The organism is Pseudomonas sp. PA-6-3C, from assembly GCF_021605825.1.
GTDB classification, from domain to species: Bacteria; Pseudomonadota; Gammaproteobacteria; order Pseudomonadales; family Pseudomonadaceae; genus Aquipseudomonas; species Aquipseudomonas edaphica.
In genome coordinates this window covers 1-56,712 of record NZ_WKDV01000020.1, presented here as the reverse complement: position 1 = coordinate 56,712, position 56,712 = coordinate 1, and the positions used below count along the sequence as shown (strand labels likewise).

Below are 56,712 nucleotides of genomic sequence, written 5' to 3'. Positions count from 1 at the left end.
CAAGGTCTTTGGCGTTCGGAGCATAACGCTCCATGAAACGCTCGCCGTGCTTGTTGATCAGGTAACCACCTTCACCACGGCAACCTTCTGTAACCAGTACACCGGCGCCGGCGATGCCGGTCGGGTGGAACTGCCACATTTCAATGTCTTGTACCGGCACGCCAGCACGCAGGGCCATGCCGACGCCGTCACCGGTGTTGATCAGGGCATTGGTGGTCGACGCGTAGATACGACCTGCACCGCCGGTTGCCAGCACAGTAGCCTTGGCACGGATGTAGGTGGTTTCACCGGTTTCGATGCAGATGGCGATCACACCGACGAAGGCGCCGTCGGCGTTCTTCACCAGGTCAACGGCGTAGTACTCGTTCAGGAACGTGGTACCGGCTTTCAGGTTGCCCTGATAAAGGGTGTGCAACAGCGCGTGACCGGTACGGTCGGAAGCGGCGCACGTACGGGCAGCCTGCCCGCCTTTACCGTAATCCTTCGACTGGCCGCCGAATGGACGCTGGTAGATACGACCTTGCTCGGTACGCGAGAACGGCAGACCCATGTGGTCCAGCTCGAACACGGCGGCCGGGCCTTCCTGACACATGTACTCGATAGCGTCCTGGTCACCGATGTAGTCGGAACCCTTGACGGTATCGTACATGTGCCAGCGCCAGTCATCGTTCGGGTCGGCGGAGGCGATGGCGCAGGTGATGCCACCCTGGGCCGACACAGTGTGGGAACGGGTCGGGAACACCTTGGTGATCACGGCAGTCTTGTGACCGCCCTGAGCCAGCTGCAGCGCTGCGCGCATGCCGGCACCGCCGCCACCAATAATGATGGCGTCGAAGGAAATAGTTGGAATGTTAGCCATGAATCAGATACCCCAAAGAATCTGCACACCCCAGACGAAGTAAGCGAACATCGCAACGCCGCAGACTGCCTGGAAGAGAAAACGTACTGCAGTCGCGGACTTGCCCAGCGCCATCGGCGTCAGGTAGTCGGTCGCGATGGTCCACATGCCGACCCAGGCGTGAGCGCCCAGGGCTACAAGGGCCAGCAGACTGAAGATTCGCATCGCATTGTGGGAAAACAGGCCATGCCATTGCTCATAGCCGATGCCCGGGTTTGCGACGAGGTATCCGATCAGGAAAATGAAATAAGCCGCGAGAACGACCGCAGACACACGCTGTGCCATCCAGTCATAGAGGCCCGAACGCGAAAGGTTCGTAACGCTGGTTACCATATCCAAACTCCTGCCAGAACGATCAGCACCACGGAAATGGCGATGATGATTTTCGAGCCCAGGCGGCCGCCTTCCAGCGTCTCACCGATACCCGCATCCATGATCAAGTGGCGCACACCGGCTACCAGGTGATACAGCAGAGCGGACAGGAGGCCCCATGCTACGAACTTGGCCAGCGGGCTGGTCAAGCATGCCTTCACCTCGGCGTATCCTTCCTCGGAACCCAGGGATTTGCTCAATGCATAAAGCATGATGCCCAAGCCCAGGAACAGGATGATGCCGGAAACACGGTGCAGGAACGACGTAACGCCGGTGATGGGGAGTTTGATGGTCCTTAGGTCTAGGTTTACAGGTCGTTGGCTATTCACGGCTTTTTTTCACACTGAAGAGCCCCTAACAATCAGGGCAAAGTTGTTGGGGAGTGCACTGGTCAGGTAAGCACCACCCAGGGAGTGCGACCCCCAATGAAAGCAAGCCCAAAAGCCCTTGGCGGTCGGTGGCCGAGTATAGACAGTTAGGTTACTAATGACAACGCGCACTCCTCACCCTAATAGCGGATTGCGCTGGCGGTATAAAAGGCGTAAATGGCAGTCAATTTCGACGAAAAAGTATGGTTAAAGCCTTCTGGAGCAAGACTTTAGGCAAATTGACATCTGGATTTATATCAATATAGTGGTGCGGGCCCTGCGTGGGGGGTCTGTCTGATGATTTGAAGCATAAATAGGAGGCCACATGGCTGACAAAAAAGCGCAGTTGATCATCGAGGGCGCAGCCCCCGTCGAGCTGCCCATTTTAACCGGCACCGTTGGTCCCGATGTTATCGACGTACGGGGCCTGACGGCCACGGGCCGTTTCACATTCGACCCAGGCTTCATGTCGACCGCCTCTTGCGAGTCGAAGATCACCTATATCGATGGTGACAATGGTATTTTGCTGCACCGCGGCTACCCGATCGAACAGCTTGCTGAACAGTCGGACTACCTGGAAACCTGCTACCTGCTGCTAAATGGCGAATTGCCAACAGCTGAGCAGAAAGCCCAGTTCGTCAGCACCGTGAAGAACCACACCATGGTTCACGAGCAGTTGAAGACCTTCTTCAACGGCTTCCGTCGCGACGCCCACCCGATGGCCGTCATGTGCGGTGTAGTCGGCGCCCTGTCGGCCTTCTATCACGACTCCCTGGACATCAATAACCCGCAGCATCGCGAAATTTCCGCGATCCGCCTGGTTGCCAAGATGCCAACCCTGGCCGCAATGGTTTACAAGTACTCCATGGGTCAACCCATGATGTACCCGCGCAACGACCTGACGTACGCGGAAAACTTCCTGCACATGATGTTCAACACCCCGTGCGAGATCAAACCGATCAGCCCGGTGCTGGCCAAGGCGATGGACAAGATTTTCATCCTCCACGCCGACCACGAGCAAAACGCCTCCACCTCCACCGTACGTCTGGCGGGTTCTTCGGGTGCCAACCCGTTCGCCTGTATCGCCGCCGGCATTGCCGCATTGTGGGGCCCTGCCCACGGCGGTGCGAACGAAGCCGTGCTGACCATGCTCGATGAAATCGGCGATGTGTCCAACATCGACAAGTTCATCGCCAAGGCCAAGGACAAGGAAGATCCGTTCAAACTGATGGGCTTCGGTCACCGCGTCTACAAGAACCGTGACCCGCGTGCCACCGTGATGAAACAGACCTGCGACGAAGTGTTGAAGGAGCTGGGCATCAAGAACGATCCGCAACTCGAACTGGCCATGCGCCTGGAAGAGATCGCCCTGACCGACCCTTACTTCATCGAACGCTCGCTGTACCCGAACGTCGACTTCTACTCGGGGATCATCCTCAAGGCGATCGGCATTCCAACCAGCATGTTCACCGTGATCTTCGCCTTGGCACGCACTGTCGGCTGGATCTCGCACTGGAAAGAAATGCTCTCCAGCCCGTACAAGATTGGCCGTCCGCGCCAGCTGTACACCGGCTACGAGTCGCGTGATATCACCAAACTGGAAGATCGCAAGTAAGCATCTAACTATTTGGTCTTAAAAACGGCCTCCTTTCACAAGGAGGCCGTTTTTATTTGTGCAGGAATTGAGCGCAAGACCGGAGGCCAGCGCCAACCGGGACGCAGAGCGTCCATGGCTGTATTCCCACGCAGAGCATGGGAACGATCGGCGTAGAGGCACTTTATTGATGCAAGCGTTGAGAAACTGTTTTGTGAAATCCGTTACCAATAAAAGCAAAAAAATGCCCCGATCTCACGACCGGGGCATTTTTTTTGTAGCCGTTACAAATCTTAGTGGTTTACCGCCCCACTCGCCCCCAGGCCAGTCTGCGAACGCACAAACTGCGGGAAGTACAGCGCACGCTCTTTCTCTGCCGCCGCCGACTTGTCGGTGATGGAGAAGAACCAGATGCCGACGAACGCAATGATCATCGAGAACAGCGCTGGGTATTCGTAAGGGAAGATCGCTTTTTCATGGTGCAGGATCGACACCCAGATGGTCGGGCCAAGGATCATCAGGCCGACGGCACTGATCAAGCCCAGCCAGCCGCCAATCATGGCGCCACGGGTGGTGAGGTTTTTCCAGTACATGGAAAGCAGCAGCACCGGGAAGTTACAGCTGGCAGCAATCGAGAACGCCAAGCCGACCATGAACGCGATGTTCTGGCTTTCGAACAGGATACCCAGGCCGATCGCCAACACGCCCAACGCCACGGTGGTGATCTTCGACACGCGAATCTCATCTTTCTCGTTGGCCTTGCCCTTCTTGATCACACTGGCGTACAGGTCATGGGACACCGCCGAAGCACCGGCCAGGGTCAAACCGGCAACCACTGCCAGGATGGTGGCAAACGCCACGGCCGAGATGAAGCCGAGGAAAATGCTGCCACCCACCGCGTTGGCCAGGTGCACCGCCGCCATGTTGTTACCGCCGAGCAAGGCACCTGCAGCATCCTTGAACGCCGGGTTGGTGCTCACCAGCAGGATCGCGCCAAAGCCGATGATAAACGTCAGGATATAGAAGTAGCCGATGAAACCGGTGGCATACAGCACGCTCTTACGCGCTTCCTTGGCGTCACTGACGGTGAAGAAGCGCATCAGGATGTGCGGCAGGCCGGCCGTACCGAACATCAGCGCCAGGCCCAGCGAGAATGCCGAAATCGGATCTTTTACCAAGCCGCCGGGACTCATGATCGCCTCACCTTTAGGGTGAACCTTGATCGCCTCGGAAAACAGCATGTTGAAGTCGAAGTTGACGTGCTTCATCACCATCAACGCCATGAACGAAGCACCGGACAGCAACAGCACCGCCTTGATGATTTGCACCCAAGTGGTTGCCAGCATGCCGCCAAACAGCACATACATGCACATCAGGATACCCACCAGGATCACCGCTACGTGGTAGTCCAGACCGAACAGCAGCTGAATCAGCTTGCCCGCCCCTACCATTTGCGCGATCAGGTAGAACGCCACCACCACCAGCGAGCCACAGGCCGACAGACTGCGGATCTGGGTTTGCCCCAGGCGATAGGACGCCACGTCGGCAAAGGTGTACTTGCCCAGGTTACGCAGGCGCTCGGCGATCAGGAACAGAATAATCGGCCAGCCCACCAGGAAGCCGATCGAGTAGATCAGGCCATCGTAGCCGGAGGTGAACACCAGCGCGGAAATCCCCAGGAAGGACGCCGCCGACATGTAGTCGCCGGCAATCGCCAGGCCGTTCTGGAAACCGGTGATCTTGCCGCCGGCCGCATAGTAGTCGGCCGCCGACTTGTTGCGTTTGGACGCCCAGTAGGTGATGCACAACGTCGCGCCGACGAAGACCACGAACATCAGGATCGCTGCAACGTTCAGCGGTTGTTTGTGCACTTCACCGGTCAATGCATCCGCCGCCCAAACGGCGGGCGCAAAGACCGAAGCGCCAAGTACAGCCAATAGACGACGGATCATTGCGCAGCCTCCTTGAGAATCGCATTGTTCAGGTCGTCGAATTCGCCGTTGGCGCGTCGTACATAGATGCCGGTGAGGACAAAGGCCGAGACAATCAGGCCGACCCCGATGGGGATGCCCCAGGTGATGGATGAGCCGGGGCTGAGTTTGGCCCCCAGTATTTGTGGCCCGTAGGCAATCAACAGGATGAAAGCGGAGTAAAGCCCTAGCATGATCGCCGAGAGAATCCAGGCGAACCTTTCCCTTTTTCTGACCAGCTCCTTGAAACGCGGGCTGTTTTGAATCGAGAGGTAAATGCTGTCGTTCATTGTTTTTATCCTCGCAGCACAGCTTTTTATTATTTTGGAACATATCCACTGTATGCGGCTGCGGAACAGGTTCCAGACGACCTTAGTAGTAGAGGGAGTGTAGCGAGGGTTTACGGGCGTGCGAGGCTAATGTGGGAGCGGGCTTGCCCGCGATGGCGGTGTATCAGTCAAAACATCTGTGACTTATACGCTGCCATCGCGGGCAAGCCCGCTCCCACAAGGGTTAGTGCTTTATTTTGCGGTCCACTCGGCGACACGTTCAGGGTGCTTGGCGACCCAATCCTTGGCCGCGGCATCAGGCTTGGCGCCCTCTTGAATTGCCAGCATCACTTCGCCGATTTCGTCCTTGGAGGCCCACTGGAATTTCTTCAGGAAAGCGGCGACTTCCGGCGCTTTCTTCTCCAGGCCCTTGCTGCCGATGCTGTTGACGGTCTCAGCAGCACCATAAATCCCTTTTGGGTCGTCCAGAAAGCGCAGTTTCCACTTGGCGAACATCCAGTGTGGCACCCAGCCGGTCACCGCAATGGATTCCTGCTTGTCTTCGGCACGGGTCAGCTCGGCGATCATCGCAGCGCCCGAACTGGCTTGCAGTTTGTAGTCCAGGCCATAGGCCTTGATGGCTTCGTCGGTCTTGAGCATCACGCCTGAACCGGCGTCGATGCCGACGATCTTGTTCTTGAAGGTGGTGTCGGTCTTGAGGTCTTCGATGGACTTGGCTTTAACGTACTCCGGCACGATCAGGCCAATTTTGGCATCCTTGAAGTTGGGGCCGTAGTCGACCACCTTGTCCTTGTTCTTGGTCCAGTATTCACCGTGAGTCACGGGCAGCCAGGCGGAGAGCATGGCGTCGAGTTTGCCGGTAGCTACGCCCTGCCACATGATCCCGGTGGCGACCGCTTGCAGTTTCACGTCGTAACCGAGTTTTTCCCTGATCACCTCGGCTGCCACATGGGTCGTGGCAACGCTGTCGGACCAACCATCTACATAGCCGATGCTCAGGGTTTTGCTGTCGGCGCTGGCCAGTGTGGAGCCCATCGCAACTACCAGAGTGGCAGCTGCGCCCAAGAGTCGTCGCATCTTCATAATACTTCCCCGAAAGTGCTGCGCTCGGCGGATGCCGAGCGACGTCAACCTGTTGTTATAGGGTGCATCGCGCCCCCTTCACGCGCGTCGATCACGGTGGTGCGCCGCCAGTGGAGTGCTGACACTTCGATCATCAACCTGCCGGGGCCTTGGACCTGCTCTGTCAGCGACCTCGGGTAAGCAAGAAACGACATCACATCGCCAGCAGGACAGTTCTTAGGACTTGGCGTCAATTTCCCGCCCGAACTTTGCATGTCTAAATTATGCAGCCCCACTGGGACGGGCTAAATCCGGGTAAGATGCGCGCCTTTGCTCCCCCAGATAAGCTGACCATGCCCGCGACTGCCCGCTTTCCTGCCCTGCCCTATTTCTGCGCCTTGATCCTCGGCGTGCTTGCCCTCGTCGGCTATTGGTACGGCCTTGGCCGACCGGTGGTGTTGCCGGATGTGGCCAGTGCCAGCCACAAGATGCAATGCGCGTCCTACACGCCGTTCGACAAGGACCAGTCGCCGTTCGACCAGCCGTTCAAACTGCGCCCTGAGCGCATGGACGCCGACCTGGCGCTGCTGGCCACCCGTTTTGAATGCATCCGCACTTATTCCATGACCGGCCTGGAAGCCCTACCGGGCATGGCGCGCAAGCATGGTTTGAAGGTGATGGCCGGCGCTTGGGTCAGCAGTGACCCGGTGGCCACCGAAAAAGAAATCAAAGAACTGATTGCTGCTGCCAATGCCAACCCCGATGTGGTCACTTCGGTGATCGTCGGTAACGAGGCCCTGCTGCGCAAGGAAGTCACCGCCAAGCAGTTGGTGACGCTGATCCATCAGGTCAAAAGCCAGATCAAGCAGCCGGTCACTTATGCCGATGTGTGGGAGTTCTGGCTGCAACACCCGGAAATCGCCCCGGCGGTGGATTTCCTGACCATTCACCTGCTGCCCTACTGGGAAGATGACCCGTCGGGCATCGACCAGGCCCTCAAGCATGTGGGGGATGTGCGCCAGACCTTTGGCAACAAATTCGCCCCTAAAGATGTGCTGATCGGCGAGACCGGCTGGCCCAGCGAAGGCCGCCAGCGCGAAACCGCGGTGCCGAGCCGGGTCAACGAGGCCAAGTTCATGCGTGGTTTTGTGGCCATGGCCGAGGCCAATGGCTGGCGCTACAACCTGATCGAAGCGTTTGACCAGCCGTGGAAACGCGCCAGCGAAGGTGCAGTCGGTGGTTACTGGGGCTTGTTTGACGCCGACCGCCAGGACAAGGGCATCCTTGCCGGGCCGGTGAGTAACGTGCCGTATTGGCCGCTGTGGCTGGGCATCGGCGGCCTGATTCTGCTGGGCACTCTGGCACTGGGCGGCCGGGTGCGCAGCGCGCGTGCCGCATTCATGCTGCCATTACTCGGCGTAGTGGCCGCCTGCTCCATTGGCACCTGGGCCGAGCTGACCCGTGTCACAGCACGTTTCAACGATGAATGGGTGTGGGCGGGCTTACTGGTGGTGTTGAACCTGTTGGTACTGGCCCATGCCGCGCTGGCTTTAAGCGCTCGGGAAGCTTGGCGGGAACGCGCCTTCACTTGGCTGGAGCAACGCGCAGGTTGGCTGGTGGCAATTGCCGGGTTCGCCGGTGCAGTGATGATGCTGGCGCTGGTGTTTGACCCGCGCTATCGCAGCTTCCCAAGTGCGGCACTGGTATTGCCGGCACTGGTTTACCTGGTTCGCCCGGTCACCGGCCCGCGTCGGGAGATTGCGCTGCTGGCCTTCATTATTGGCGCCGGCATTGCGCCGCAGCTGTATCGCGAAGGCTTGTTGAACCAGCAGGCGTGGGGTTGGGCGCTGGTCAGCGGGTTGATGGTTGTAGCGTTGTGGCGTTGCTTGCGGGTGCGCAAAGCTTAAAAATGCTATCGCAGGCAAGCCAGCTCCCACATTCGACCGCATTCCATGGGATGCACCCAATCTAATGTGGGAACTGGCTTGTCGAATCGTCGCACCGCTGCGATGAGGCTCTATCAGACGCCCCGAGGCTTCCTGACCAACCGCAACCCCGCAATCACCACCGCAAACACCGCAAACGTGGTGTTATACAACGCCAGTGCCGGCAACCCGAACACCATCCCCAACACCGCCAAACCCCAGCCCGCTCGCCCCGGCACAAAAAACGCCAGCACCGACGTGACCAATGCGGCCCAGCCCAATACCTTGAAGTGAATCATCAGCCCCAGGTTCGAGCGCAACTGGCATTCCCAGCGGCTGGCCTCGTCAACGCAGACCCCCACCCACTGGCCGTCTTCCATAAACCCGTAACGGGCGCCATAACTGGCGGCCAACCATAACGGCAGGGCAATAAGCAGCAGGATCAGTGGCAAACGACGGGACATGGGGTACTCCGATAGGCAAAAACGGCGCTCAGCTTAATGCGCCGGCAGCCGTTAGCAAGGCGCATACACACAATTAGTGTTCATCAATGCATGGCAACGTGTATCTTCTGGCTACTATTACCCCGATTCCGTGGTTTTTTCCGACTTTTAGTGCCGAGGGCTGGCACTTCGGTGGCAACGCGGTGGTCATAGCCTGCGAACTTCATTCAGCACGTTTCCTCTTAGGGATTAAGTCATGCTCCGTTCCTTGCGCTGCGCTGCCTTGCTGGGCAGCCTATTTTTGAGTGCGTCAGCACTGGCCGTCGATATCGACCCAGCCAGCTATGGCTACCCTTTGACCAACCCGTTCGAAGCGACTATCGCCACCACTCCGCCGAATCTGCGCCCGCAATTGCCGAGCGACGACGAGATCAACCAGTCCGACTACAGCCTGACCATGCGCCCTGAGCGCCAGTTCAGCCTGCCGGACAACTTCTGGGCGGTGAAGAAACTCACCTACCGCATCGCCAAGCAAGACCACGCCGCACCGCTGATTTTCCTGATTTCCGGCACCGGTGCGCGGTATGACAGCAGCATCAACGAATACCTCAAAAAGCTCTATTACAAAGCCGGCTACCACGTGGTCCAGTTGTCCTCGCCCACCAGCTTCGACTTCATCGCCGCGGCTTCGCGCTTCGCCACTCCCGGCATTACCCAGGAAGACGCCGAAGACATGTACCGCGTGATGCAGGCGGTGCGCGCGCAGAACTCCACGCTGCCGGTGACCGACTACTACCTCTCCGGCTACAGCCTGGGCGCTTTGGACGCGGCATTTGTGAGCAAGCTCGACGAGACCCGCCGCAGCTTCAACTTCAAGAAAGTGCTGCTGCTCAACCCGCCGGTCAACCTCTACACCTCGATCACCAACCTCGACAAGCTGGTACAGACCGAGGTCAAGGGCATCAACAACACCACCACGTTTTATGAGCTGGTGCTGAGCAAGCTGACCCGTTACTTCCAGCAAAAAGGCTACATCGACCTCAACGATGCCCTGCTCTATGACTTCCAGCAGTCCAAGCAGCACTTGACCAACGAACAGATGGCGATGCTGATCGGCACCTCGTTCCGCTTCTCGGCGGCCGACATTGCCTTCACCTCGGACCTGATCAACCGTCGCGGCCTGATCATCCCGCCGAAATACCCGATCACCGAAGGCACCAGCCTCACCCCGTTCCTCAAGCGTGCGCTGCAATGCGACTTCGACTGCTACCTCACCGAACAAGTGATCCCGATGTGGCGCGCGCGCTCCGACGGCGGCAGCCTGCTGCAACTGATCGATCAGGTCAGCCTGTATGCCCTCAAGGACTACCTGCACGACAGCCCGAAAATTGCCGTGATGCACAACGCCGACGACTTGATCCTCGGCCCTGGCGACCTGGGTTTCCTGCGTAAAACCTTCGGCGATCGCTTGACCGTCTACCCGTTGGGCGGCCACTGCGGCAACCTCAATTACCGCGTCAACGCCGACGCCATGCTGGAGTTCTTCCGTGGCTAAATATCTTCTGCTGCTTGCCGCCTTGATGTGCGCAGGCGTGGCCAATGCCGACAACAGCAAGGCCCACGAGCCGGTCAAAGTCGGCGCCGACGGTTTCAAGGAACCGCTGACCAAACTCAAGTTCAACCCGGGCCTGGACCAGCGTGAATTCGAGCGTTCATCACTGACGGCACTTAACGTCTATGACCCGCTGGAGTCGTGGAACCGCCGCGTGTACCACTTCAACTACCGCTTCGACCAATGGGTGTTCCTGCCGGTGGTCAACGGCTACACCTACGTCACTCCCAGCTTCCTGCGTACCGGTGTGAGCAACTTCTTCAACAACCTGGGCGATGTGCCCAACCTGGTGAACAGCCTGTTGCAACTCAAGGGCCACCGCTCCCTGGAAACCACCGGGCGCCTGCTGCTCAACACCACCATCGGCATCGCCGGCCTGTGGGACCCGGCCACCGCCATGGGCCTGCCGCGCCAGAGCGAAGACTTCGGCCAGACCCTGGGCTTCTACGGCGTCCCTGGCGGCGCCTACCTGGTGCTGCCGATCTTCGGGCCCTCGAACCTGCGTGACACTACCGGCCTGATCGTCGACTACGGCGCCGAGACCGAGATCAACTTCCTCAACGTCTCCAAGGTCAGCGAAAACCACCCGGAAATCTGGGCTTTGCGCGCCGTCGACAAGCGCTACCAGACCAGCTTCCGCTACGGTCAGATGAACTCGCCGTTTGAGTATGAAAAGGTGCGCTACATCTATACCGAGTCGCGCAAGTTGCAGATCGCCGAGTAACCTCCCTGCAGGAGCTGGTTCGCCAGCTCCTGCTGCTATATGCCTCGCTGACACCACTTGCGCCAGGTAAACCGCAACTGCAGCACCGCCGCCCTGGCCATCTCCCGATCCTGCTCCGTCAACCCCGACGGCTGCTCAAGTGCTTGAAGCAGTGCAGCACTTGGCCCATCCAGCATCCCCGCCGTTGCCAAGCCTGGCCCCGCGTGCCTGAGTATCACCGCCAACTGCCGCAGATAATCATCACGCTCGCCAGCCAAGGCGCCCTGGCTGCCCGCAAGGCTTGCACGCAACTCCAGCAACTCATCACCCAGGTCCAACCCGAGCAGGCCATTATCCCAATGGGTACGACGCTCGGCGGGCAAGGTTTGGCTGTAGCGTGACAGGCGAATCAAGCGATCGGCCATGCGCCCGCCAAACCAGCTCTCGGCTTGCTCCAGAGGGCGCGAAGTCAACTGCGCCAAATCGAACAACGAAGCCTTGAACATACGCCGGTAGTGTCGCTCGCCAGGGTTGAGCTGGATCAGGCGAAACACCAGCACCGCAATCCCGACGCCCACCAAGGTCGCGATGGCCTTGTTGAGGAAGGCAGCAATGTCGTAGCTCATCAGGTTGCTCGGCCCGACGTTGTTGACGAAGAAGATACAAAACGCCGAAGCGGTGGCCACAAGTTTTGCCCGGCTCATGCACAGCGAGGCGAAAAACAACGGCACGCCTAATGCCACGCATAACAGCGCGAAAGCATCAAACCCGGGCAACAAGGCAAAGCGCACAAAGCCGGCTATCGGGATCGACAGCGCAATGCCCTTGAGAAAATTGAGGCCCGACGCAGAAGGGTTTTCCCGCGCGGCAAACAGGCTCAAGACCACGCCGCTGATCGACACTGCACCCAGGCCCGACGGCCAGTCGGTAAAAATCCAGAATGCCGCAACGGCCAGAAACGCCAAGGCACTGCGCAGCCCACCGAGCACGCCTTGCTCGATATCCCGATGCCAGGACAGGGCGCCTGGCGCACCGGGCGGCACCCTGCCAGCTTCGACGGCCGCCAGGGTCAATGCGCCCACATCGATCAAGCGCAGCACCTCGGCCAATTGCACCAGGCAAAAGTGCGCCTCCGCGCTCAAACCTGGATCACCCAGCGCCAACCTCAGGCGCTGCGAGAGTGCAGGCAGCGCATCGGGCCGCTCTTGCTGTAGCGTCGCGGCCACCTCGTCCACCCAAGGCGCCACGCGGGTCGCATCTTCCAGCATCAGTCGCTGCCGTGCCACGCCGCGGGCCGCGCGCAAGAGTCCCAGCAAGTCCCGGCTCAGCACCCGCAGCGCCTGGGATCTGCGCCGGCCCTTGGGGCCTTCGAACCAGGCATGGTCACGCTGGGCATCAACTGCAACCAAACGGCCCAGTGCTTCGAGCAACCCCTTGCGCTGATCGGTGCCCAGCAGCTCCGACGCCGCGGCGCGCAGGCCCGCCTGCCAGGCCGCACGGCCTTGAACCGCCAGCGTCTGCTCAACCCGGCGCGGCCATAAAATCGTGCTGGCGATAGACGCGCAGAGAATCCCCAGGCTGATTTCCTGGCAACGGGCTACCGCCTCATCGAAAACCCCAAGCGGCGCCGCAGTCGCAGGCAGCGCGATAATCGCCGTGGTGTAGCCCGCCAGCACAAACCCATAAGAGGCGTGATTGCGCAGCAACGACGCGCCTGTGGTGCAAAACGCCAACCACAACGCCATGCACAGTAGAAACAACAAAGGCGCTTGGCCGAAGACAGCAATCATCACCACCGAAGCCGCCGCGCCCACAAACGTGCCCAGTAACCGATAGGCACCCTTGGCCAAGACCATGCCGCTGGTGGACTGGCCGACGATAAATACCGTGGTCAGCGCCCATTGCGGCTGCTGCAAGTCCAAGCAAAAGGCCAGATACAACGCGACCCCGCCGGCGATCATGTTGCGCAACGCAAACAGCAGATCGTCCCGCGAGGGCGCCAGGGTGGCTTGCCAGAAGTCAGGCAGTTGAAACGTGGAAAGCTTCATTCAGCGAACACATAGATAGCTAGCTAATGATTAGCATAGTATCTATATGCCCGCCGAATGCCAATCTAGCGTTTCAGCGCGCGCCACACTTTGCCTACCAGTGAAACCACGGCCAGCACCAGCGCCCCGGCAATAATCCCGGCCACTGCGTTGAGCAACGTAGGCATCAACCACGCCGCCGCGCCGACACTCTGGCTGAGCGTCTCGATCCAGTGATGCACCGCCGGCACGCCATGGGTGAGTATGCCGCCGCCGACCATGAACATCGCCGCTGTGCCGATCACCGACAGACTTTTCATCATGTAAGGCGCGGCGCGCAAGATCGCCCCACCGATACTGCGAGCCGCCTGGCCGGGCTTTTGCGTCAGCCACAGACCCAGGTCATCGAGCTTGACGATACCGGCCACCAGCCCGTACACGCCAATGGTCATGACAATGGCGATGCCCGACAGCACTATCACTTGCTGCATCAAAGGCGCATCCGCAACGGTACCCAGGGTGATGGCGATGATTTCCGCCGAGAGGATGAAATCGGTGCGAATTGCACCTTTGATCTTGTCCTTCTCAAATGCCACCAAGTCAGTCGCCGGATCAGCCACGGCTTCAACCAGGTGAGCCTGTTCTTCGGTGCGTTTATGCAAGAAGGTGTGCGCAAGCTTCTCAAAGCCTTCAAAACACAAATAGGCGCCGCCGAGCATCAACAGCGGCGTGACCGCCCACGGCGCAAAGGCGCTGATCAGCAATGCCGCCGGCACCAGGATCAGTTTGTTGACAAACGACCCCTTGGCCACCGCCCACACCACAGGGATTTCCCGCTCTGCGCGCACGCCGGAAACCTGCTGGGCGTTGAGTGCCAAGTCATCGCCCAGCACGCCGGCGGTCTTCTTGGCGGCCATTTTGGTCATCAGCGCAACGTCATCGAGTACGGCGGCGATATCGTCGATCAATACCAACAAGCTGCTTCCTGCCATCAATCGGGCTTCCATAAGAATGAGAAACGCCGAGCATAGCGCGGCGCAAAGCTTTACGGGCGCATTCTTGAGGCTCGCGGATAGCCGGTGCTACCATGCACAACCGCCGATCTGGCAAGGAAACTCCTGGTTTATGAGCACCATTCGCGAGCGCAATAAAGAAAAGATCCTGCGGGCGGCCAGCGAGGAGTTTGCCGACAAGGGCTTCGCCGCGACCAAAACCAGCGACATCGCCGCCAAGGCCGGGCTGCCCAAGCCCAACGTCTATTACTACTTCAGGTCCAAGGACAACCTCTACCGCGAGGTGCTCGAAAGCATTATCGAGCCGATCCTGGCCGCCTCCACACCGTTCAACCCCGAGGGCGAGCCGTCGGTGGTGCTGAGCAACTACATCCGCTCGAAAATCCGCATCTCCCGCGATTTGCCGTTTGCATCCAAGGTGTTTGCCAGCGAAATCATGCACGGCGCCCCGCACCTGAGCCCCGAGCAGATCGAGCAGCTCAACGCCCAGGCCAAGCACAACATCAACTGCATCCAAAGCTGGGTAGATCGCGGCCTGATCGCCGCCATAGACCCCAACCACCTGATGTTCAGCATCTGGGCGGCGACGCAGACGTATGCCGATTTTGACTGGCAGATATCGGCGGTGACCGGCAAAGCCAAGCTGGATGAGGCGGATTATGAGGCGGCGGCGCAGACGATTATTCGGTTGGTGTTGAAGGGGTGTGAGTTGGGCTGATGGACCGAGGTGCCGGTGCTATTCGCGAGCAAGCCCGCTCCCACATTTTGATCCGCGCGAGACATAAATTGTATTAACACCGCAGACCCCATGTGGGAGCGGGCTTGCTCGCGAAAGCGCCCATCCAGACACATCCTGCCAAAAGCCTGCCGATCAGCATCAGCCACCGAGATCTAGCCTCTCAGAACCCATCTGAAGAGAGGCCATGGAATGCCTGATCTAGCGACTTCACACCGCCTGCGCATCGGGCGGTTCAGCGAACCGAACCGCGTCTACCTGATCACCACCAACACCCAGGAGCGAGTCCCACTATTCGGCGACTTTCACCTCGGCCGCCTGGTGGTCTGGCAGTTCAGACTGGCCCAATACCAAGGCCTGGCTAATTCATTGGCCTGGGTGGTGATGCCAGACCATTTCCACTGGCTGATCGAACTGCAAAAAGGCTCGTTGGGGGATTTGATGTGTCAGGTGAAATCCAAAAGTACGCGATCGGTGAATGGTGCAACCGGGCGCAAGGGCCGGCTTTGGCAAACCGGTTTTCATGATCGGGCACTGCGCAGGGAGGATGATTTGGTAAAAATGGCCAGGTATGTGGTGGCCAATCCACTGCGAGCAGGGTTGGTAGAGCGGATTGGCGACTATCCGTTGTGGGATGCGATTTGGGTTTAAAGCCAAGACCGGGTCGCCGCCTTCGCGAGCAAGCCCGCTCCCACACTTGACCGAGTTCCACCTTTGGAATGCAGCCAAGTGTGGGAGCGGGCTTGCTCGCGAAGAGGCCCTTACAGTCACCACAGAATCAAGCAGAAACCCCCGCATCTGCCAACAACCCCACCCCCTCAATCGCCGTAATCGCGCACTGCTCATCGATATCCGAGGTATCGCCGCTGATCCCGATCGCCCCCAGCACCAGCCCGTCATGATTGCGAATCAACACCCCACCCGGTGCCGGCACCACGCTGCCCTGCCCCAGGCTGTTCAACGCGGCGATAAACGCCGGGCGCTGCTGTGCGTCCAGCGCCAGCAGGCGCGAGCCCTTGCCCAGTGCAATCGCGCCCCAGGCCTTGCCGATGGCGATTTGTGGGCGCAGCAGGCTGGCGCCGTCTTCGCGTTGCAGGGTGATCAAGTGGCCGCCGCTGTCGAGCACCGCGATGGTCAGCGGCGCAGCCGAGATCGTGCGGCCTGCGGTGAGGGCCTGGCTGGCGAGTTGGGTGGCAAGTTTCAAGGTTAAAGCGCTCATGGTGCCGTCCTTCTTTTGTTATTGGGAATGCGGTGGAGGTCTGTTTGATCAGATGCTCGATCAAACAAATAGAACACAATGACATTTATTTTTGTATACAATATTTTCGCACAAAGGCTCCACACGTCGAAAAAAGTGCTTCCGACGAACGCCATGGCCACTTTGCAAAATGCATTGACCTTCGCCGCTCGCCATGAATACACTTTGTCCAGACACCACTTGTATACAATTACAAAACGCAAGAGGCACCAAAACCATGAGCAAAATGAGAGCAATCGAAGCCGCCGTCCTGGTAATGCGCCGTGAAGGCGTGGACACCGCCTTCGGTATCCCGGGCGCCGCGATCAACCCGCTGTATTCGGCCTTGCAGAAGGTCGGTGGCATCGATCACGTCCTTGCTCGCCACGTTGAAGGCGCCTCGCACATGGCCGAGGGCTACACCCGCACCAAGGCCGGCAATATCGGCGTGTGCATCGGTACTTCCGGCCCGGCGGGCACCGACATGGTCACCGGCCTGTACAGCGCCTCGGCCGACTCGATCCCGATTCTGTGCATCACCGGCCAGGCCCCACGTGCACGGATGCACAAGGAAGACTTCCAGGCCGTGGATATCACCAGCATCGTCAAGCCGGTGACCAAGTGGGCGACCACTGTTCTGGAGCCCGGCCAAGTGCCCTACGCGTTCCAGAAAGCCTTCTATGAAATGCGCTCCGGCCGCCCTGGCCCGGTGCTGATCGACCTGCCGTTCGACGTGCAGATGGCCGAGATCGAATTCGATATCGACGCCTACCAGCCACTGCCGCTGGCCAAGCCCTTGGCTACGCGCATCCAGGTGGAAAAAGCCCTGGCGCTGCTGGATGCGGCCGAACGCCCCTTGCTGGTCAGCGGTGGCGGCGTGATCAATGCCGACGCCAGCGAGTTGCTGGTTGAATTTGCTGAACTCACCGGCATCCCGGTGATCCCGACCCTGATGGGCTGGGGCACGATCCCGGACGATCACCCGCTGATGGTGGGCATGGTCGGCCTGCAAACCTCGCACCGCTATGGCAACGCAACGATGCTCAAGTCGGACGTGGTGCTGGGCATCGGCAACCGCTGGGCCAACCGCCACACTGGTTCGGTGGAGGTATACACCGAAGGCCGCACGTTCATTCACGTCGACATCGAACCGACGCAGATTGGCCGCGTGTTCACGCCGGACCTGGGCATAGTGTCCGACGCCGGTTCTGCGCTGACGATGTTCATTGAAGTGGCCCGCGAGTGGAAAGCCGCCGGCAAGCTCAAGGATCGCAGCGCCTGGCTGCATGACTGCCAGCAGCGCAAGGCCACCCTGCACCGCAAGACCCACTTCGACAACGTGCCGGTCAAGCCGCAACGCGTGTACGAAGAGATGAACCAGGTGTTCGGCAAAGACACCTGCTACGTCAGCACCATCGGCCTGTCGCAGATTGCCGGCGCGCAATTCCTGCACGTGTACAAACCACGCCACTGGATCAACTGCGGCCAGGCCGGCCCCTTGGGCTGGACCATTCCGGCGGCACTCGGCGTGGTCAAGGCCGACCCGAGCCGCAAAGTGGTGGCGTTGTCGGGCGACTATGACTTCCAGTTCATGATCGAAGAGCTGGCGGTGGGCGCGCAGTTCAAGCTGCCGTACATCCACGTAGTGGTGAACAACTCCTACCTGGGCCTGATTCGCCAGGCCCAGCGCGGGTTTGAGATGGACTACTGCGTGCAGCTGTCCTTCGACAACCTCAACGCCCCGGAACTTAACGGCTATGGCGTCGACCATGTGGCTGTCGCCGAAGGCTTGGGTTGCAAGGCGCTGCGCGTATTCGAGCCGGGCCAGATCCAGCCGGCGTTGCGCAAGGCGCAGGAAATGATCGAAGAATTCAAGGTTCCGGTGATTGTTGAGATTATTCTGGAACGCGTGACCAATATTTCCATGGGCACCGAGATCAACGCCGTCAACGAATTCGAAGATCTGGCCCTGGTCGGCAACGACGCGCCGACTGCCATTTCCCTGCTCGATTAAGGAGAACCCTATGCCGCGTTTTGCCGCCAACCTGTCCATGCTGTTTACCGAGCAGGACTTTCTCGCCCGTTTCAAAGCGGCCGCCGACGCCGGCTTCCAGGGTGTGGAATACCTGTTCCCGTACGAGTTCAGCTCCGCCGAGATCAAGGCGCAGTTGGATGCCAACGGCCTGACCCAAGTGCTGTTCAACCTGCCGGCCGGTGACTGGGCCAAGGGCGAGCGCGGCCTGGCGTGCCACCCGGACCGGGTCGAGGAGTTCCGTGCCGGGGTCAAGCTGGCCATCGCCTACGCCCAAGTGCTGGGCAACACCCAGATCAACTGCCTGGCCGGGATTCGCCCCGCCGGTGTGGATGACGAAACCGTAGAAAAGACCTTTGTCGCCAACCTCAAGTACGCCGCCGACAAGCTGCAAGCGGCGGGCATCAAGCTGGTGATGGAGATGATCAACACCCGCGACATCCCGGGTTTCTACCTGAACAACACGGCGCAGGCCCTGTCGATTCGCGAGCAGGTGGGCAGCGCCAACCTGTTCCTGCAATACGACATCTACCACATGCAAATCATGGAAGGCGACCTGGCCCGAACCATGGCCGCGCACCTGGGTGAGATCAACCACATCCAGTTGGCCGACAACCCTGGGCGTAACGAGCCGGGGACCGGGGAGATCAACTATCGCTTCCTGTTCGAGCATCTGGATCGGATTGGTTACACCGGTTGGGTCGGCTGTGAGTACAAGCCGCTGACCACCACCGAGGCGGGACTGGGTTGGCTCAAAACCCATAACGCCATCTGACTGACACAACACAAAAGAAGGTGGGAGCTGGCTTGCCTGCGATGCAGACACTGCGGTGTATCAGGCAAAACCGGGTGATGCCATCGCAGGCAAGCCAGCTCCCACATTTGGATCTTCAGTGTTTGGTGGACCGTGTCCGCCCTGCACCTAGAATAAAAAGAGGATGTTGATCATGGCTAAAATCGGATTTATCGGCACCGGCATCATGGGCCAACCCATGGCCGCCAACCTGCAAAAGGCTGGTCACCAACTGTTCCTGTCCGAGCATCACGGCAAGGCGCCCGAAGCCCTGATCGCGGCCGGCGCGGTGGCCTTGGCCAACCCGCAGCAAGTCGCCCAGGAAGCCGAGTTCATCATCGTGATGGTGCCCGACACCCCGCAGGTGGATGACGTGCTGTTCCGCGCCGACGGTGTTGCCGCCGGCCTGTCGCCCAACAAAGTAGTGATCGACATGAGTTCGATCTCGCCCACCGCCACCAAGGCGTTCGCCGCGAAGATCAACCAGACCGGCGCGCAATACCTCGACGCGCCCGTGTCCGGCGGTGAGGTCGGCGCCAAGGCTGGCACCTTGAGCATCATGATCGGTGGCGAGCCGCAGACGTTCGAACGCGCCCTGCCGCTGTTCCAGGCCATGGGCAAGAACATCACCCTGGTCGGCGGCAATGGCGATGGCCAGACCGCCAAGGTGGCGAATCAGATCATCGTCGCGCTGAACATCCAGGCAGTGGCCGAAGCACTGCTGTTCGCATCGAAGAACGGCGCCGACCCGGCCAAGGTGCGCGAAGCGCTGATGGGCGGGTTTGCTTCGTCGAAGATCCTGGAAGTGCATGGCGAGCGCATGATCAAGGGCACCTTTGATCCGGGCTTCCGCATCAACCTGCACCAGAAAGACCTCAACCTGGCGCTGGCCGGGGCCAAGGAGCTGGGGATCAACCTGCCGAACACGGCTGGCACGCAGCAGGTGTTCAGCACGTGCACGGCGATTGGTGGCGGTAATTGGGACCACTCGGCGCTGATCAAAGGGTTGGAGCATATGGCGAATTTTTCGATTCGCGATAAGTAATTCGATTTGAAATGCAGGCCAATGTGGGAGCTGGCTTGCCTGCGATAGCGGTCTTTCAGTTAGACATTCATTGCCTGGTACACCGCTATCGCAGGCAAGCCAGCTCCCACATTTTGATCCCGTTTCAAGTCTTAATTCTAATAACAAGAATCCCCCGGGAGCCCGCTTATGTCGGTCGATCCGCAACACCTGCTTCGCGAGCTGTTTGCCACAGCCATCGACGCCGCCCACCCCCGACAAGTCCTTGAACCTTATCTGCCCGCCGACCGCAGCGGCCGTGTAATCGTGATCGGCGCCGGCAAAGCCGCGGCCGCCATGGCGCTGGTGGTCGAGAACTGCTGGCAGGGCGAAGTCTCGGGCCTGGTGGTCACCCGTTACGGCCACGGCGCACCGTGCAAGAAAATCGAAGTGGTCGAGGCCGCACACCCGGTGCCCGATGCGGCCGGCCTGGCCGTCGCCAAGCGTGTGCTGGAACTGATCAGCAACCTCACCGAAGACGACCGCGTGATCTTCCTGCTCTCCGGCGGTGGTTCGGCCTTGCTGGCCCTGCCCGCCGAAGGCATCACCCTGGCCGACAAACAAACCATCAATAAAGCCCTGCTCAAATCCGGCGCGACCATTGGCGAGATGAATTGCGTGCGCAAGCACCTCTCGGCCATCAAGGGCGGCCGGTTGGCCAAGGCCGCATGGCCGGCGACGGTGTACACCTACGCCATCTCGGATGTGCCGGGCGACCAGGCCACGGTGATCGCCTCCGGCCCCACCGTCGGCGACCCGAGCACCTCGCAGCAGGCCCTGGCGATTCTCAAGCGCTACGGCATTGAGGCGCCGGCTTCGGTGCGCAACTGGTTGCAGAACCCAGCCTCGGAAACCGTCAAACCCGGCGACCCGGTACTCGCGCGCAGCCACTTCCAATTGATCGCCCGCCCGCAGCAATCGCTGGAAGCGGTAGCGGTGAAAGTTCGCCAGGCCGGGTTCAGCCCGTTGATCCTCGGTGACCTCGAAGGTGAAGCACGCGACGTGGCCAAGGTACACGCCGGTATCGCCCGGCAAATCGTGCAGCACGGCCAACCCTTGGCCGCGCCGTGCGTGATTCTCTCGGGCGGTGAAACCACCGTCACCGTGCGCGGCAATGGCCGTGGCGGGCGTAATGCTGAATTCCTGCTGAGCCTGACCGACAGCCTCAAAGGCCTGCCCGGCGTGTACGCACTGGCCGGTGACACCGACGGCATCGACGGCTCCGAAGACAACGCCGGCGCAATCATGACCCCGTGCAGCTACCGCCGCGCCGAAGCCCTGGGCCTTAGCGCCAGCGACGAGCTGGACAACAACAATGGCTATGGCTACTTCGCCGCACTCGACGGTTTGATCGTCACCGAGCCGACCCGCACCAATGTCAATGACTTGCGCGCCATCCTGATTCTTGAGACTGCCAAACATGACGCCTGACAAGAAAGTCAAAATCCTCGCCACCCTCGGCCCGGCCACTGACGGCATCGATGACATCCGCGAGCTGGTGGAAGCCGGGGTGAATATCTTCCGGCTGAACTTCAGCCACGGCGAGCATGCCGACCACGCCCAGCGCTACCAGTGGATTCGCCAGGTGGAGCGCCAGCTCAACTACCCGCTGGGCATCCTCATGGACCTGCAAGGGCCGAAACTGCGGGTCGGGCGCTTTGCCGAGGGCAAAGTGCAACTGGTGCGCGGCCAGGCGCTGCGCCTGGACCTCGACCCGACTCCGGGCGATCAGCGCCGGGTCAACCTGCCCCATCCCGAGATTATCGCGGCGCTGGAGCCGGGCATGGACCTGCTGCTGGACGACGGCAAATTGCGCCTGCGCGTGATCACCAAACATGCCGACGCCATCGACACCACCGTGCTCAATGGCGGCGAGCTGTCCGACCGTAAAGGCGTGAATGTGCCGCAAGCGCTGCTGGAACTCAGCCCGCTGACCGCCAAGGACCGCCGCGACCTGAGCTTCGGCCTGGAGCTGGGCGTGGATTGGGTGGCGCTGTCGTTTGTGCAACGTCCGGAAGATATCCGCGAAGCCCGCGAACTGATCGGCGACAAGGCCTTCCTGATGGCCAAGATCGAAAAACCCTCAGCCGTGCTGCGCTTGCGGGAAATTGCCGAACTGAGCGACGCGATCATGGTGGCCAGAGGCGACCTGGGCGTGGAGGTGCCCGCCGAGAGCGTGCCGCAGATCCAGAAAGATATCATCAGCACTTGCCGCCAATTGGGTAAACCGGTGGTGGTGGCCACGCAGATGCTCGAATCCATGCGCTTCTCACCGGCACCGACCCGCGCCGAAGTGACCGACGTGGCCAACGCCGTGGCCGAAGGCGCGGACGCGGTGATGCTCTCGGCTGAAACCGCCTCGGGCGAATACCCGCTCGAAGCCGTACAGATGATGAGCAAGATCATCCGCCAAGTGGAAAACGGCCCGGATTACCAGACGCAACTGGATGTGAGCCGGCCCAAGGCGGATGCCACGGTGTCGGACGCCATCAGCTGCGCGATCCGGCGCATCAGCAGCATCCTGCCGGTGGCGGTGCTGGTGAACTACAGCGAGTCCGGCAGTTCCAGCTTGCGCGCGGCGCGGGAACGGCCGGTGGCGCCGATCCTCAACCTCACGCCGAACCTGTCCACGGCGCGGCGGCTGAGTGTGGCCTGGGGCGTGCATTCGGTGGTCAATGACCGGCTGCGCCAGGTCGATGAAGTGTGCTCGACGGCGCTGGAAATTGCCCAGGCGCAGGGCATGGCGCAGCGCGGGGACACCTTGGTGATTACGGCGGGAGTGCCGTTCGGGCAGCCGGGGTCGACCAATTCGTTGCGTATCGAGACGTTGATTTAGCGTCTGTAAGGGCCTCATCGCGGGCAAGCCCGGCTCCCACAGTTGATTGGGTTCACACCTCTTTATGTGTGAAAACAGCCAACTGTGGGAGCTGGCTTGCCTGCGATAAGGGCAACTCGGTCTCACTGACTAACCACCATGCACAACCCAACCTGCCCCGACTGGGCCGAAGCCCTGCTCAACGGCTTCAGCCAGATATTCCTGCAGCGCCAGCCGTTGTGCGGCCTGCTGTGCCTGTTGGCCATCCTGATCGGCGCCCCGGCCTTGCTCGGCGGGGCGTTGCTGGGCGGCCTCGCCGGTTTGCTCACGGCCCAGCGCCGGGGTTATCCCAAGGCAGAGCGCCAGGCCGGCCTGTATAGCTACAACGGCGTGCTGCTGGGTGTGTTGATCAGCCAGCACTTCGCCTGGTCTGCGTTGTTGCCGCCGTTGATCCTGGCGTGCGGCGGCCTGAGTGCGATGCTCACGCGGCTATGGTTGAAACATACCCATCACCCGGATGACTTGTCCGCGTACACCGCGCCCTTTGTCGGCCTGGGTTGGCTGTTGATCGGCAGCGCGCCTCAGCCTACGTTTGCCTTGGTCGAGCCCAACTTCTTTGCGATTGTCAGCGCGCCCTTTATTGGCCTTGCGCAAGTCATGCTGCTGGACCAACCACTGGCGGGAGTATTGATTGCCGTCGGCTTGTTGTTGGCCAACCGTCGCGCCGCCCTGTGGGCCTTGATCGGCGCTACTGCTGGCGTGCTGGTCGCTCTACTGCTCGACGAACCCGCCAGCGCCCTCCTCGGCCTGCACAGCTACAACCCGGCGCTGGCGGCACTGGCCTTGAGCCAGTCACGACGCCAGCCGTGGCTGCCACTGCTGGGCATCCTGCTGGCGATTATCCTCACACCCGGTTTTGCCACCCTGCACCTGCCCGCGTTGACTGCGCCGTTTATCCTCGCCTGCTGGCTGGTGCGCGCCACGCAGCGGATGTTCAAAGCCCGCGTGGACAGCCCGTTCGAATCCCCCTAGGCTTGCTCGATATTCGATTCAGGCGGGTTTTATGAACAGCAACAGCGACTGGCGCCAGCGCCTCTATGTCATGGTATTCCAGAGCGACACCGCAGCCGGGCGGCGCTTTGACGGCATCCTGCTACTGATCATTCTTGCCAGCATTGTGATCGTGATGCTCGACAGCATCGACGAAATCCACCAGAACTACGCCGATGTGCTGGCCTATATCGAATGGGGCTTCACGCTGATCTTCGCCATCGAGTACGGCTTGCGGCTGTACTGCTCGCCCAAACCCTTGCGCTACGCCTTCAGCTTTTATGGCTTGGTGGACTTGCTGGCCATCGTGCCCGGCATCCTCGCGCTGTATTACAGCGACGCCCAATACCTGCTGATTATCCGCATCATTCGGATGCTGCGGATTTTCCGCGTGCTCAAGCTCAGCCCGTACCTCAAGCAAGCCAACTACTTGATGGCGGCGCTGCGCGGCAGCAAACAGAAGATCGTGGTGTTCCTGGTCAGCGTGTGCACCCTGGTGACGGTATTCGGCACCCTGATGTACGTGATTGAAGGCCCGGAGCACGGGTTTACCAGCATTCCCAAGGGCATTTACTGGGCGATCGTGACCCTCACCACCGTAGGCTTTGGCGATATCGTGCCGAAGACGCCGCTGGGCCAGGTGATCTCATCGCTGGTGATGATCACCGGTTACTCGATCATCGCCGTGCCCACCGGGATTTTTACCGCTGAACTGGCCAGCGCCATGCGCGGGGAACAACTGGAACACGATTGCCCGGTGTGCAAGAAAAACAGCCACGAACCCAACGCAGCGTTTTGCTCGCGCTGCGGCAGCAACCTGTTTCATAAAGTGGAATAAGCACAGTACGTTTTAATCTTTAAACGCCTATGCAGGCCCGGCTATAGTTGCTGGCAAATTGCCCCCAGTCTTCTCTCGAACAACAAGGAATGAGCAGTGAAAAAAATCCTCAGCGCCTCTCTTCTGGCCGCGGGCCTGGCCCTGGCCGGTGCCGTGCAAGCCGCACCGGTCACACTGCTTAACGTCTCCTACGACGTGATGCGCGACTTCTACAAGGACTACAACGCCGCCTTCCAGAAGCACTGGGAAGCCGAGCATCCGGACGACAAGCTGACGTTGCAGATGTCCTTCGGCGGTTCCAGCAAACAAGCGCGCTCGGTGATCGACGGCCTGCCGGCGGATGTAATCACCATGAACATGGCCACCGACATCAATGCCCTGGCGGACAACGGCAAACTGGTGCCGGACAACTGGGTCACGCGCCTGCCGAACAACAGCGCGCCGTTCACCTCCGCCACCGTGTTTATCGTGCGCAAGGGCAACCCCAAAGCCCTGAAAGACTGGCCCGATCTGCTCAAAGATGGCGTGCAAGTAATCGTGCCCAACCCGAAGACCTCGGGTAATGGCCGCTACACCTACCTGTCGGCCTGGGGTTATGTGCTGAAAAATGGTGGTGATGAAGACAAGGCGAAGAAGTTCGTCGGTGAATTGTTCAAACATGCACCGGTGCTGGACACTGGCGGCCGTGCCGCTACCACCACCTTCATGACCAACCAGATCGGCGATGTGCTGGTGACCTTTGAGAACGAAGCGGAAATGATCGCCCGTGAATTCGGCCGTGATCAGTTCGAAGTGATCTACCCAAGCGTCTCCGCCGAAGCCGAGCCGCCGGTGTCGGTGGTCGACAAAGTGGTCGACAAGAAAGGCACCCGTGTGGCTGCCGAGGATTACCTGAAGTACCTGTGGTCGCCGGAAGGTCAGGAAATCGCCGCCAACAACTACCTGCGCCCACGTGACCCGAAAGTGCTGGCCAAGTACACCGACCGCTTCCCGAAAGTCGACTTCCTGTCGGTGGAGAAGACCTTTGGTGACTGGCGTACCGTGCAGAAGACCCACTTCAATGATGGCGGGGTTTTTGACCAGATCTATTCGGGTCAATAACTGAAGGTACGCGGTAAAACAAATGTGGGAGCTGGCTTGCCTGCGATGCAATCACCTCGGTGTGTCAGTTACACCTAGGGGATGCTATCGCAGGCAAGCCAGCTCCCACACAAGCCAGCTCCCACATTTGTTTTGTGTTGGGTCCGTTACATCGGCGGTGTCACGCCATCCTTGCCGGCCGAGATCGCCTGGGCCGTAATGGTCCCATCCGCGCCCTGCGCCGCAAACAACACCACCTTCACGCCCGCCTTGAGCAAGCTGCGATCGCCCGGCTCCAGGTTCACGATCGGCACATCATCCGGCACCACAATCTTCTGCTCGCCGCCTTTGTACTTCACGGTCAGGGTGCGCCCGTTGCTGACCACCAGGTCGCCAACCGTGCCGTTGGTCATGCTGCTGCCTTCTTTCAAATCAAACGCGCGGTGCCCGTCACCCGTGCCGGCCATGGCCGGTGGGAATACGTGGACTTCCAGCGCAGTCAGGGTGCCATCGGCGTTCGGCATGGCGGCCGAGCCAATGTAGCTGCCGGGCTTGATCTCATCGATCTTGGCCAGGGTAACGGCGCGTACCTGGGTGGCCGGCGTCAGATGCACCACCACCTCTTCGCCACTGTTGACCTTGACGTGCATCGCGTCACCGTCCATCGCAGTAATGGCGCCGCGTACGCCGACCCGTGGGGCTTCGGCGGCGTTGGCCAGCCCGATGGCCATGGCCGCAGCCAGGGTGGAGGCCAGGAGCATCTTGTTCAGCGTGATTTTCATCGCAGTGGATTTCCTGTTTCGACAGTTATGCCTGAATGTATCATTGGCGCTCGCCCCAAAAGTTAACGATTCAGTCATTAATTTGCGGCATGAGTGATATCAATGCGCACGCTCTACACCGGCGCAGACGTTGTCTTTACTCTCGCCCGCTACCTTCCTTCGCTTGAATGAGAACACCATGACCGCTACCTCACACGCTTCAAGCACCATGACCCGAGGCATGGTGATGCTGTTTGCGTTCTGTTGCGGCGCCATTGTTGCCAACATCTACTACGCCCAGCCGATCATCGAGTTGATCGCGCCGGACATCGGCCTGACCCCGGCACTGGCGAGCCTGATTGTCTCACTCACGCAAATCGGCTATGCCTTGGGCCTGTTCTTTCTGGTGCCGCTGGGCGACCTGCTGGAAAACCGCAAGCTGATGATCATCACCAACCTGGTGGCCATCGCCAGCCTACTGGGTGCGGCGTTTGCCGAGCAGCCGAATGTGTTCCTGCTTGTGTCGTTGCTGATCGGCTTCAGTTCCGTCTCGGTGCAGATTCTTATCCCGCTGGCCGCGCACCTGGCGCCCGCCGAGTCCCGAGGCCGTGTAGTCGGCAGCATCATGGGCGGCCTGTTGCTGGGCATCCTGCTGGCGCGGCCGGTGTCCAGCCTGGTGGCTGACCACTTTGGCTGGCGTGCGATGTTCATGGCGGCGGCCGCGGTGATGGTGTTTATCAGTGCCGTGCTGATGCTGACTATCCCCAAGCGCCAACCCGACCACAGCGCCAGTTACGGCCAACTGCTGGGCTCGCTGGGCACCTTGCTGCGCAAGCAACCGCTACTGCGTCAGCGCGCCTTCTACCAAGGCTGCATGTTCGCCACTTTCAGCCTGTTCTGGACCGCTGCACCGTTGGAGCTGGCGCGTAACCACGGCCTGAGCCAAAGCGAAATCGCCCTGTTTGCCCTGGTCGGCGCCCTGGGCGCCATCGCCGCGCCTATCGCCGGGCGCCTGGCCGATGCCGGGCACACGCACCGCGCTTCACTGCTGGCCATGCTGTTTGCCGCGTTGAGTTTTCTGCCAGCCTTTGTGCACCCGTTGTACAGCGTGATCGGCCTGGCGGTGACCGGCGTGGTCCTGGACTTCTGCGTGCAGATGAACATGGTCCTCGGCCAACGCACCATCTACGCCCTCGACGCCAACAGCCGCAGCCGCCTGAACGCGCTGTACATGACCAGCATCTTCATCGGCGGCGCCTTCGGCTCGGCGATTGCCAGCAGCGTGTATGAACACGGCGGCTGGCTGGGCGTGATGCTGGTGGGCAGTGCGTTCCCGCTGGTGGCGTTGTTGCGGTTCCTGGGTGCTTCGCGCCAGGGCTCACCCGCGATTGCCTCATAATCCTGGCGGCCATCAGCGGCTCAACGCCTCTCAGCGAAAATGCTGCATGGCCAAGAGGAAGCGCTGAACATCCTCCGAAGACGTGTACTGAGCAAAGCTGATTCGGACCACACCATCATTCTGGTCAAGGCCGAGTGCATGGAGGGTTTCAGGGCTGAAGTTATTGCCATGCCAGAGGCGAATGCCCTGCCGGGCCATATGCTGGGAGACCACCGCACTGGGCGTCGACTTGAGTGTAAAAGACAGGGTTGGAACTCGACATTGCAGATCATGGGGCTTGCATAGGCCATAAATCTTCACTTCGTCCAGTGCTTCGAGCCCCGCCAACACCTCTTGCACCAAGCGTTGTTCATGGGCAATCACCGCGTGCATGCCACTCACGATCTGATTGCGTTGGCTCCCATTCACAGGGCTGCCACCCAGGGTGCGCCCTATCCACGCTAAATGCTCGATCGCTCCTCCCACACCCGCGATGGCCTCCCTGCTTTTAGTTCCGGTTTCGAACTTGTAGGGAGGCTTATCGAGCGTAGGTCGAGGTTTGTAGGCAATGAGCTGCTCAAGCAGAGCAAGACGGCCCCACAGAACCCCCTGATGAGGTCCATAGAGCTTGTGCGAAGAACAGGCCAGCAAGTCACACCCCAAGGCCTGGACGTCGATCACGCCATGCGGGGCGTACTGAACCGCATCCACGTAGACGATCGCGCCCATGTTTCTGGCCAACGCTGCAACTGCTGCTACATCGTTAATCGTGCCCGTGACATTGTTCGCATAGCTCAAGGCTACGACCCGGGTGCGCTCAGTGATCAACGAGGCTGCCTGGGATAGATCAAAACCATAGGTTTCGAAATCGAAAGGTAGCCAGCGCACGGTTAATTCCAGGTCTTTTGCCAATTCAAGCCAAGGGGAGATATTGGCTTCGTGGTCTGAACGGGTCAGGACGATCTCGTCGCCCTTGCGCAGGCTTCGCCCGATGCAACGCGACATATGAAACGTCAGGGCGGTCATGTTCTGGCCGAAGACAATTTCCTGCGCACACGATGCATTAAGCAGTGCCGCTGCAGCCGATCGCGCGCGGTCGAGATCCTGCTCGGCAATGATGGAGGTCGAGAAATGCCCCCCCAGATTCGCGTTGTTTTCAATGGACGCCCTGACACTCGCCTCCAGTGCCCTGCTGCACATCTGCGTGCCTGCAGCGCCGTCAAAAAATACCGCACCCTCCAGAGAGGGCACGGAAAAGACCGGAAACTGCTGCCTGATTAGCGCTACATCCACAATGCCGCTCCTTGTTCAATGCACAGATGCCTCAAGCTTTCAGATCGCTGACACCGATACCCTGCGCCAACAGCAAGTCCCTGATCCGATCAGACTCTGACCAGTTCTTCATCAGGCGTGCGACACGTCGCGCCTCAATCAAACTTGCCTGCTCCTGGGTTAATTCAACCTGTACCTCGTCAAACAAGCCCACGCTGAGTATGCCGTCAAAACTACGCAGTAAATCGAGGCGTTCGGCGTCATCCAACACATCAGCCTTGAGCACCCACCACAGCTCGGCAACCGCCCCTGGCGTATGCAGATCCTTATCCAGCGCGCCGAAAAAACGCGTTTTAGCTGCAACATACTCTGGCGAGAACGAAGCCTGCGGCTGGACATTGTCGCCCTGGATCTGCGCGATACGCAGCCGAGCCTTGCGTAAGGCGGTCGACGCTGCGTCCAGGGCATCCCACGAGAACGTCAACGCGCTGCGGTAATGGGATCCCAGTACCAGCAATCTGAACGCGAGCGGGTCGTAGCCTTTATCGATCAGTGTGTCGACTGTGAGGAACTCGCCCTTGGACTTGGACATTTTCTCTGCATCGACATTGAGAAACTCACAGTGAAACCAATAATTGACCCAGCGGTGGCCAAAACAGCATTCCGACTGGGCCACCTCGTTGGAGTGGTGCACATTGATATGGTCAATACCCCCGCAATGGATGTCGATTCGATCGCCGAGATAGCGGCTTGCCATAGCCGAACATTCAATATGCCAGCCCGGAAACCCAAGCCCCCAGGGCGATTCCCACTTCATGATCTGATCGGGAAATTTCGACGTCGAAAACCATAACGCGAAATCCGACTGTGAGCGCTTCAGCGGGTCATGAGCAACCCGGTCGGTAGCTTGCTGGTCTTGAAGTTTCAGCTGGCCCAGTTCGTGATAGGTGGGAAATTTTTCCAGGCTGAAGTAGACATTTCCGGCACTGATATAAGCCACGCCTTTTTCCAACAGTTGCTCGACCATGGCGATTATTTCAGGGATATGCTCCGTCGCTCGGCATACGATATCCGGCCGTTTTACATTCAACGACGCGCTGTGCCTGAAGAATGCCTCCTCGTAAAACCGAGCAACCTCCCAAGGGGTTTTCTGTTCACGCGCCGCCCCCAGCATCAATTTGTCATCACCAAAATCAGCGTCCGATTGCAGGTGGCCGACATCCGTGATGTTCATCACGTGCCGCACACTGAAACCCTGCTCGCGTAACGTTTTGGCGAGCACATCCTCAAATATGTAGGTACGCATATTGCCGATGTGGGCGTAGTGATAAACCGTCGGCCCACACGCATAAAACCCCACGTTTTTCCCTGCAACCGGGACGAAGGGCATTAGCGTCTTACCCAGTGTGTTGAATAATTCCATGTGCCATCCCTAGGTTTCTTATTTCTGCCGGTGCGGGCTCACACCTTGATTCAGCCTGCCCGCGCCCTGCTACGGTCAATCTCCAGCCACTCACGAACAGACGCACGATCCCATGCCCGAAGTGCGTAATCTTTGAGTACATCAGGAACTGGATCATCACTATAAATAAGCCGATTCAACATGCCTGCAGCGTCAACATCGGCAATACACCACTCGCCCAGTAAAAACATCCGGCCGTCGCGCAAGCTGTGCGACAAGCCCTCAACCAGCCGTCGCGCGTCGCTCGCAGCCAGTGGCCCGAGCGGCTCATGGGCAGGTTCAATAAAGATGGTTTCGGTGGGCCGCTCGCCGCGCAAGTTGAAAAAATCGCTCCTCAACCAAGCCTGAATCTGCCGGGCCTGGGCTCGCGCCCGCGCATCAATGGGATACAACGGTTTGTTCACCGAACACTCATTCACGTACTCGGCAATCGCGGACGATTCGGTCAGCGAAAATCCGTCCTCCACCCACGTCGGTACACGCTGCGTCAGCGAAACCTCACTGAAGGGTTGCTGGTGGTGATCGCCACGGGACAAGTTCAGATAGTGCATGTCAAACGCCACCTGACACTCACGAAGGGCCACGAAGGCCGACATCGCGAACGGTGAAGTACATTGATGATCGACATAAAGTTTCATGAGCGATGCTCCGCCAATTGGAAGGTTCGGGCCAGGTGCGACAAAGCGCTCAGCACAGGTGCGCGACAACTGCGCTACTGAGTTTCACGTCAAAAAAGCCGGTGGCTTGAGCCTCTTTCTCACGGATCCACAGGTAGTCTGCATAGGTGACCGCCGGGTCTTCGTGAATAAGGTAGATAAACCCGTAATTGGTCGAAATGCCGATGGTGGGCGCAACACTGTCGCCTATCTGCGGAGCTCTGATCATCTTGAAAAAACTCGGCCTGGCGCTCAGCTCATCGAGCCAATGCCGATGCACAACGGTGCCTGACACGCTATTGATCATGCCGATGACTTCACAGGTCGCATTCGAACGATTGACTTTATCGAGCATGGCATCAAACGCCGTTGGGTCGGCGTAACAGGCCACGCACAGATTGACCGCATTCACCCCACTTACACGCGTCATTGCGCTGAGTTCCTGGGTGCCCATCATCCTGGCCGCCCACTCGATCAACTTGGGGCCGTCCGCTGTCACCATCACTTCAAGAAACGAAGGCCCAATGTGCACTCCAAAGGCATCCAGGCAACGTTGCACATAAGCGATGATCGGCGCGGCCTCTTGTGATTGCAGATCAATCAGCACTTCGCGGTCATTGACCACGCCAGCGCCCAGTACACGCTTGCGATTGTCTCGCCAGATTTCAAACACCAAGTGCTCGCCGTCTCGTGAAACCGCTTGAATCAGGTACTGCTGCCCAGCCAGATGCTCCATTGCCAACATGCGATCATTGATAAACCCCATTTCGTTGAGCCGGCCCAACTCTTTGTCGATGGCGTGACGGACTTGCTCTTGATCAAAGCAAAAGTAGATGCCGTCGGCACCCGCGCTGTTCACGGGTTTGATGACCACCGGCCAGTCGCCAATCAAATCGATGGCCTGGGGTATATCGTGTGCGTGATGGATCAGCGCGACGCGTGCGGCCGGAATCCCCAGGTGATGCAGGCGCTGCGCCATATGCCATTTATCGCGGCGGCAAGGGGACAATGCCGTGCCATTTCCCGGCGTGCCCATCAACTCGCTGAGCTGGTCCGCCAATTCAACGCCAGACTCACACCCCGGAATGATAAAGGCCGGCTCAAAAACAGCCAGAGCGTCGGTCAACGCCTTGAGATCCTGGGTCGCGACAAACAGGTGCTGAAAATCATCGGGCTGAAAGCTATCGACGTCGTAATCGAGAATTTCAGCGGATGTCTGCACGTGAATACAAGCAAAGCCACGGAGCTTAAGTTCGTCAGCAAGGCGCGCACCGGTGGAATAAGCATCAACAATCACCGCATATTTCATACGTTAACTCCTTCAGTCGGCAGCCGACTTAAATGGGCATAACCGTTATAGGTGGCCGCCATGCAAATGAGGATGACGCCGATGAAACTGAACATTGAAAACGTCAGCCTCGAATCAGCAGCTTGAAAAATGATCGTAAATAGCGGTGCCATCGCCAGGATGGCTTCAATGGTCACAGGTTCGCAGCGCTTTATGCCTTCCTGGAGTAAAAGCAGCGGTAATATCACGCCTCCCAATGCCAGCAGGGTTAACGTCACTAGATGCTCGACCACCGCAGACAGCGCGCCGGTATTCAACGCTGCGTAGGTGCCCGAAATCGCCAGCAACAGATAAAACCGATGTGCGTAGAGATAACGACTGGATACACCATGGTCGGCGACCATTTTTGAAAGAATCGTGGTCAATGCCATGGCAACACCGCACACCAGCATCATCAGATAACCCAGTAATACCTGATACCGTTCTGGTTCATCCTGGACCGCGGTGCGGTCAGCAAATGAGGCCCAGCACAAATAGAGACTGGCGAAAACGATAAGACCAGCGGCCAAATAATCGGCACCGATCATGACTGCCGACGGGCGCATCAGCTTGTTCAGTATCAATACCGACACCATCCCGACACCGCCCACCAGCGCACTGACAATTGCCGGTTCGACCCATTTCAAGGCACACAGAAAAGAGATCCACAGCGCAGCCGAACTGAAATTCAACATCACCACGCAACGTCTCACGGACGCTTTGTGGGTGGTCAGGCTTTGCATCCCGCGGGTTGAACCGGGGTTCAACAGGTAACTGATAAAAAACACCGGCCAAGCGATGGCAAACAACACGAATGTCACGACAACCGTGTCGAGCGCTTGTACCAACATACCGAAGTAAACTTCCTTAAGCCCGTCCACTGCATTGACGAGCATCAGGGCGGTTATCCCGATAAATAAACTTTGAGCTGCACGCATGGCGAGAGGTCCGCTGGTTAAATCGTACTTAAAGAGCGCTCAACGTACGCACATTGCCTTTACGTGATTGCTTATAGCGTTGAAGCAATTGCTCGGGCGTCAACTGGCTGGATAACCTCCCGGCTTCATCAAGACCCTGCTGAATACTCTCCAGAATCGACGTGCGCGCCTGTACCGATAACGTATCAAGCGGGTGCGCCCTGAGCGCTTCAATGCCATGCAACTTTTCCAACACGGCGTAGGTAATGAGATCGGCCAGCGTCGGAGGATTAATCACGAAGCCTATTGAAAACGACTCCTCATGGGCCACCGTACTGTGCCAATAGCCACGCGGCATAAAGGTTGTGGTGCCCGGCTTGACTAACCGCACCTGTTTATTTTCAGGCATCACGCGCGGTAAGGCCGCCCCTGTATAGGGCTGAATACCGTCGGTGTAAAAGCGGTTCGGGTTGTTTGGGAAAAACGGATAAATCGGATCGGGCAATGCGGTATTTTCGGCAAAGGCCCAGGTCTTCTCGCCCTTTATCTGGATCATGAAATTCGTTTCGTGATCAAAGTGCGTGGCGACCTCTACGCCATAGTTGGCGGCAAACGCTTCACAGCTGACATAGTGCCGTGGAATATCCAACACACTGGCCAGCTCATCACAGGCCTTGGAAATGGTCGGAATCGCTTCCAGGTCCTTTATATAAACCATCGCGGCACCGTCGTTGTAAGGCGCAAGAGCGTCGGCTGACTTTGCCACGGTGATACGTTTGCCTCCGGGGAAAAGCAGATCGACAGATCCCGGCAGTGCACTGAAGAGCTTGCGGATATCCTGGAACTCATCCAAGGCTGCCAACGCGCTGAACCGGCTCATCTCACCGTCCGCGACGTAGGCGTGTTTCGGCCAGCATGTTCCCAGGAACGTCTCGGTTTGATCACCAAACATCTGCTGCACTATATTCATCACGGTTCCATCCTTGAAGCGGCGCGCAAGGCGCGCCGCCGGGTCATTCACACCGCAGCTGCTTGCGACTGGGCTTTCAATGGAGCATGGGCGCCAGCATTGGACTTATTGAGATACCCCTCGTAAACCCGGGCAAGCTCGTCACTGCGCTCTTTCAATTGCTGCGCGGCATTGGCGAAAAGCGCGTGCTGTTCTTCGTGAGACAAGCCAACCATTTCCCCTTCGGCACGTCCAAGCGCATTAAACAGAAGCTTGGCCAGCAACTCCGTCTCCGAACGTTCGTGGCCGATGCGCTGGCAGATGGTTTCGACAACCGCTGCATGATCATGGAAATGCCAACCCAAGCGGCACATACGGAATTTTATCGAGACCGGTGAGTCCTCCCACCAGCTGCGGGTGGCGTCGAGCTCGGCATCGCTGATACCCGAGAACTCCTCAACCAATTGCTGATGACGCTGCTCCCAAAGCGCCAGCAGAGAATGGAGGTTGCCGAAGTTAGACGGCGCTGGGCCATATTTTTCCCAGTTGAGCATCGCCGGGCTGACCTTATCCGTTCTCTCGATATTCGAGCGGCTCGCCTCCAGGGTCGAACGTATGGCGGGGGCATGCGCCCAGAACTCAGCCATGACGCAGTGCACAATATTGTTGCGGATCGTGCGCTGCTTGCCGAGGGTGTAATTCTGATGGAGATGCTGCTGATCGTATTCAGCGCCCTTGAGCCCGATGAGGCTGGCCTGCAGATCCCGGAATGCCACTTGCCAGTCACGAACGATCATCTGCGCACGACTCAAGCCTCGACCTTGCGCGTTTCGCTGTTGCGCTGCGTCCGTGGCAACATCCATCAGCATTTGATAAATACCCAGGCACAGTTCACGCAGACAGTCGGTGTAATGCGCCCAACCGCCTTCACCCTGTACGCCGGGCCAGTCGACCATCAATTCATGATCCGGCACTTGAATCAGCGTATTGCAAAAACGTCGCACTTCTCGAGCGATAGGGGTCTGCGCAATCCCCGTTTCGGGCAGGCTGTCTTCAGGATATTGCCCACGCGCCTGGGCGATCGGCAGCCAGTACTCAGCTTCACGCACTGCGATACTTTCGGCATCGCGAGTATCCAGTCCTTTTCTCAGGAGAGACTCAGCCACGCTATAGTTGTGGGAGGCCATCGCCTGTTTAGCCAGGCCTACCGACAATTGCGCGAGGACTTCTTTGGCATCGATATCACCGGCCACATCGTGATGCACACGGCAATAACCCAAGTCCAGCCTTGTGTGCAGGGGAGCGCCCAGGAACTTGTGGTAAATATCCCCCTCACTGGAAATAAGCTGGAGGACCGGCGACATAATAAAAATGTGGCTGCCTACCAATTCTGAAATACGTGGATCCGGCTTGTCGTTTTCCACTTCGACCCAGACTGGAATCACCGAGCCGCTGACCGCTCCAATCAATTGCGGATCATTCAAAACACTGTCCACCAGCCGGTTACAACCGCCACATGAGCGGCTATTGAAATAAATCAGTATCGGCTTACCCGTCGACTTGGACTGCGCGATGGCCTGAAGGTAGTCCTGGTGACGAATCCAATCAATCTTATTAACTTGGTTCATTTCGATGCTTCCATTCACGGTGATTGAACATTTCGTTAGTATGCAGCGTGTACAACGTCATTCAGCAACTGCGTCCTCGACGCGGGACTCAGCCACAACGCCTGAACATCCGAAGCCAACGTATGCAACGGATCACAATACAAAAAGAACTTGTCTTTCTTAACCGCTGGCGCTCGGTAAACAGCCACACCTACGTGCTTGTCATAATAATCAAAACTATGAATATCACGTTTACCGCCACCACCCGGCAAGTCCACAATAAAGTGCGGCGTGTTATGCCCGGCGATTAAGCCGCGCGTCGACTTCTCCAGGGCGATAGAGTCGGCAAGGCTGGTTCTTAGTGTTTCTACGCCCCGAATCATGTCACCTTGAAAACAGTAATATGGACGCACATTACAATACGCCAGGCACTCATTCAGCCGATGCATGTCCGTCGCGTTATTATTAACGCCTTTCAAGATAACCGCCTGATTTCTGACCTCCACACCCCGCTCATACAAAATCCGCAGTGCCTTCACCGTCATGTCGGTAATTTCATTAGGGTGATTGAAGTGCGTATGAATGGCGATCGACTTACCCATTTTGCGTGCACGATCGGACAAGCGAGCGATGGCATCGGTCCATTCGTGATCACTCTGGATTTTCATCGGCAGTACAGCCAACCCCTTGGTGGCAAAACGCATGCGCCGCACGTGGGGAATCTCCAGCAAACGCTCGCCAATATCAGTGATCTGCCGCGCTTTGAGGCGATAAGCATCGCCACCGGAAACCACCACATCCTCCACGCTGGAGTTGGCTGCTATGTAGCGAAACGCCGGCTCCCAACGCTCTCCAGGTGCATTGATTTTCTGCTTAGTCACCACATCGGTATCCAGCCCCACCGCATAACTACGGGTGCAGTAACGACAGTAGACCGGGCATACATTGGTTGCCAGAAACAACACACGGTCCGGGTAACGGTGAGTAAGGCCCATGGCGGGGGAGTCATTCTGTTCGCCCATCGGATCAAGCTGGACCATGGGGTGATCAACTTCGATTTCCGACGCCAGTGGCAAGAACTGTCGACGCAACGGGTCAAAATAAGGATTAGACCAATCAATCAATGACAAAATATAGGGTGTCAGTCTTATCGACATCGGGGCCAGTTGATGGCCCTTCTCAATATCGCTCACAAAACCGGCAGGCGTTATATCTTTGATGAGATCGCCCAGTACCGCAACACTGGTCACCGCATTCTTTTCTTGCCAGAGATGATTGAGAAATGTATCCGCATCCACCGAATGCCAACGCTCCAGCTTGCGCCAAAATTCGTCTTGCCTGAATTCATACTTGGAGGTGCCCTTCTGCTCAACGCATTGCCCCGTGAATGAACTCACTATCACCGAATTCAAACGGTCAGCCACTGAGTCATATTCCACATTTTCACCCGACATGTTTGCAGTCCCTTTCAAGCGGTGGCGTCCATAGACAGACAATACTGAAAACCATCTTTAAATCAACAAGCCTTTGTCTTTTTTTATTTTGCTTTTTTACACTCGACGGCCGTCGAGCCGCATTAAAACCTGCAACTTAATAACGCCTCGCCCGCGCAACTAACCACGCAATCGACTGTGATACTTAGTCGATATTCAACGCATGAGCAGCGTAAGGTGAGTGTATTTAAAAAGGCGGGATTTCATCCCGGCGCAGTCGCTGTTATCAGCGTGTGACCGCCGTTACCGGGCCGGTCGTATCAGCCTGACCTTGCACCGTCGCCGGCACCGCTGTTGTCGAGGGCTGGACCAGGTACTGCACCACGTTGGCAATGTCTTCGTCATTCAGGGATTTGGCAGCCGCTACCATGACAGGGGACGGGCGAGAAGCGTCGCGGAAGGCACGCAGTTGGGAGTCAAGGTATTTGCCGAACTGTCCTGACAACTTCGGATAGTCGGCATTTTGCGAATCACCGGCCACGCCATGGCATGAAGAACACGCAGGAATACCACGGGTATGATCGCCTTGATTGAACAGGCGCTCGCCCATTTGCGCACTCTTCACCGAAGTTTCCGTCTGCTCATCGGCCTGGCATGCATAAGGCTGGGCTCTGAGCACCCCGCCCATTTGCGTACACGTGCCTTTGGGCACAGCCATCCACTCGTTCGGGTCATTGTCGACCTTGCTCGATTCCGAGCAGTCATGCAGGCAACTGCTGTCGGAGCAATCATTGTGCCCTGCCTTGGCCACACCGTAGCAGACCTCGGTTTCTACTGTTTTCTCGGTGGCTGCATCGGCCAACGCAGCACCGCTGATAGAAGCCAAGGCGGTGGCTACCAGAATATCTTTTAGATTCATCACGCAAGTTCCCGGTTAAGGATGGGTACATTCAATTATTTTTTTTACGCTCACGTACGTGAGCCAACTAACATTGGAGCCAGTCAGGGGTTATTCATCAAAGATGTGAAGACGACACTGAGCCGATCGGAGCCTTTCAGGGCTCGGCGATCAAGGTGGGGCAGAAGATCAGACGAAGGGAATGAACCAGGCACTCGACATGACGCCGAAGCTCGGAGCTTTTGTGTCCCGCAACCAGAAGGTTCTCCGGCCGACACGACGCAGAGGCGGCTGTTAAGCAGATCGGATGCATGTGTTGCTCCTTGCAAAACTTTGCCGCACGGGGCGGCATCGTCGGAATCCATTCCTGACCCGGGTCTGCGACGCGTCTTTCTTAGCCAAAGACGCACGCTGCCAAGCGTATCGTTACCAGATCAGCAAAGGAGCACGGACAGTGCTTATTCCTGAATGCACACTTGGTAACTGCTTTTGTTCTATGCGTTATTTTTTATAGCCCATGGCTTAAATATGTCGAATTAATTCAGACCGGCAAATGTTTCAAGATGTTAAAATTGGATCCAATCATCTGAAAGCCCTTGGTTCCCGGCCACGGCTCTGCGCGCCTATCCTGGGAAAGCGGCGTGACACCCAGTGAAACAATGCTGTTCAAAAACCTACGGTATGGCGACCAGCAACCCATCACACAACCAGCGCGTCACCCATGCAGCGCTGTCAATGAACGCGCCGTCATCGCGATTCATTGCATAGTGTTCCTGCGCGGCCAGCAGTGCATCCCCCAAGGTCGCATGCTCCAGCAGACGGGCCAGTGCAGTGAACTCCCAAGCATCAACCTCGCGAACCTCCACGCGCCAGCCACTTCGATACACCAGCGCCGAACAGGCGCCACCGGCCACCTTCGGCACGCTCTGGTCACCCTTGTTATGGGCCGCCCAGATAGCAAAGATCGGCCACCCACTGCTCACCAATGCACAACCCGGAGCCAAAGTGAGTTGCGTACTTTCCAGGGCCTGGGCACCTATCGCCGCCATTGCCCGAGCATCCAATGCATTGACGTCACTGGCTGTGCAGGCGCAATGAACTGCCCACTCCAAGGCTGCCACGTCGGCGAAATACGGATACGCTGCCACGGGCACATAAGTACCCAGAAACTCCGCGAGGTGCTCACCGAACCGCCCCAGATCAGGGTGATGCGAGGGATACCGTTGACCATAGGAAAAAGCCAGGGTGCGAAAGAATTCATCGCCCACCAATGCCTTGATCACCGGATGAGTGAGTGCCAACGATTGCTCCTGATGCTGCCACAGGCCACTGCGGTAGCGAGCGAAGCGTCGTTCACTACCCGATACACCGGCCAGCAGCCAGCTCTGCGGTAAGCGGGGTGATGGAGCCGGGTCCTCCAGAGCGCGGGAAAATTCGAGCTGTAACACCGCCAGTTCTTCAAGTGTCATGCAACACCTCTTCGGCAATCGCCCTGGCGATCCGTACTTGATCAAGCAACTCGCCCAGCGGCGGCAGGTGAGTGTCCCATTCGACCAGCACCGGCACCGGCCCAAACTGACGCAAAGCCGTGCGATACAACGACCAGACCGGCTCCGCCACAGCACTGCCATGGTCATCGATCAACAGCCCCTCAGCGTGGCTATGGCCGGCCAGGTGCAATTCGCCAACGCTGGTCGAATCCAGCCTGCGCATCGCCTCGAGCGCAGGTTCACCGTGGTTGCACTGGTTCACGTAAAGGTTGTTCAGATCAAGTAACACAGCACTCCCCGTGCGTGCGACCACTTCAGCGAGAAATTGGGTTTCTCCCAGCGTGTCGCCCTTGAACCGCAAGCTGGTGGACACGTTTTCGAGCATGAGCGGCCGGCCCAGAGCGTTTTGAACCTGATCGACCCGATCACAGACCAGGTTCAGTGACGCCTCCACCAAGGGCAATGGCAACAAATCATTCAAGCAGCGCCCTTCCACAGCCCCCCAGCTCAAATGCTCCGAAATCAGAAAGGGGTTGATCAGCTCGGCCAAGGCCCGAATTCGCTCGACATGTGCGTTGCTAAAGCCATGGACTGAGCCGATACCCAAACCGACGCCATGCAGGCTGATCGGGTAGCGCTGTGCCAACTGACGGAGGATATGCAGGTCTTTCCCTCCGGGGCCCAGGTAGTTCTCCGTATGAACCTCCAGCCAATCGACCGCAGGGTGATGGTTCATGAAATCTTGATAGTGGGGGGCTCTGAGGCCAACACCAATCCGTGGTAACGGGCTCACTGGATAATTCACTCGCGTAATGGTCCGCCCAGGATCATAGCGCAGCAGGGGCGCTGAGCCCGGCGTTTTTACCGAACGTTATCGTGCAGCAATGGGTGTCTCAGGACCTGTATAGCCGGGCGCCGGAATTGACCGGTTAACAACGCACCCACTTCTCCAACGCCGCATCCGCCAGAATATTCTCGCCCTCATCGAGCGCGCTACCGCCGAGCTGATCGCTTCCGGCAGGTCGAATGGCGAGTACCAAGGCTCAAGCGTTTGTGGAATAGGGAGAAGGGTTACTGGCTTAGCGCCGCAGCGCTGAACCTGGGGATACGGCCGTTAAGCGAGGGCCAGTAGCTGAACCGGCCAGCGTCCGCCAGCAAGGCAGGCTGATGACGCAACAAACCCAACAGCGCTTGCGCGGCGATCGTCAACGCCATCTGTTGGCCTGGGCACTGATGGCGCCCGATACCAAAGCTGAACAGACGCCGTTGCGTGCGCGCCAGCACAAAACTGTCGGGATCGAGGTTGGCCTCAGCGTCCCGATTGGCCGATGCCAGCAGGACTAAAACACTCTCTCCCGCCGCCAACACCCGGTTGCCGATGGTGCAGCGCGCCGCCACGAATCGCCGTGTGTTTTGCACCGGTGAATCGTAACGCGCCACCTCCTCCACCAGCGCCGTGGCGAGGGCTGGCGTGCGCATAATCTGCGCAACCCGCTCAGGGTGCCGCGCGAGCATCACCAGTGAGTTGCCGATCAACCCGGCGCTGGCTTCGCAGGTCTGCGACAACAGGCCGATCAAATTGGCCGTCAATACCTGCGCACTTTCCCAGTTGCCACTGCGGATATGAGCCAGCAGCGCTGTTTCTTCCAACACCGCACAAAACATCTGCTGCAACTGCGACGCGCCGGCCTGCGCATTGCACAACTGCGCTTCACTGCTCAGCGGTGAAAGGCCGGCGACAAACGCCCGCGTTAGCCCGGCGACACACGCCAGCTGTGGCGCCGGGCATCCCAGCAGCGACGCGACCACCGAGACGGGCAAGGTAAACATCAGCGCATCCAGGGTCTGCACGCTGCCGATCAACCGAGCGACCCGTTCAGCAATGGCCGACGCCTCCACCGCCGCCAACGCCGGTTCAATCGCCGCCCGCGGGCATCGATGCGCCGGGCCTTCGTTCATGCGCATCAACCGCGCAAAAACCTGTCCTGCCGCGCCCTGTGCAAGCGCCTTGGGCACCGGCTCATGCAACGGGCGTACGCGACAATCCGGGTGTGTCAGCACCGCCTCCACCGTCTTGGCGCGGCTGGCGACCCACAGCCCCAACTCGGCATCGAACAGCAGTTCTTCATGGCGACGCAGGCTTGCGTAATACGGATAGGGATCAACATGGGTAGCGGCTTGCAGCGGTGTCATCCGGGACGTCCTGTGCTTAAAGAAGCGTTACTATCGGCCCTCCCACGCGGCAATGATTCGTTCAGGAACGAAATATGAACGCCTTTGATGATGACGCGGCACTCTCACAAATCGCCGGTGCGATAGCAGAGCCTGCGCGCACAAAAATGCTCTGCGCGCTGATGGATGGCCATGCGCGCACCAGTACCGAGATGGCCGTGATTGCCGGCGTCAGCACCTCAACGGCCAGCGCCCACTTGGCCAGGCTCAAGGACGATGGCCTGCTCACGCTGCACACCCAGGGCCGACACCGTTATTACAGCCTCGCCGGCGCACACGTGGCCCAGGCCATCGAAGGGTTGATGGTGATCAGCCGCAACACCGCCCAGGCATTTGTCCCCAGCACGCCCAACCGCCTGCAGCTCGCACGCACCTGCTACGACCACATGGCCGGCACGCTGGCGGTGCACCTGCACGACCATTTCATTGCCTCTGGCTGGCTGATTGGCGACGGCACCTATGCACTGACGGCCCCCGGCGAAACCGCAATGATCGCGTTGGGGCTGGATATGCCTGCGTTGCGCGCGCAACGTCGGCGTTTCGCCTGTGCCTGCCTGGACTGGAGCATGCGCCGCCCGCATTTGGCCGGGGCATTGGGCGCAGCGGTCTTGCAGTGCGTGATTCGTCGTGGGTGGGTGACTCAGGATCTGGACAGCCGCGCGCTGGGGGTCACCGCCAATGGGCGCAAGGCGTTTGCAGCGCGCTTTGGAGTCGAGTGGTTGAAGCAAGAGCCAGATCAAGTGCAAAGCAAAAGCCTATCTACCTGATGCAACACAGTCTAAATGTGGGGGCTGGCTTGCCTGCGATGCAGGCACCTCTGCACATCAGGCACACCGAGTTGATGCCATCGCAGGCAAGCCAGCTCCCACAGGGTTATGCGGTGTTCAAATAATCCGGCCATCCCAGGCCACCGTCACATGCCGTGGCAACTCGCGTCGGTGCTCCAGCAGCCACGCATCCAAGGTGTGCCCCACATGGGTCAAAACGCCCAACTGCGCACCCGTCTCCTCAATGCTCTGCAACGCCAACGTCAGGTCATTGTGGTTACGCGGCGCTTGCGGCTGCGGCGGCATGGAGCAGTCGAGCACCAACACGTCCAACGGCTGCCGTTGCAACCAGGCCAGCGTGACCGGCGGCAAACCCACCGTGTCGGTGAGGTAGGCGATGCGCCGCCCCTCGCCTTCCAGCAGATAACCCAAGGTCGGTTTTGAATGTTGCAACGGCAATGCAGTGACGCTCAGCTCACCAAACTGCCGTGTTTCAAACTCGGCAAACGGCTGGCTGAAATCGAGGATGCCTGGATGTTTGTAGAGGTCGGACAAACCCTCCGAGTCGGCGGGGCCGTGTACCGGAATGATCAAGCCCTGGCCCCAGCGCAGGTGCAACAAACCCTGCGCATGATCGGCGTGATAGTGCGTCTGCAAAATCCCGTTGAAGCTGCGTGGCGGGAAGCGTTCACAGAGGTCGGGCAAGCCGCTGTCGATCAACCAGCGCTGCTCGCCGCACTCGATCAACGCGCTGCACGGGCGGCGGCGCAGGCTGGCGTCGCTGCGCGCCAGACCGCACGCCGCGCACTCGCAGCCATACACCGGAACCTGCCGCGCATCACCGGTGCCCAGTAAGGTCAGGCGCATGCCGTGTGCCCGTGATCGAGGCAGCACAGCAAGCGCTCGACGGTGTTTTCCAGCGGGCCGGAATTGTCGAGCACAAACAACCCGGCGCCATTACCCGCGATCAAATCGGCGGTGAACCGCGCATTGCGCGCCAGGCGTTCCTCGATATCGGCCTGGGACTCGCGCCCGCGCGCCGTCAGGCGCTGGCGCAATACGGCCTGATCCACCGTCAACAGCAGCACCAGCAAGCCCGGATAGCGCTCACGGGTTTGCGCCAGGTGCGCGCGCGAACCATTGACCAGCACATCGTCCCCCGCCGCCAGCCATTCGTCGATGGCCTTGGGAATGCCATACCACAAGCCATTGGCCTGCCAACTGAGGGCAAACGCGCCCTCGGCCAGCAGCGCGTCGAACTGTTCCGGGCTCACCCCTTGTGCGGCCTCGCCCACCGCTTCCGGCGAGCGGGTGATCACCCGGCGCACAATGCGGCAGCCGCGCTCGGCCAAGCGTGGGCGTGCGGCATCCAGCAGGCTGTCCTTGCCCGAACCGGATGGCCCGATGAGATAGATCAACCTGCCTGCCATCAAAACACCCTCTTCGCTTGTCGCCAGACTTGTTGCACCACAGGAAGCCCCTCGCAGCGGCGGGCTTGCACCAAATCCGCCCGCAGGCCAATGGCAATTTCACCGCGATCATTGAGGCCCGCCGCTTGTGCAGGCGCCAGGCTGATCATCTTGACGGCCCGCGACAGGTCGCCGCCGTCCTGTTGATCGGCCAGCACAAACGCCGCCTGCAACAGGCTGGCCGGGTAGTAATCACTGGAAAGTATATCCAGCAATCCCTCGGCAGCCAGGCCGGCGGCGGCCACATTACCCGAGTGCGACCCGCCGCGCACCACGTTCGGCGCGCCCATCAGCACTTTCATGTTCAGCGCCTGGCAGCCCTTGGCCGCCTCAAGCGTGGTGGGGAATTCAGCAATGGTCATGCCATAGCCCGCCGACTCCTCCACATGCGCCAGCGTCGCGTCGTCATGGCTGGCCACCGACAGGCCGCGTTCCAGGCAATGCGCAACAATGGCGGCGCGATAGCGGTCGCTGTATTGCTTGGAATTGGCCATTTGCAGCACGATAAACGCGTCCATGGTTTCGTCGTTGAGGTGGTACTTGCCCATGTAGTACTCACGGTACTTGGATTCGAGCACGAACTGTCGCTGGCCCGGCGAATGGTCCATCACCGACACCAGGCGCACCAGCGGGTTTTCCACCAGGTCGCGGAACACGCTGAGGGTGTCCGGGTGGCACAGCTCGCAGCGCAGGTGCAGGTGGTGTTCGGCGCGGGTCAAGCCGGCGTCTTCAGCCTGGGCGATCGCGTCGAGCATCGCCGGCAGCTTTTTCATGCGGTTGCCCTTGGGGTTCACATCGCCGATGGACACTGCGTCGAACACTGTAGTGATCCCCGCCGCGATGATTTGCGCATCATGGCTGAGCACCGCCGAGATCGACGGCCAGTCCACGCCGGGGCGCGGGGTCATGTGTTTTTCCAGGTTGTCGGTGTGCAGCTCTACCAGGCCCGGCAGCAGGCAATCGCCGCCCAGGTCCTGGGCCTGGGGCAACTGGCTGCGGCCTTCGGCGAGGTCGACAATCTTGCCGTCGCGCAGCACCACCGTGCCCAGGAACATGCGCTCAGCCGTGACGACCTGGGCATGGGTGAGGATCTGTTCAGCGGGCATGGGCGTATTCCTCTTGGGCGACGGGCGATGGGGTCATGTCGAAATGGCGGTCGGCGACCGCTTCACGGGCGGCGCGGTCGTGGAAGATGCCGATCAGCGCCGCGCCGGCGGCCTTGGCTTCGTTCATCAGTTCCAGCACCACCTGGCGGTTGTTGTCGTCCAGGGACGCGGTAGGTTCGTCCAGCAACATCACCGGCCAGGCGACCATGAAGCCCCGGGCGATATTGACGCGCTGTTGTTCGCCACCGGAGAACGTGCCGGGCGCCAGTTGCCACAAGCGCTGCGGGATGTTCAGACGCGTAAGCAACTGTTCGGCGCGGGCTTGCGCATCGGCCTTGGCCCAGCCACGCGCCAGGGCCTGCTCCATCACCACGTCCAGGCAGGCCACGCGGGGGATGACGCGCAGAAACTGGCTGACGTAACCGAGGGTCTGCTGACGCACCTGAAGAATGTCACGCGGCTCGGCGCCGACCAGCTCCAGCCACTCACCGGCATGCTGCACACGAATACTGCCGCCCGCCGGCAGGTAGTTGCCGTACAGGGTGCGCAGCAAGGTGCTTTTCCCCGCGCCGGACTGGCCATGCAGCACCAGGCACTCACCGCCCTGCACACTGAACGCCACACCGCGCAACACGTTAAGCACCACGCCGTGTTGCTGATGCAGGGTGAAGGTTTTCGAGAGGTCACGGACCTCGATCAAGGCATTCATCATGGCTGCAATACCGAAGACACCAGCAGTTGAGAGTAAGGGTGCTGTGGATCATCGAGGATCTGGTCAGTGAGCCCGGTTTCCACCACATGGGAGCGGCGCATCACCATCAGGCGGTCGGCGAGCAAACGCGCAACGGCCAGGTCGTGGGTGACGATCACCACCGCCAGATCCAGCTCACGTACCAGGCCGCGCAACAGGTCGAGCAGGCGCGCTTGCACCGACACATCCAGGCCGCCGGTGGGTTCGTCCATGAATACCAGGCGCGGGCTGGAGACGAGGTTGCGGGCGATTTGCAGGCGCTGCTGCATGCCGCCCGAGAAGGTGCGCGGCAAATCGTCGATGCGCTGCGGGTCGATTTCCACCTGGCCGAGCCAATCCAGACCGGCGCCGCGCAGTTGCGCATAGTTGCGCACGCCTTGGGCCATCAGGCGCTCGCCGATGTTGGCGCCGGCCGACACGCCCATGCGCAGGCCGTCCCGTGGGTTCTGCTCGACAAAGCCCCACTCGGTGCGCAGCAAGGTGCGGCGCTCGGCTTCACTGGCGCTGTACAAATCCAGCCATTCGCCGTCCTTGCTGCGATAGCCGATGCTCCCCGCTTGCGGCGGTAAACGGCCGCTCAACAGCGAGAGCAAGGTGGACTTACCCGAGCCGGACTCGCCGACAATCCCCAACACTTCACCCGGGTAAAGATCAAAGCTGACGCCCTGGCAGCCCTTCTCCGGGCCGTAAAGCAACGACAGGTCACGTACTTGAAGCAAAGGCTGGCTCACTGGTTGTTCTCCTTGACCCGTTGGGCGCAATACCAGGTGTCGGAACACACAAAACTCTGGGTTCCCGCGTCGTCGAGAATCAGCTCGTCGAGGAAGGAATCGTGGCTGCCGCAGATGGCGCAGTTGTGTTCCCACTGCTGCACTTCGAACGGATGGTCTTCGAAGTCCAGGCTGGTGACCTGGGTGTACGGCGGCACCGCGTACAGGCGCTTTTCGCGACCGGCGCCGAACAGCATCAGCGCCGGGCTCATGTCGAGTTTGGGGTTGTCGAATTTGGGGATCGGCGACGGGTCCATCACGTAGCGCTCATCGACCATCACCGGGTAGGCGTAGCTGGTGGCGATATGGCCGAAGGTGGCGATGTCTTCGTAGAGTTTGACGTGCATCACCCCGTAGTCATTGAGGGCGTGCATGGTGCGGGTCTCGGTTTCCGAGGGTTCGATAAAGCGCAGCGGCTCGGGGATCGGCACCTGGTAAACCATGATCTGACCGGCCTGCAGCGCCGTTTCCGGGATGCGGTGGCGGGTCTGGATCACGCTGGCGTCGGGCGTCGCTTCGGTGGTGGCAACCCCCGCCGTGCGGGCGAAAAAGCGCCGGATCGACACGGCATTGGTGGTGTCGTCGGCGCCCTGGTCGATCACCTTGAGCACGTCATCATCACCGAGGATCGCGGCGGTCAATTGCATGCCGCCGGTGCCCCAGCCGTAAGGCAACGGCATTTCGCGGCCGCCAAACGGCACTTGGTAACCGGGAATCGCCACGGCCTTGAGCAAGGCGCGGCGGATCATGCGTTTGGTCTGTTCGTCGAGGTAGGCGAAGTTGTACGCCGGGTCGCGCACAGCCGGTAGGGTCAAGTCATTCATGGCGGTTGCCCTCGGCCGGTTGGCGCAGTTTGCGGATCAGTTCCAGCTCGGACTGGAAGTCCACGTAGTGAGGCAATTTGAGGTGCGAGACAAAACCCGCCGCCTCGACGTTGTCGCAGTGGGCCAGCACAAACTCTTCGCGTTGGGCCGGTGAGACGACTTCTTCGTTGTACTCCCCGGCGCGCAGCGAGCGGTCGACCAGCGCCATGCCCATGGCCTTGCGCTCGGCATGCCCGAACGCCAGGCCGTAACCACGGGTGAACTGCGCCAGCTCAGTGGCCGAGCCGACAAATTGGTTGACCATCTCGCACTCGGTGACTTCGATGCTGCCCAGGCAGATGGGAAAGCCCAACTCTTCGGGGTCGATCCACACCTCGACGTCGCCGATGCGAATCTCACCGGCAAACGGGTGGTTGCGGCCGTAACCGCGTTGGGTCGAGTAGCCCAGCGCCAGCAGAAAACCTTCGTCGCCACGGGCCAGGGCTTGCAGGCGCTCGGCGCGGCTGGCCGGGTATTCCAACGGGTCGCGGGTGATGTCGGCGACGCTGGCGTTGTCGTCGGCTTCGTTTTTGATCAAACCTTCTTTGGCGAGCAAACCGAGCAACCGAGGGCAGGCGTCAATTTGCGCATCCTTCGTGGTCTGCGGGCCTGGGTATTGACCTTCGGCCAGCAGCGAAAAATCCAGCAGGCGGTGGGTGTAGTCGAAGGTCGGGCCGAGCAGTTGGCCACCGGGCACGTCCTTGAACGTGGCCGACAAACGTCGGCTCAAGCACATCTGCGACGTATCAATCGGCAGGCTCGGGCTGAAGCGCGGCAGCGTGGTGCGGTAGGCGCGCAGCAGGAAGATCGCCTCGACCAAATCCCCTGCTGACTGCTTGATCGCCAGCGCAGCCAGCTCTTCGTCGAACAACGAGCCTTCGGTCATCACCCGCGCCACCGCCAGCGGCAATTGCTCGCGGATTTGCCTCACGCTGAGTTCAGGAATGGCGGTATCGCCCCGGCGTTTTTTCGCCAGCAGGCGGTGGGCATTGTCGATGGCCTGTTCGCCACCTTTGACGGCTACGTACATCAGGCGTGCTCCTGTGCAATACGGCTGCTGCGCGGCAGGCCGATCAGGTGGTGGCCGGCGGTGAACACCAAGTCCAGACCACGCGGGAAGGCTTCGCGGCGTTGGCGCTCTTGCCAGAAGGCTTGCGGCACCGGCAGGTTGACCAGGCGCTGGGTTTTGATCCCTGGGCCGCGCCAGTGCAGGCCGCGACCGGACTCCAGGTCGGTAAGTTGAACCAGCAAGGTGCAGGACTGATCCGGGTAACGGTCGTTGCCGTGGTCGAAGCCGCCGAGGTCGAGCAGGTCTTGCTCGCCGAGCAGCGCGAACACCGCGTCTTCGCGTTTATCGGTGAGCGGGCAACCGCAGTGGAAGGCCAGGTTGGCGCGGATCAGCGGCGTGTCGAAGCTCGGCGCCAGCCACAGCGGCGTGTCCATATCCAGCAGGGCCAGGCACAGCGCGTAGGTGGCGGGCGCCAGGCCGTCGAGGCGTGGCGCGGACGGCAGATGCTGGATCAAACCGGGTTCGGCCAATGCCTTGAGGGCCGCACGAAAACCACGCTGGGCATCCAGCACCGGCTCGACAAACGCCGGTTGCAACAGGTGAGCGTTCATCAGTTTTCTCCTCGCACCAGGGTGAAGAACTCGACCTTGGTGGCAGCGGTGTCAGCTTCTTTTTCGGCGCGGCGTTTGGCTTGGGCAGTGGCCAGGGAGGTGATCAAGTCGCTGAGCCACAGGCTCGGTTGCGTGCCTTGCAGATGGGCGTCCGCCAACGCGGCCAACTCGGCATGCAGCTTGTCGCGCCCGGCCAGGTAGCTGTAGCCGGTGCGGCCGTCGGCCAGGCGCACCACGCAGCGGGTCACGCTCATTTCACCGACGTTGAAGGCTGCGCCGTCACCGCCCATGCGCCCGCGTACCAGGGTCATGCCGATTTCCGGGGCGCGGATCAGTTGGTATTCGGCGTCCTTCAAGGCGGCCTCAAAGGGTTGCAGTTCATTGAGCTGGGCGCGGGCTAATACGCCGATCCAATGTTGTCGCGGGGACACACTCATCATTCAAGTCACCACTTGGTACTGGAAGCGATCCGAACGGCTGGTGGACTGCGCCAGCTCCACCGGGCGGCCATCGCGATCGCAGGAAAGGGTAAACACCGTGAGGGCCGGCAAGTGCCGAGGCATCATCAGCAGCGCGGCTTCATCACGGTTGGGCAAACGCGCACCGATCAGGCTTTGGGTGCGGGTCAGCGGCAGCGCTCGTTCACGCAGGTACTGACGCAGGGAGCCGCCGTTGTAATCAGCCAGCAATGGCGCACGGCTGGCGCAGTAGCGATGACGGATCAGGCTGACGGGCTGGTGATCAAGCTTGCGCAGGGTTTGCAGCTCGATCATCGGGGCCATCTCGGCGATGCCCAAATGCTCGGCTTCGTCGCGGCTGGCGTAGCAATAGCGGCGCTTGAGCAACACCGCCTGCACGCCGACGCCCTGGGCCGACAGCGATTGGCTGTAGGAGGTCTCGGCGCCCATCGAGTAAATCAGCGGGCGGTCGAGCACTTGAGTGCCCTTGCCCTGACGGCGCAACAGGCTGCCTTCAAACACCAACTCGTCGATGGCGCGGCGCAAGGTGTGGCGGTTGACGCCAAAGCGCTCGGCCATGTGCACCTCGCCGGGCAGGAAGTCACCGGCCTGGTAGCTGCTCAATTCACGGCGCAAAATATCCGCGAGTTCGCGGTACACCGGCTCATCTTGTCTAGACAACTGCATGCTTAAAAAAAGCGCCGCGCGGGCACCCCTCAGGCGTCAGATGAACTGCTTGCGCAGGCGTTGGGACAGCACGTCGATACAGCTCACCACCACGATGATCACCAGCAGCACCGCGCAGGTTTGTACGAACTGGAAAGCGCGAATGTTTTCCCAGAGGATCACGCCGATTCCGCCGGCGCCGACCATGCCCACCACGGTGGCTGAGCGCACATTGGCTTCGAAGCGATACAACGCGTAGCTCACCCACAGCGGCATCACTTGCGGGATCACGCCGTAGATCACTTCCTGCAGGGCACTTGCACCGGTGGCGCGCACGCCTTCTACCGGGCCTGGGTCGATGGCTTCGACGGCTTCGGCAAACAGCTTGGCGAGCACGCCGGTGGTGCTGATCCACAAGGCCAATACACCGGCAAACGGACCGAGGCCGACGGCGACCACGAACAACATCGCGAAGACCATTTCATTGATGGAGCGGAAGGCATCCATCACGCGGCGCAGCGGTTGGTGGACCCACCACGGGGTGATGTTGTCGGCGCACAAGATGCCCAGCGGCACCGAGCAGACGATGGCCAGCACCGTGCCCCACAGGGCGATTTGTACGGTGACGATCATCTCCTTGAGGTAGGAGCGCCATTCGTGGAAGTCGGGCGGGAAGAAGTCGGCGGCGAAGGTCGCCATATTTCCGGAATCGCGGTACAGCGCCAGCGGGTTCATCTCGGCGCCGTGCCAGGCCCAGGCCAGCAGGACCAGGAACAGCCCCCAGCCGAGGTATTGCGGCCAGGTTCTTTTACCCACCGCTTCAGCATGTAAAGTCGTCATGGTTGTCCTCGATCAAAATGTGGGAGCTGGCTTGTCGGATCGCCGCACCGTTGCGATAGCGGTCTGGCAGTTACAAATGTGTTGGCTGATACACCGCAATCGCGGGCAAGCCCGCTCCCACATGAATCCGGTTCCTACTGGGGTTAGCCGTTTGCTGCGGTCTTCTTGTCCAGCTCGGAGATGCGCTGTTGCAGCTTGGCCAGGTCAGCATCGATGTCGGCGAGCTTCTTGGCCTTGTCGGCTGCCTCAAGCTTGTTGTCGGCACTGATGGTGGTGCGCTGCTTGAACAGCTCCAACTGGCGGATCGGCAAGAGCTGGTCGTCGTTGGAGGCGAGGAACTTGCCCAACTGCATGTTCTTCAACACCGCCTTCTCTTCATCGGTGTCGCCGTAGTGGGCGAAGAAATCACGGATCTTGGTTTTCTCGCTGTCCGTCAGCGCCTTGCTCCACACCATCGGGTCGGCCGGAATCAGCGGCGATTTCCAGATCACCTTGAGCATTGCGGCTTTGTCCGGCTGGGTGACTTCCAGGCGGTCCCAGCTTTCGGTGTTGAAGGTGGCCACGTCCAACTGCCCCTTGGCCACGCTGAGTGCGTTGACTTCATGGCTGGAGTTGAGCGTGCGTTTGAACGCGGTGGCGGCATCCACATGGTTCTTGGCGAACACGTAGTAGCCCGGCACCAGGTAGCCCGAGGTGGAGTTCGGGTCACCGTTGCCGAAGGTCAGGTTCTTGGCGTTCTTGAGCATGTCGTCGACGTTGTTGATCGGGCTGTCCTTGCGCACGATCAGCACGCTCCAGTAACCGGCGGCGCCGTTGGCGGCGGCGGTCTGGGCGAAGATCTCGCCGTTGGAACGGTCCACGGCTTCCATCGCCGCCTTGTTGCCCAGCCAGGCCACGTCGACCTTGTTAAAGCGCATGCCCTGGATCAACCCGGCGTAGTCGGAGGCGAAGGTGGCGTTGATGGTCAGGCCTGTTTTCTTGTGCATGTCATCCAAAAACGGCTGCCAGATGCTCTTGAGGTTCTGCGAAGACTCGGTGGACATGATGCCGAAGTTGATGGCTTTGTCGGCAGCCTGGGCAGTGCCCATGGCGGCGCCGGCCAGCAACACCGCAGACAGAAACACTTGGCCGATACGGTTCAACATGGACGGGATTCCTGTGGGTCGTGAGTAGGGTTTCAAGCGCGCGCCATGGCCAGCCGAGGCGTGGCGACGGCTGTGCGGGTGTGGTCGGAAAACATCAGGCTGGTGTCGACGTCGGCACCGTACAAATCGTTGAGGAACTGGCTGCTCATGGCGCTGCCCTGCCCGTCGAAATGAATGCGGCCGCCTTTAAGGGCCACGGCACGCGGGCAATAACGCATGGCGTAATCGACTTGATGCAGGGTCACCACCACGGTCTTGCCGTCGCGGCGGTTGATGTCGGCGAGGATCTCCATGACCTTGCGCGCCGACTCCGGGTCCAGCGAGGCAATAGGCTCATCGGCGAGGATGACTTCGGCGCGCTGGGTCAATGCACGGGCAATCGCCACGCGCTGCTGCTGGCCGCCGGACAAGGTCGAAGCACGCTGCCCGGCCAGGTCGGCCAAGCCCACGCGGGCGAGGGATTCGAGGGCAAAGGCTTTTTCCTCGGCATTGAACAAACCGAGGTTGCCGCGCCAGCGTGGCATGCGGCCCAGGCAGCCGAGCAATACGTTGTCGAGCACGCTCAGGCGGTTGACCAGGTTGAACTGCTGGAAGATGTAGCCGATGTCTGCGCGCAACCGCCGCACCTTGCCATTCAAGCGCCCACTGGCCTGCACCTCCCGGCCCAACACCTTGACGCTGCCGCCGTTGCTCTTGTCGCAACAGGCCAGGCCCGCCAAATGGCGCAACAACGTGGACTTGCCGGAACCGGAAGCGCCAATCAGCGCGACCATCTCACCTGCGGCAATGGTGAGTTCGAGGTCGACCAATGCGGATTTCTTCGCAAAGGTCTTGTTCAAGTGATCGACATGGATAGCGTGAGTCATGGGCTTCTCTGTCTGGTTTGAACAGCCCCACAAGGGCTGCGGTTGAGTTCAAACGACAGTAGGCGCGGGAGGTGTCAGTGCTATTACTTGCACATGACTGCCGGGCGGCGGTTTGATGAAGGTTTTGTGAAAGGTTGGATGCGACCCTGAGAGGTCTTGTTGTGGCGAGCAGGCTTGCCCTGCGTTGGGCTGCGCAGCAGCCCCAATAAGACCACCGCGCTTATTCAGGCAGAACGCGTCCTCAGGTTTTAGGGCCGCTTCGCAGCCCAACGCAGGGCAAGCCTGCTCGCCACAGGGGATTGGCTTGCCTTAAGGTATTCAGTGTTGACCGATCGTTCCCACGCTCTGCGTGGGAATGCCGCCTGGGACGCTCTGCGTCCCGAAGCAGGCGAAGGTTTGCGCAACGGTGACGCAGAGCGTCACGGGATGCATTCCCACGCAGAGCGTGGGAACGATCGGTAGCCTGCGTATGGCTCTCTCTTCTTAGCAGCCCTCTTGTTAGGACATGCCCTACACAGATTTCGGGTTGCGTCCGAACATAGCTCACCGCTAACCTTCTCGAGTCGTTGCAAAATCAACGACCGGGTGTGGAAGCCCGAATGATCCAGGCGCCTTAGCGCCCACAGAAGTGAGCGCTTTTTTCATAACTCACGGAGTATCCGTATGAAAAAAGTAACGCCTAACCCAATATCGTCTACCCCGGATGAAACCTCACAAGCCACAAAGAACATCATCTTCACCGTCCGCCCCGGCCTCAGTACCGAAGTTGCCTTGAGCAATGCCAGCGAGATGCTGGAATCGGCGACGGTGTGTGCCTATGACTGTGCCGAGCATTTGGACGGTTCAAGCCGCAAACAGGTGCTGGCGGTGGTGCAGATGGTTGAGATTGCGCAGTTGTTGGTGGATCAAGCGCTGAATCGGGAGTGTCCCGTGGCCTGATGGCTGAGGCGATCTAGTGTGGGAGCGTACATCAGGGGATATTTGCGTCACGCACGCGCAGTCGCGGGGTGACGAAGTCCAGGAAGGCGCGCACTTTCAACGGCAATGGCGCCTGCCCTTTATGCACCAGGCTGATGGGCAATGCCGCTGATTCATAGGGCTGCAACACCACCTGCAAATCACCCTTTTGCACTGCGTCCGCCACTTGATACGACAGCACTCGAATCACGCCAACACCCAGTGTTGCCGCCGTGATCGCCGCTTCCGCCGTGTTTACCGACAGCCGCGAATGCACGGGCACGGTCTGTTGCGCTTTACCCGCCCCAAACACCCAGGCGCCCACCGAGGACAGCACTTCAAAGGTGATGCAACTGTGGTCCGTCAGCGCCTGCGGCGTGGTCGGTTCGCCATGGGTTTGCAAATACCGAGGGCTGGCACACACCACCCGCCGCACCGTGCCGACTTGCAGCGCCTTGAGCGAACTGTCCGGCAGGTCACCAATGCGCACGGCCACATCGCACTGTTCTTCCATCAGGTGTACTACGCGGTCGGTGAGCATCAGGTTGACGCTGATCTCGGGGTATTGCGCCAGAAACTCCGCCACCACCGGCACGATATGCAGGCGCCCGAACACGATGGGCGCGGTCACCGTGAGCTCGCCTTTGGGCACGGCATATTCGCCGGTGGCGGCCCGTTCGGCTTCGCCGATCTCTTCGAGAATCCGCCGGCACGCCGCCAGATAGGAAGCGCCCACGTCCGTCAGCGACAACTGCCGCGTGGTGCGGTGCAGCAGCCGGGATTTCAGGTGAGCTTCCAGTTCCGCGACTTTACGGCTGACGGTGGCCAGCGGCATGCCCAACTGGCGCGCAGCCGCCGACAGGCTGCCCGCCTCCACCACCGCAACAAACACCGACATCGATTCAAGACGGTTCATAACGCCCTATCATTTTTTGGAAGGATGATTCCCGATCCTAGGGGATTATCGACATAAACGCGACTGCGTAAGGTTGGCGACTCATCCCCCAGCGACATGAGGCAAACGCCATGACATCCGAGAATGCACCGCCGCGAGGCAAGATCATCATGATGGCGGTGATCGCCGGCGCGGTGGTCACCAACATTTACTGCACCCAGCCGGTGCTGCCGTTGATCGCCTCGGACATGGGCGTCGCAGTGTCGACGGTCAACCTGGTGGCAGGCGCGGCCTTGCTGGGGTTTGCCACCGGGTTGGCGTTTTTATTGCCCATGGGCGACCGCTTTGATCGGCGCAAGCTGGTACTCGGGCAGATTGCGCTGGCGTTCTGCTTTGCCTTGGCGGCGGCTTTTGCGCCGAGTATCTGGGCGTTGATCGGCGCCTCGTTCGGGCTGGGCGTGGTGTGTTGCGTTCCGCAGCAACTGGTGCCCTTTGCGGCAGTGATGTCGCAGCCCCACGAACGCGGGCGCAATGTGGGCACGGTGGTCAGCGGGATCATGTTGGGGATTTTGCTCGGCCGCACCATCAGTGGTGTGGTCGGTGAGGCGTATGGCTGGCGGGCGGTGTACGCCATGGAGGCGGCGTTCATGATCCCGGTGTGGTTTATCGCGGCCAGGCTACTGCCGGCGGGCGTGCCGAGTACGAACCTGTCCTACCCTCGGCTGCTGGCATCGCTGTGGCCGTTGATGCGCGATAACAGCCCGATTCGGCAATCAATGATGGTGCAGGCGTTGTTGTGGGCGTGCTTCAACGCGTTTTGGGTGAATTTGGCCGGGTTGCTCGCCAATGGACCGTGGCAGCTGGGCAGTGCCTGGGCCGGTGGTTTCGGGATTATCGGCGCAGTGGGTGCGTTCGCAGCGTCGTATGGCGGCCGGGCGGCAGACAAACTGGGTTGTCGCAAGGTGATCGGGGCCAGCGTGGGGATTGTGACCTTGGCGTTTTTGCTGCTGGCAGGGGCGCAGACCTCGCTGATCTTGCTGGTGCTGGGCGTGATTGTGCTGGATATCGGTGTGCAGGCCGGGTTGGTGGCCAATCAGACGCGGGCGTTTGCGGTGGACCCCAAGGCGCAGGGGCGGATTAACAGTTTGTATATGACCGCGACGTTTGTGGGTGGAGCGGTTGGGGCGACGGTGAGTGGGTGGTTGATGGCGCAGTTTGGTTGGGTGGGGATTGTGG

The 56,712-nt window shown here is 59.8% G+C and carries 55 protein-coding genes (1 of these 55 only partly in view); 18 read left to right on the top strand and 37 right to left on the bottom strand.

All coding sequences use genetic code 11. From position 1 onward, the window contains the following. The 3 genes in view from sdhA to sdhC are tightly spaced (at most 3 nt apart) and all read right to left on the bottom strand, a layout consistent with a single transcriptional unit that may run on beyond the window. Window positions 1-859, bottom strand: partial view of a succinate dehydrogenase flavoprotein subunit gene (gene sdhA, locus GIW48_RS15280; RefSeq protein WP_017134444.1) — the start only. The gene continues 914 nt to the left of window position 1, outside the view; 859 of the gene's 1,773 nt are visible here — the first part of the coding sequence; its start codon is at window positions 857-859; the stop codon falls past the left edge of the window. A gap of 3 nt (window positions 860-862) precedes the next feature. Next, window positions 863-1,231: a succinate dehydrogenase, hydrophobic membrane anchor protein gene (gene sdhD / locus GIW48_RS15275; protein WP_003172805.1), complete on the bottom strand. Its 369-nt coding sequence runs from the start codon at window positions 1,229-1,231 to the stop codon at window positions 863-865. After that, window positions 1,225-1,599: a succinate dehydrogenase, cytochrome b556 subunit gene (gene sdhC, locus GIW48_RS15270; RefSeq protein WP_016979564.1), complete on the bottom strand. Its 375-nt coding sequence runs from the start codon at window positions 1,597-1,599 to the stop codon at window positions 1,225-1,227. The genes sdhD and sdhC overlap by 7 nt, the downstream gene beginning before the upstream one ends. 364 nt (window positions 1,600-1,963) lie before the next feature. Between sdhC and gltA the strand changes: the two genes are divergently transcribed. Continuing rightward, the gene (gltA, locus tag GIW48_RS15265) at window positions 1,964-3,253 is read left to right on the top strand and encodes a citrate synthase (RefSeq protein ID WP_017134443.1); all 1,290 of its coding nucleotides are present in this window, start codon (window positions 1,964-1,966) and stop codon (window positions 3,251-3,253) included. Between the two features lie 272 nt (window positions 3,254-3,525). Here the strand turns inward: gltA and GIW48_RS15260 are convergent, their stop codons facing one another. The 3 genes from GIW48_RS15260 to GIW48_RS15250 form a co-directional block, all read right to left on the bottom strand. Beyond that, entirely contained in the window at window positions 3,526-5,184 is a 1,659-nt protein-coding gene (locus GIW48_RS15260; protein ID WP_017134442.1) for a cation acetate symporter, read from the bottom strand. Beyond that, window positions 5,181-5,492: a DUF485 domain-containing protein gene (locus GIW48_RS15255; protein WP_017134441.1), complete on the bottom strand. Its 312-nt coding sequence runs from the start codon at window positions 5,490-5,492 to the stop codon at window positions 5,181-5,183. Before GIW48_RS15255 ends, GIW48_RS15260 begins: the two co-directional genes overlap by 4 nt. A gap of 231 nt (window positions 5,493-5,723) precedes the next feature. Beyond that, window positions 5,724-6,575, bottom strand: coding sequence for a glycine betaine ABC transporter substrate-binding protein (locus GIW48_RS15250; protein ID WP_017136250.1), 852 nt, complete (start codon window positions 6,573-6,575; stop codon window positions 5,724-5,726). 332 nt (window positions 6,576-6,907) lie between these two features. Between GIW48_RS15250 and GIW48_RS15245 the strand changes: the two genes are divergently transcribed. Beyond that, window positions 6,908-8,461: a glycoside hydrolase family 17 protein gene (locus GIW48_RS15245; protein ID WP_177033502.1), complete on the top strand. Its 1,554-nt coding sequence runs from the start codon at window positions 6,908-6,910 to the stop codon at window positions 8,459-8,461. Between the two features lie 113 nt (window positions 8,462-8,574). On the opposite strand, the gene GIW48_RS15240 is transcribed toward GIW48_RS15245, so the two are convergent. Continuing rightward, a complete protein-coding gene (locus GIW48_RS15240; RefSeq protein WP_099549028.1) occupies window positions 8,575-8,943 on the bottom strand; it encodes a hypothetical protein in 369 nt (122 codons plus the stop codon). 235 nt (window positions 8,944-9,178) lie between these two features. Here GIW48_RS15240 and GIW48_RS15235 point away from each other — a divergent pair, with 235 nt between their 5' ends. Both GIW48_RS15235 and GIW48_RS15230 read left to right on the top strand, forming a co-directional pair. Then, complete coding sequence (locus GIW48_RS15235) at window positions 9,179-10,477, top strand: serine protein kinase PrkA (RefSeq protein ID WP_017136247.1); 1,299 nt, start codon at window positions 9,179-9,181, stop codon at window positions 10,475-10,477. Then, window positions 10,470-11,258, top strand: a complete 789-nt coding sequence (locus GIW48_RS15230) for an MlaA family lipoprotein (protein WP_017136246.1) — start codon at window positions 10,470-10,472, stop codon at window positions 11,256-11,258. Before GIW48_RS15235 ends, GIW48_RS15230 begins: the two co-directional genes overlap by 8 nt. A gap of 35 nt (window positions 11,259-11,293) precedes the next feature. Here GIW48_RS15230 and GIW48_RS15225 read toward each other — a convergent pair whose 3' ends face one another. Both GIW48_RS15225 and GIW48_RS15220 read right to left on the bottom strand, forming a co-directional pair. Then, window positions 11,294-13,285, bottom strand: a complete 1,992-nt coding sequence (locus GIW48_RS15225; protein WP_236460857.1) for an FUSC family protein — start codon at window positions 13,283-13,285, stop codon at window positions 11,294-11,296. Window positions 13,286-13,350: 65 nt separating this feature from the next. After that, the gene (locus GIW48_RS15220; RefSeq protein WP_017136244.1) at window positions 13,351-14,256 is read right to left on the bottom strand and encodes a DUF808 domain-containing protein; all 906 of its coding nucleotides are present in this window, start codon (window positions 14,254-14,256) and stop codon (window positions 13,351-13,353) included. A 133-nt stretch (window positions 14,257-14,389) separates the two neighbouring features. Here GIW48_RS15220 and GIW48_RS15215 point away from each other — a divergent pair, with 133 nt between their 5' ends. Both GIW48_RS15215 and GIW48_RS15210 read left to right on the top strand, forming a co-directional pair. Next, complete coding sequence (locus tag GIW48_RS15215; RefSeq protein ID WP_017136243.1) at window positions 14,390-14,995, top strand: TetR/AcrR family transcriptional regulator; 606 nt, start codon at window positions 14,390-14,392, stop codon at window positions 14,993-14,995. 210 nt (window positions 14,996-15,205) lie between these two features. Further along, entirely contained in the window at window positions 15,206-15,664 is a 459-nt protein-coding gene (locus tag GIW48_RS15210; protein ID WP_099549031.1) for an REP-associated tyrosine transposase, read from the top strand. Between the two features lie 127 nt (window positions 15,665-15,791). Here GIW48_RS15210 and GIW48_RS15205 read toward each other — a convergent pair whose 3' ends face one another. Further along, window positions 15,792-16,232, bottom strand: coding sequence for a GlcG/HbpS family heme-binding protein (locus tag GIW48_RS15205; protein ID WP_056857113.1), 441 nt, complete (start codon window positions 16,230-16,232; stop codon window positions 15,792-15,794). 256 nt (window positions 16,233-16,488) lie between these two features. On the opposite strand from GIW48_RS15205, the gene gcl reads away from it, so the two are divergent. The 8 genes from gcl (at window position 16,489) to GIW48_RS15165 (ending at window position 25,942) form a co-directional block, all read left to right on the top strand. Further along, on the top strand, window positions 16,489-18,264 hold the full coding sequence (gene gcl / locus GIW48_RS15200; protein WP_099549032.1) for a glyoxylate carboligase: 1,776 nt from the start codon (window positions 16,489-16,491) through the stop codon (window positions 18,262-18,264). A gap of 10 nt (window positions 18,265-18,274) precedes the next feature. Then, on the top strand, window positions 18,275-19,057 hold the full coding sequence (gene hyi / locus GIW48_RS15195) for a hydroxypyruvate isomerase (RefSeq protein WP_017136239.1): 783 nt from the start codon (window positions 18,275-18,277) through the stop codon (window positions 19,055-19,057). Between the two features lie 172 nt (window positions 19,058-19,229). Next, window positions 19,230-20,120: a 2-hydroxy-3-oxopropionate reductase gene (locus GIW48_RS15190; RefSeq protein ID WP_056857631.1), complete on the top strand. Its 891-nt coding sequence runs from the start codon at window positions 19,230-19,232 to the stop codon at window positions 20,118-20,120. A gap of 168 nt (window positions 20,121-20,288) precedes the next feature. Continuing rightward, on the top strand, window positions 20,289-21,569 hold the full coding sequence (locus GIW48_RS15185) for a glycerate kinase type-2 family protein (RefSeq protein WP_236460858.1): 1,281 nt from the start codon (window positions 20,289-20,291) through the stop codon (window positions 21,567-21,569). After that, the gene (gene pyk / locus GIW48_RS15180) at window positions 21,559-22,974 is read left to right on the top strand and encodes a pyruvate kinase (RefSeq protein WP_170039950.1); all 1,416 of its coding nucleotides are present in this window, start codon (window positions 21,559-21,561) and stop codon (window positions 22,972-22,974) included. Before GIW48_RS15185 ends, pyk begins: the two co-directional genes overlap by 11 nt. A gap of 138 nt (window positions 22,975-23,112) precedes the next feature. Next, window positions 23,113-23,985 carry an urea transporter gene (locus tag GIW48_RS15175; RefSeq protein WP_169985739.1) on the top strand — a complete coding sequence of 291 codons (873 nt, stop codon included), beginning with the start codon at window positions 23,113-23,115 and terminating at the stop codon, window positions 23,983-23,985. A 31-nt stretch (window positions 23,986-24,016) separates the two neighbouring features. Then, complete coding sequence (locus GIW48_RS15170; protein WP_017136235.1) at window positions 24,017-24,841, top strand: ion transporter; 825 nt, start codon at window positions 24,017-24,019, stop codon at window positions 24,839-24,841. A 96-nt stretch (window positions 24,842-24,937) separates the two neighbouring features. Further along, the gene (locus GIW48_RS15165) at window positions 24,938-25,942 is read left to right on the top strand and encodes a sulfate ABC transporter substrate-binding protein (RefSeq protein ID WP_170039947.1); all 1,005 of its coding nucleotides are present in this window, start codon (window positions 24,938-24,940) and stop codon (window positions 25,940-25,942) included. A gap of 146 nt (window positions 25,943-26,088) precedes the next feature. Here the strand turns inward: GIW48_RS15165 and GIW48_RS15160 are convergent, their stop codons facing one another. Then, window positions 26,089-26,703, bottom strand: coding sequence for a DUF5666 domain-containing protein (locus GIW48_RS15160; protein ID WP_017136233.1), 615 nt, complete (start codon window positions 26,701-26,703; stop codon window positions 26,089-26,091). 178 nt (window positions 26,704-26,881) lie between these two features. Here GIW48_RS15160 and GIW48_RS15155 point away from each other — a divergent pair, with 178 nt between their 5' ends. Further along, entirely contained in the window at window positions 26,882-28,081 is a 1,200-nt protein-coding gene (locus tag GIW48_RS15155) for an MFS transporter (protein ID WP_170039945.1), read from the top strand. Between the two features lie 30 nt (window positions 28,082-28,111). On the opposite strand, the gene GIW48_RS15150 is transcribed toward GIW48_RS15155, so the two are convergent. From GIW48_RS15150 to GIW48_RS15095, 12 genes are all read right to left on the bottom strand, one after another. Beyond that, window positions 28,112-29,353 carry a cysteine desulfurase-like protein gene (locus tag GIW48_RS15150; RefSeq protein WP_017136231.1) on the bottom strand — a complete coding sequence of 414 codons (1,242 nt, stop codon included), beginning with the start codon at window positions 29,351-29,353 and terminating at the stop codon, window positions 28,112-28,114. Window positions 29,354-29,384: 31 nt separating this feature from the next. Then, window positions 29,385-30,755, bottom strand: a complete 1,371-nt coding sequence (cysS, locus tag GIW48_RS15145; RefSeq protein WP_017136230.1) for a cysteine--tRNA ligase — start codon at window positions 30,753-30,755, stop codon at window positions 29,385-29,387. A gap of 50 nt (window positions 30,756-30,805) precedes the next feature. After that, the gene (gene yfcF, locus GIW48_RS15140) at window positions 30,806-31,432 is read right to left on the bottom strand and encodes a glutathione transferase (RefSeq protein WP_017136229.1); all 627 of its coding nucleotides are present in this window, start codon (window positions 31,430-31,432) and stop codon (window positions 30,806-30,808) included. 49 nt (window positions 31,433-31,481) lie between these two features. Next, window positions 31,482-32,759: an ATP-grasp domain-containing protein gene (locus GIW48_RS15135; RefSeq protein WP_017136228.1), complete on the bottom strand. Its 1,278-nt coding sequence runs from the start codon at window positions 32,757-32,759 to the stop codon at window positions 31,482-31,484. Beyond that, window positions 32,756-33,715 carry an EamA family transporter gene (locus GIW48_RS15130; protein ID WP_080593748.1) on the bottom strand — a complete coding sequence of 320 codons (960 nt, stop codon included), beginning with the start codon at window positions 33,713-33,715 and terminating at the stop codon, window positions 32,756-32,758. Before GIW48_RS15130 ends, GIW48_RS15135 begins: the two co-directional genes overlap by 4 nt. Before the next feature lie 28 nt (window positions 33,716-33,743). Continuing rightward, window positions 33,744-34,715 carry a JmjC domain-containing protein gene (locus tag GIW48_RS15125; protein WP_157786482.1) on the bottom strand — a complete coding sequence of 324 codons (972 nt, stop codon included), beginning with the start codon at window positions 34,713-34,715 and terminating at the stop codon, window positions 33,744-33,746. Continuing rightward, complete coding sequence (locus GIW48_RS15120; protein WP_017136225.1) at window positions 34,712-36,271, bottom strand: thioredoxin family protein; 1,560 nt, start codon at window positions 36,269-36,271, stop codon at window positions 34,712-34,714. The genes GIW48_RS15125 and GIW48_RS15120 overlap by 4 nt, the downstream gene beginning before the upstream one ends. Before the next feature lie 35 nt (window positions 36,272-36,306). Then, window positions 36,307-37,704, bottom strand: coding sequence for a KamA family radical SAM protein (locus tag GIW48_RS15115; protein WP_017136224.1), 1,398 nt, complete (start codon window positions 37,702-37,704; stop codon window positions 36,307-36,309). Between the two features lie 265 nt (window positions 37,705-37,969). Beyond that, window positions 37,970-38,602, bottom strand: a complete 633-nt coding sequence (gene bufA1, locus GIW48_RS15110) for a BufA1 family periplasmic bufferin-type metallophore (protein WP_017136223.1) — start codon at window positions 38,600-38,602, stop codon at window positions 37,970-37,972. Between the two features lie 653 nt (window positions 38,603-39,255). Then, complete coding sequence (locus GIW48_RS15105) at window positions 39,256-40,050, bottom strand: HvfC/BufC N-terminal domain-containing protein (protein ID WP_017136222.1); 795 nt, start codon at window positions 40,048-40,050, stop codon at window positions 39,256-39,258. Further along, on the bottom strand, window positions 40,040-40,864 hold the full coding sequence (gene bufB / locus GIW48_RS15100; protein ID WP_017136221.1) for an MNIO family bufferin maturase: 825 nt from the start codon (window positions 40,862-40,864) through the stop codon (window positions 40,040-40,042). Before bufB ends, GIW48_RS15105 begins: the two co-directional genes overlap by 11 nt. Before the next feature lie 278 nt (window positions 40,865-41,142). Beyond that, the gene (locus GIW48_RS15095; RefSeq protein WP_236472911.1) at window positions 41,143-42,264 is read right to left on the bottom strand and encodes a cytochrome P450; all 1,122 of its coding nucleotides are present in this window, start codon (window positions 42,262-42,264) and stop codon (window positions 41,143-41,145) included. A 74-nt stretch (window positions 42,265-42,338) separates the two neighbouring features. Between GIW48_RS15095 and GIW48_RS15090 the strand changes: the two genes are divergently transcribed. Then, window positions 42,339-43,070, top strand: coding sequence for an ArsR/SmtB family transcription factor (locus GIW48_RS15090; protein WP_186617333.1), 732 nt, complete (start codon window positions 42,339-42,341; stop codon window positions 43,068-43,070). Window positions 43,071-43,187: 117 nt separating this feature from the next. Here the strand turns inward: GIW48_RS15090 and phnP are convergent, their stop codons facing one another. From phnP to phnC, 13 genes are all read right to left on the bottom strand, one after another. Continuing rightward, window positions 43,188-43,937: a phosphonate metabolism protein PhnP gene (gene phnP / locus GIW48_RS15085; protein WP_236461850.1), complete on the bottom strand. Its 750-nt coding sequence runs from the start codon at window positions 43,935-43,937 to the stop codon at window positions 43,188-43,190. Further along, entirely contained in the window at window positions 43,928-44,500 is a 573-nt protein-coding gene (phnN, locus tag GIW48_RS15080) for a phosphonate metabolism protein/1,5-bisphosphokinase (PRPP-forming) PhnN (RefSeq protein WP_236461853.1), read from the bottom strand. Before phnN ends, phnP begins: the two co-directional genes overlap by 10 nt. Beyond that, entirely contained in the window at window positions 44,500-45,645 is a 1,146-nt protein-coding gene (locus GIW48_RS15075) for an alpha-D-ribose 1-methylphosphonate 5-triphosphate diphosphatase (RefSeq protein WP_236461856.1), read from the bottom strand. The genes phnN and GIW48_RS15075 overlap by 1 nt, the downstream gene beginning before the upstream one ends. Beyond that, a complete protein-coding gene (gene phnL, locus GIW48_RS15070) occupies window positions 45,635-46,354 on the bottom strand; it encodes a phosphonate C-P lyase system protein PhnL (protein ID WP_236461869.1) in 720 nt (239 codons plus the stop codon). The genes GIW48_RS15075 and phnL overlap by 11 nt, the downstream gene beginning before the upstream one ends. Next, window positions 46,354-47,163 (bottom strand): phosphonate C-P lyase system protein PhnK, encoded by an 810-nt coding sequence (gene phnK, locus GIW48_RS15065; RefSeq protein WP_171045849.1) that lies wholly within the window; start codon window positions 47,161-47,163, stop codon window positions 46,354-46,356. The genes phnL and phnK overlap by 1 nt, the downstream gene beginning before the upstream one ends. After that, window positions 47,124-47,990, bottom strand: coding sequence for an alpha-D-ribose 1-methylphosphonate 5-phosphate C-P-lyase PhnJ (locus GIW48_RS15060; RefSeq protein WP_099549044.1), 867 nt, complete (start codon window positions 47,988-47,990; stop codon window positions 47,124-47,126). Before GIW48_RS15060 ends, phnK begins: the two co-directional genes overlap by 40 nt. Next, window positions 47,983-49,059, bottom strand: a complete 1,077-nt coding sequence (locus GIW48_RS15055) for a carbon-phosphorus lyase complex subunit PhnI (protein WP_236461859.1) — start codon at window positions 49,057-49,059, stop codon at window positions 47,983-47,985. Before GIW48_RS15055 ends, GIW48_RS15060 begins: the two co-directional genes overlap by 8 nt. Beyond that, a complete protein-coding gene (gene phnH, locus GIW48_RS15050) occupies window positions 49,059-49,649 on the bottom strand; it encodes a phosphonate C-P lyase system protein PhnH (protein WP_138451751.1) in 591 nt (196 codons plus the stop codon). Before phnH ends, GIW48_RS15055 begins: the two co-directional genes overlap by 1 nt. After that, window positions 49,649-50,086, bottom strand: a complete 438-nt coding sequence (gene phnG / locus GIW48_RS15045) for a phosphonate C-P lyase system protein PhnG (protein ID WP_099490085.1) — start codon at window positions 50,084-50,086, stop codon at window positions 49,649-49,651. Before phnG ends, phnH begins: the two co-directional genes overlap by 1 nt. A 3-nt stretch (window positions 50,087-50,089) precedes the next feature. Then, window positions 50,090-50,794 (bottom strand): phosphonate metabolism transcriptional regulator PhnF, encoded by a 705-nt coding sequence (phnF, locus tag GIW48_RS15040; RefSeq protein WP_169985717.1) that lies wholly within the window; start codon window positions 50,792-50,794, stop codon window positions 50,090-50,092. A 36-nt stretch (window positions 50,795-50,830) separates the two neighbouring features. Continuing rightward, window positions 50,831-51,613 (bottom strand): phosphonate ABC transporter, permease protein PhnE, encoded by a 783-nt coding sequence (phnE, locus tag GIW48_RS15035; protein WP_017136208.1) that lies wholly within the window; start codon window positions 51,611-51,613, stop codon window positions 50,831-50,833. Window positions 51,614-51,756: 143 nt separating this feature from the next. Beyond that, on the bottom strand, window positions 51,757-52,758 hold the full coding sequence (gene phnD, locus GIW48_RS15030; protein WP_099549047.1) for a phosphonate ABC transporter substrate-binding protein: 1,002 nt from the start codon (window positions 52,756-52,758) through the stop codon (window positions 51,757-51,759). 32 nt (window positions 52,759-52,790) lie between these two features. Further along, window positions 52,791-53,624: a phosphonate ABC transporter ATP-binding protein gene (phnC, locus tag GIW48_RS15025; RefSeq protein ID WP_017136206.1), complete on the bottom strand. Its 834-nt coding sequence runs from the start codon at window positions 53,622-53,624 to the stop codon at window positions 52,791-52,793. Window positions 53,625-54,287: 663 nt separating this feature from the next. On the opposite strand from phnC, the gene GIW48_RS15020 reads away from it, so the two are divergent. Then, window positions 54,288-54,563, top strand: a complete 276-nt coding sequence (locus GIW48_RS15020; protein ID WP_138454414.1) for a DUF6124 family protein — start codon at window positions 54,288-54,290, stop codon at window positions 54,561-54,563. 31 nt (window positions 54,564-54,594) lie between these two features. Here GIW48_RS15020 and GIW48_RS15015 read toward each other — a convergent pair whose 3' ends face one another. Next, window positions 54,595-55,497 carry a LysR family transcriptional regulator gene (locus GIW48_RS15015; protein WP_236472910.1) on the bottom strand — a complete coding sequence of 301 codons (903 nt, stop codon included), beginning with the start codon at window positions 55,495-55,497 and terminating at the stop codon, window positions 54,595-54,597. 110 nt (window positions 55,498-55,607) lie between these two features. Here GIW48_RS15015 and GIW48_RS15010 point away from each other — a divergent pair. Continuing rightward, window positions 55,608-56,712: MFS transporter (locus GIW48_RS15010; RefSeq protein WP_236490671.1), on the top strand; the 1,105-nt coding region annotated here is incomplete at its 3' end.

What these genes read in the sequence shown, in the direction of transcription:
- bufA1 (WP_017136223.1), bottom strand. Translation starts at nt 38,602, where the DNA reads ATGAATCTAAAAGATATTCTGGTAGCCACCGCCTTGGCTTCTATCAGC.
- GIW48_RS15120 (WP_017136225.1), bottom strand. Translation starts at nt 36,271, where the DNA reads ATGAACCAAGTTAATAAGATTGATTGGATTCGTCACCAGGACTACCTT.
- hyi (WP_017136239.1), top strand. Translation starts at nt 18,275, where the DNA reads ATGCCGCGTTTTGCCGCCAACCTGTCCATGCTGTTTACCGAGCAGGAC.
- cysS (WP_017136230.1), bottom strand. Translation starts at nt 30,755, where the DNA reads ATGGAATTATTCAACACACTGGGTAAGACGCTAATGCCCTTCGTCCCG.
- GIW48_RS15095 (WP_236472911.1), bottom strand. Translation starts at nt 42,264, where the DNA reads ATGACACCGCTGCAAGCCGCTACCCATGTTGATCCCTATCCGTATTAC.
- GIW48_RS15205 (WP_056857113.1), bottom strand. Translation starts at nt 16,232, where the DNA reads ATGAGCGCTTTAACCTTGAAACTTGCCACCCAACTCGCCAGCCAGGCC.
- GIW48_RS15220 (WP_017136244.1), bottom strand. Translation starts at nt 14,256, where the DNA reads ATGGCAGGAAGCAGCTTGTTGGTATTGATCGACGATATCGCCGCCGTA.
- phnN (WP_236461853.1), bottom strand. Translation starts at nt 44,500, where the DNA reads ATGGCAGGCAGGTTGATCTATCTCATCGGGCCATCCGGTTCGGGCAAG.
- GIW48_RS15115 (WP_017136224.1), bottom strand. Translation starts at nt 37,704, where the DNA reads ATGTCGGGTGAAAATGTGGAATATGACTCAGTGGCTGACCGTTTGAAT.
- phnP (WP_236461850.1), bottom strand. Translation starts at nt 43,937, where the DNA reads ATGCGCCTGACCTTACTGGGCACCGGTGATGCGCGGCAGGTTCCGGTG.
- phnD (WP_099549047.1), bottom strand. Translation starts at nt 52,758, where the DNA reads ATGTTGAACCGTATCGGCCAAGTGTTTCTGTCTGCGGTGTTGCTGGCC.
- GIW48_RS15170 (WP_017136235.1), top strand. Translation starts at nt 24,017, where the DNA reads ATGAACAGCAACAGCGACTGGCGCCAGCGCCTCTATGTCATGGTATTC.
- GIW48_RS15055 (WP_236461859.1), bottom strand. Translation starts at nt 49,059, where the DNA reads ATGTACGTAGCCGTCAAAGGTGGCGAACAGGCCATCGACAATGCCCAC.
- gcl (WP_099549032.1), top strand. Translation starts at nt 16,489, where the DNA reads ATGAGCAAAATGAGAGCAATCGAAGCCGCCGTCCTGGTAATGCGCCGT.
- GIW48_RS15090 (WP_186617333.1), top strand. Translation starts at nt 42,339, where the DNA reads ATGAACGCCTTTGATGATGACGCGGCACTCTCACAAATCGCCGGTGCG.
- pyk (WP_170039950.1), top strand. Translation starts at nt 21,559, where the DNA reads ATGACGCCTGACAAGAAAGTCAAAATCCTCGCCACCCTCGGCCCGGCC.
- sdhD (WP_003172805.1), bottom strand. Translation starts at nt 1,231, where the DNA reads ATGGTAACCAGCGTTACGAACCTTTCGCGTTCGGGCCTCTATGACTGG.
- GIW48_RS15015 (WP_236472910.1), bottom strand. Translation starts at nt 55,497, where the DNA reads ATGAACCGTCTTGAATCGATGTCGGTGTTTGTTGCGGTGGTGGAGGCG.
- GIW48_RS15250 (WP_017136250.1), bottom strand. Translation starts at nt 6,575, where the DNA reads ATGAAGATGCGACGACTCTTGGGCGCAGCTGCCACTCTGGTAGTTGCG.
- GIW48_RS15155 (WP_170039945.1), top strand. Translation starts at nt 26,882, where the DNA reads ATGACCGCTACCTCACACGCTTCAAGCACCATGACCCGAGGCATGGTG.
- GIW48_RS15245 (WP_177033502.1), top strand. Translation starts at nt 6,908, where the DNA reads ATGCCCGCGACTGCCCGCTTTCCTGCCCTGCCCTATTTCTGCGCCTTG.
- phnG (WP_099490085.1), bottom strand. Translation starts at nt 50,086, where the DNA reads ATGAGTGTGTCCCCGCGACAACATTGGATCGGCGTATTAGCCCGCGCC.
- GIW48_RS15020 (WP_138454414.1), top strand. Translation starts at nt 54,288, where the DNA reads ATGAAAAAAGTAACGCCTAACCCAATATCGTCTACCCCGGATGAAACC.
- GIW48_RS15255 (WP_017134441.1), bottom strand. Translation starts at nt 5,492, where the DNA reads ATGAACGACAGCATTTACCTCTCGATTCAAAACAGCCCGCGTTTCAAG.
- phnE (WP_017136208.1), bottom strand. Translation starts at nt 51,613, where the DNA reads ATGACGACTTTACATGCTGAAGCGGTGGGTAAAAGAACCTGGCCGCAA.
- phnC (WP_017136206.1), bottom strand. Translation starts at nt 53,624, where the DNA reads ATGACTCACGCTATCCATGTCGATCACTTGAACAAGACCTTTGCGAAG.
- GIW48_RS15215 (WP_017136243.1), top strand. Translation starts at nt 14,390, where the DNA reads ATGAGCACCATTCGCGAGCGCAATAAAGAAAAGATCCTGCGGGCGGCC.
- gltA (WP_017134443.1), top strand. Translation starts at nt 1,964, where the DNA reads ATGGCTGACAAAAAAGCGCAGTTGATCATCGAGGGCGCAGCCCCCGTC.
- GIW48_RS15240 (WP_099549028.1), bottom strand. Translation starts at nt 8,943, where the DNA reads ATGTCCCGTCGTTTGCCACTGATCCTGCTGCTTATTGCCCTGCCGTTA.
- GIW48_RS15260 (WP_017134442.1), bottom strand. Translation starts at nt 5,184, where the DNA reads ATGATCCGTCGTCTATTGGCTGTACTTGGCGCTTCGGTCTTTGCGCCC.
- GIW48_RS15235 (WP_017136247.1), top strand. Translation starts at nt 9,179, where the DNA reads ATGCTCCGTTCCTTGCGCTGCGCTGCCTTGCTGGGCAGCCTATTTTTG.
- GIW48_RS15135 (WP_017136228.1), bottom strand. Translation starts at nt 32,759, where the DNA reads ATGAAATATGCGGTGATTGTTGATGCTTATTCCACCGGTGCGCGCCTT.
- GIW48_RS15190 (WP_056857631.1), top strand. Translation starts at nt 19,230, where the DNA reads ATGGCTAAAATCGGATTTATCGGCACCGGCATCATGGGCCAACCCATG.
- phnH (WP_138451751.1), bottom strand. Translation starts at nt 49,649, where the DNA reads ATGAACGCTCACCTGTTGCAACCGGCGTTTGTCGAGCCGGTGCTGGAT.
- GIW48_RS15175 (WP_169985739.1), top strand. Translation starts at nt 23,113, where the DNA reads ATGCACAACCCAACCTGCCCCGACTGGGCCGAAGCCCTGCTCAACGGC.
- GIW48_RS15130 (WP_080593748.1), bottom strand. Translation starts at nt 33,715, where the DNA reads ATGCGTGCAGCTCAAAGTTTATTTATCGGGATAACCGCCCTGATGCTC.
- GIW48_RS15185 (WP_236460858.1), top strand. Translation starts at nt 20,289, where the DNA reads ATGTCGGTCGATCCGCAACACCTGCTTCGCGAGCTGTTTGCCACAGCC.
- GIW48_RS15105 (WP_017136222.1), bottom strand. Translation starts at nt 40,050, where the DNA reads ATGACACTTGAAGAACTGGCGGTGTTACAGCTCGAATTTTCCCGCGCT.
- GIW48_RS15210 (WP_099549031.1), top strand. Translation starts at nt 15,206, where the DNA reads ATGCCTGATCTAGCGACTTCACACCGCCTGCGCATCGGGCGGTTCAGC.
- GIW48_RS15160 (WP_017136233.1), bottom strand. Translation starts at nt 26,703, where the DNA reads ATGAAAATCACGCTGAACAAGATGCTCCTGGCCTCCACCCTGGCTGCG.
- yfcF (WP_017136229.1), bottom strand. Translation starts at nt 31,432, where the DNA reads ATGAAACTTTATGTCGATCATCAATGTACTTCACCGTTCGCGATGTCG.
- GIW48_RS15225 (WP_236460857.1), bottom strand. Translation starts at nt 13,285, where the DNA reads ATGAAGCTTTCCACGTTTCAACTGCCTGACTTCTGGCAAGCCACCCTG.
- GIW48_RS15075 (WP_236461856.1), bottom strand. Translation starts at nt 45,645, where the DNA reads ATGCCCGCTGAACAGATCCTCACCCATGCCCAGGTCGTCACGGCTGAG.
- phnL (WP_236461869.1), bottom strand. Translation starts at nt 46,354, where the DNA reads ATGAATGCCTTGATCGAGGTCCGTGACCTCTCGAAAACCTTCACCCTG.
- phnF (WP_169985717.1), bottom strand. Translation starts at nt 50,794, where the DNA reads ATGCAGTTGTCTAGACAAGATGAGCCGGTGTACCGCGAACTCGCGGAT.
- GIW48_RS15060 (WP_099549044.1), bottom strand. Translation starts at nt 47,990, where the DNA reads ATGAATGACTTGACCCTACCGGCTGTGCGCGACCCGGCGTACAACTTC.